This window comes from Glutamicibacter sp. JL.03c (genome assembly GCF_025854375.1).
In the GTDB taxonomy this organism is placed as follows: domain Bacteria; phylum Actinomycetota; class Actinomycetes; order Actinomycetales; family Micrococcaceae; genus Glutamicibacter.
This window is the reverse complement of record NZ_CP107575.1, coordinates 3,381,270-3,438,381: the sequence shown is the minus strand read 5'-3', so window position 1 is coordinate 3,438,381 and position 57,112 is coordinate 3,381,270. Positions and strand designations below refer to the sequence as shown.

Annotated in this window: 49 protein-coding genes, 1 pseudogene and 1 riboswitch (2 of these 51 only partly in view); of the genes and pseudogenes, 26 read left to right on the top strand and 24 right to left on the bottom strand. The window is 61.7% G+C overall.

Translation table 11 applies throughout. From position 1 onward, the window contains the following. A protein-coding gene (locus tag OF385_RS15910) for a DeoR/GlpR family DNA-binding transcription regulator (RefSeq protein WP_264276275.1) crosses the window boundary here: on the bottom strand, positions 1-422 show its 5' portion. Its footprint begins 283 nt before the window's first position; the window shows 422 of its 705 coding nt (coding positions 1-422); it begins with the start codon at positions 420-422; its stop codon lies off the left edge, out of view. Between the two features lie 80 nt (positions 423-502). Here OF385_RS15910 and OF385_RS15905 point away from each other — a divergent pair, with 80 nt between their 5' ends. Continuing rightward, entirely contained in the window at positions 503-1,717 is a 1,215-nt protein-coding gene (locus OF385_RS15905; RefSeq protein ID WP_264276274.1) for an MFS transporter, read from the top strand. Next, positions 1,714-2,097 carry a VOC family protein gene (locus OF385_RS15900; RefSeq protein WP_264276273.1) on the top strand — a complete coding sequence of 128 codons (384 nt, stop codon included), beginning with the start codon at positions 1,714-1,716 and terminating at the stop codon, positions 2,095-2,097. The genes OF385_RS15905 and OF385_RS15900 overlap by 4 nt, the downstream gene beginning before the upstream one ends. Before the next feature lie 500 nt (positions 2,098-2,597). Here the strand turns inward: OF385_RS15900 and OF385_RS15895 are convergent, their stop codons facing one another. Both OF385_RS15895 and OF385_RS15890 read right to left on the bottom strand, forming a co-directional pair. Then, positions 2,598-4,061 carry an amino acid permease gene (locus OF385_RS15895; RefSeq protein WP_264276272.1) on the bottom strand — a complete coding sequence of 488 codons (1,464 nt, stop codon included), beginning with the start codon at positions 4,059-4,061 and terminating at the stop codon, positions 2,598-2,600. 248 nt (positions 4,062-4,309) lie between these two features. Then, positions 4,310-5,470, bottom strand: a complete 1,161-nt coding sequence (locus tag OF385_RS15890) for a helix-turn-helix domain-containing protein (protein ID WP_264276271.1) — start codon at positions 5,468-5,470, stop codon at positions 4,310-4,312. Between the two features lie 171 nt (positions 5,471-5,641). Here OF385_RS15890 and OF385_RS15885 point away from each other — a divergent pair, with 171 nt between their 5' ends. From OF385_RS15885 to OF385_RS15875, 3 genes are all read left to right on the top strand, one after another. Continuing rightward, complete coding sequence (locus tag OF385_RS15885; protein ID WP_264276270.1) at positions 5,642-6,469, top strand: nitrilase-related carbon-nitrogen hydrolase; 828 nt, start codon at positions 5,642-5,644, stop codon at positions 6,467-6,469. A 70-nt stretch (positions 6,470-6,539) separates the two neighbouring features. Continuing rightward, on the top strand, positions 6,540-8,210 hold the full coding sequence (locus OF385_RS15880) for a flavin monoamine oxidase family protein (RefSeq protein WP_264276269.1): 1,671 nt from the start codon (positions 6,540-6,542) through the stop codon (positions 8,208-8,210). 66 nt (positions 8,211-8,276) lie between these two features. Then, positions 8,277-9,524 (top strand): M20 family metallo-hydrolase, encoded by a 1,248-nt coding sequence (locus OF385_RS15875; protein ID WP_264276268.1) that lies wholly within the window; start codon positions 8,277-8,279, stop codon positions 9,522-9,524. Between the two features lie 303 nt (positions 9,525-9,827). On the opposite strand, the gene OF385_RS15870 is transcribed toward OF385_RS15875, so the two are convergent. Together OF385_RS15870 and OF385_RS15865 are read right to left on the bottom strand one after the other, a co-directional pair. Further along, entirely contained in the window at positions 9,828-10,871 is a 1,044-nt protein-coding gene (locus OF385_RS15870; protein WP_264276267.1) for a CobW family GTP-binding protein, read from the bottom strand. 92 nt (positions 10,872-10,963) lie between these two features. Continuing rightward, positions 10,964-11,662: a maleylpyruvate isomerase family mycothiol-dependent enzyme gene (locus OF385_RS15865; RefSeq protein WP_264276266.1), complete on the bottom strand. Its 699-nt coding sequence runs from the start codon at positions 11,660-11,662 to the stop codon at positions 10,964-10,966. A gap of 170 nt (positions 11,663-11,832) precedes the next feature. Here OF385_RS15865 and OF385_RS15860 point away from each other — a divergent pair, with 170 nt between their 5' ends. After that, positions 11,833-13,608: a plasmid pRiA4b ORF-3 family protein gene (locus tag OF385_RS15860; protein WP_264276265.1), complete on the top strand. Its 1,776-nt coding sequence runs from the start codon at positions 11,833-11,835 to the stop codon at positions 13,606-13,608. 10 nt (positions 13,609-13,618) lie between these two features. On the opposite strand, the gene OF385_RS15855 is transcribed toward OF385_RS15860, so the two are convergent. The 4 genes from OF385_RS15855 to OF385_RS15840 form a co-directional block, all read right to left on the bottom strand. Continuing rightward, on the bottom strand, positions 13,619-14,983 hold the full coding sequence (locus OF385_RS15855) for an LCP family protein (protein WP_264276264.1): 1,365 nt from the start codon (positions 14,981-14,983) through the stop codon (positions 13,619-13,621). Between the two features lie 166 nt (positions 14,984-15,149). After that, positions 15,150-16,037, bottom strand: a complete 888-nt coding sequence (locus OF385_RS15850) for a LysR family transcriptional regulator (RefSeq protein WP_264276263.1) — start codon at positions 16,035-16,037, stop codon at positions 15,150-15,152. Between the two features lie 146 nt (positions 16,038-16,183). Further along, positions 16,184-16,351, bottom strand: coding sequence for a hypothetical protein (locus OF385_RS15845; protein ID WP_264276262.1), 168 nt, complete (start codon positions 16,349-16,351; stop codon positions 16,184-16,186). Between the two features lie 97 nt (positions 16,352-16,448). Further along, positions 16,449-17,504 (bottom strand): LacI family DNA-binding transcriptional regulator, encoded by a 1,056-nt coding sequence (locus OF385_RS15840; RefSeq protein WP_264276261.1) that lies wholly within the window; start codon positions 17,502-17,504, stop codon positions 16,449-16,451. Positions 17,505-17,715: 211 nt separating this feature from the next. On the opposite strand from OF385_RS15840, the gene OF385_RS15835 reads away from it, so the two are divergent. The 5 genes from OF385_RS15835 to OF385_RS15815 are packed head-to-tail and all read left to right on the top strand — an operon-like array spanning position 17,716 to position 24,153. Further along, positions 17,716-18,063, top strand: a complete 348-nt coding sequence (locus OF385_RS15835; protein ID WP_264276260.1) for an L-rhamnose mutarotase — start codon at positions 17,716-17,718, stop codon at positions 18,061-18,063. A 30-nt stretch (positions 18,064-18,093) separates the two neighbouring features. Continuing rightward, positions 18,094-19,266 carry an L-rhamnose isomerase gene (rhaI, locus tag OF385_RS15830; RefSeq protein ID WP_264276259.1) on the top strand — a complete coding sequence of 391 codons (1,173 nt, stop codon included), beginning with the start codon at positions 18,094-18,096 and terminating at the stop codon, positions 19,264-19,266. Further along, positions 19,267-20,574 carry an MFS transporter gene (locus OF385_RS15825; protein WP_264276258.1) on the top strand — a complete coding sequence of 436 codons (1,308 nt, stop codon included), beginning with the start codon at positions 19,267-19,269 and terminating at the stop codon, positions 20,572-20,574. It abuts the gene before it with no gap. Between the two features lie 40 nt (positions 20,575-20,614). Then, positions 20,615-22,672, top strand: a complete 2,058-nt coding sequence (locus OF385_RS15820; RefSeq protein WP_264276257.1) for a bifunctional aldolase/short-chain dehydrogenase — start codon at positions 20,615-20,617, stop codon at positions 22,670-22,672. After that, positions 22,669-24,153, top strand: coding sequence for a rhamnulokinase (locus tag OF385_RS15815; RefSeq protein ID WP_264276256.1), 1,485 nt, complete (start codon positions 22,669-22,671; stop codon positions 24,151-24,153). Before OF385_RS15820 ends, OF385_RS15815 begins: the two co-directional genes overlap by 4 nt. 64 nt (positions 24,154-24,217) lie before the next feature. Here OF385_RS15815 and OF385_RS15810 read toward each other — a convergent pair whose 3' ends face one another. The 4 genes from OF385_RS15810 to OF385_RS15795 form a co-directional block, all read right to left on the bottom strand. After that, positions 24,218-24,868, bottom strand: a complete 651-nt coding sequence (locus OF385_RS15810) for a class I SAM-dependent methyltransferase (protein WP_264276255.1) — start codon at positions 24,866-24,868, stop codon at positions 24,218-24,220. A 102-nt stretch (positions 24,869-24,970) separates the two neighbouring features. Continuing rightward, positions 24,971-26,506, bottom strand: coding sequence for a cytochrome b/b6 domain-containing protein (locus tag OF385_RS15805; protein ID WP_264276254.1), 1,536 nt, complete (start codon positions 26,504-26,506; stop codon positions 24,971-24,973). Then, complete coding sequence (locus tag OF385_RS15800; RefSeq protein WP_264276253.1) at positions 26,506-27,489, bottom strand: electron transfer flavoprotein subunit alpha/FixB family protein; 984 nt, start codon at positions 27,487-27,489, stop codon at positions 26,506-26,508. The genes OF385_RS15805 and OF385_RS15800 overlap by 1 nt, the downstream gene beginning before the upstream one ends. A gap of 14 nt (positions 27,490-27,503) precedes the next feature. Then, on the bottom strand, positions 27,504-28,280 hold the full coding sequence (locus OF385_RS15795; RefSeq protein WP_264276252.1) for an electron transfer flavoprotein subunit beta/FixA family protein: 777 nt from the start codon (positions 28,278-28,280) through the stop codon (positions 27,504-27,506). Positions 28,281-28,427: 147 nt separating this feature from the next. On the opposite strand from OF385_RS15795, the gene OF385_RS15790 reads away from it, so the two are divergent. Then, the gene (locus tag OF385_RS15790) at positions 28,428-29,537 is read left to right on the top strand and encodes a hypothetical protein (RefSeq protein WP_264276251.1); all 1,110 of its coding nucleotides are present in this window, start codon (positions 28,428-28,430) and stop codon (positions 29,535-29,537) included. 22 nt (positions 29,538-29,559) lie between these two features. Here OF385_RS15790 and OF385_RS15785 read toward each other — a convergent pair whose 3' ends face one another. The 3 genes from OF385_RS15785 to OF385_RS15775 all read right to left on the bottom strand — a co-directional run bounded on the left by OF385_RS15785 (position 29,560) and on the right by OF385_RS15775 (position 33,351). Further along, on the bottom strand, positions 29,560-29,985 hold the full coding sequence (locus OF385_RS15785; protein WP_264276250.1) for a DUF1801 domain-containing protein: 426 nt from the start codon (positions 29,983-29,985) through the stop codon (positions 29,560-29,562). A 1-nt stretch (position 29,986) separates the two neighbouring features. Continuing rightward, positions 29,987-31,372, bottom strand: a complete 1,386-nt coding sequence (locus tag OF385_RS15780) for an MFS transporter (protein ID WP_264276249.1) — start codon at positions 31,370-31,372, stop codon at positions 29,987-29,989. Positions 31,373-31,767: 395 nt separating this feature from the next. After that, complete coding sequence (locus OF385_RS15775; protein WP_264276248.1) at positions 31,768-33,351, bottom strand: HNH endonuclease; 1,584 nt, start codon at positions 33,349-33,351, stop codon at positions 31,768-31,770. Between the two features lie 149 nt (positions 33,352-33,500). On the opposite strand from OF385_RS15775, the gene OF385_RS15770 reads away from it, so the two are divergent. Both OF385_RS15770 and OF385_RS15765 read left to right on the top strand, forming a co-directional pair. Next, the gene (locus OF385_RS15770) at positions 33,501-33,842 is read left to right on the top strand and encodes a DUF1801 domain-containing protein (RefSeq protein WP_264276247.1); all 342 of its coding nucleotides are present in this window, start codon (positions 33,501-33,503) and stop codon (positions 33,840-33,842) included. 100 nt (positions 33,843-33,942) lie between these two features. Next, on the top strand, positions 33,943-35,553 hold the full coding sequence (locus tag OF385_RS15765; RefSeq protein WP_264276246.1) for an AMP-binding protein: 1,611 nt from the start codon (positions 33,943-33,945) through the stop codon (positions 35,551-35,553). Positions 35,554-35,591: 38 nt separating this feature from the next. Here the strand turns inward: OF385_RS15765 and OF385_RS15760 are convergent, their stop codons facing one another. Together OF385_RS15760 and OF385_RS15755 are read right to left on the bottom strand one after the other, a co-directional pair. Continuing rightward, positions 35,592-36,200 (bottom strand): TetR/AcrR family transcriptional regulator, encoded by a 609-nt coding sequence (locus tag OF385_RS15760; RefSeq protein ID WP_264276245.1) that lies wholly within the window; start codon positions 36,198-36,200, stop codon positions 35,592-35,594. After that, positions 36,169-37,647, bottom strand: a complete 1,479-nt coding sequence (locus OF385_RS15755) for an APC family permease (RefSeq protein ID WP_264276244.1) — start codon at positions 37,645-37,647, stop codon at positions 36,169-36,171. The genes OF385_RS15760 and OF385_RS15755 overlap by 32 nt, the downstream gene beginning before the upstream one ends. A 103-nt stretch (positions 37,648-37,750) precedes the next feature. Here OF385_RS15755 and OF385_RS15750 point away from each other — a divergent pair, with 103 nt between their 5' ends. Further along, positions 37,751-38,905: a P1 family peptidase gene (locus OF385_RS15750; RefSeq protein ID WP_264276243.1), complete on the top strand. Its 1,155-nt coding sequence runs from the start codon at positions 37,751-37,753 to the stop codon at positions 38,903-38,905. Positions 38,906-39,004: 99 nt separating this feature from the next. Here OF385_RS15750 and OF385_RS15745 read toward each other — a convergent pair whose 3' ends face one another. After that, the gene (locus OF385_RS15745; RefSeq protein ID WP_264276242.1) at positions 39,005-39,700 is read right to left on the bottom strand and encodes a fasciclin domain-containing protein; all 696 of its coding nucleotides are present in this window, start codon (positions 39,698-39,700) and stop codon (positions 39,005-39,007) included. A gap of 290 nt (positions 39,701-39,990) precedes the next feature. Here OF385_RS15745 and OF385_RS15740 point away from each other — a divergent pair, with 290 nt between their 5' ends. Both OF385_RS15740 and OF385_RS15735 read left to right on the top strand, forming a co-directional pair. After that, positions 39,991-41,427 (top strand): glycosyltransferase family 2 protein, encoded by a 1,437-nt coding sequence (locus OF385_RS15740; RefSeq protein ID WP_264276241.1) that lies wholly within the window; start codon positions 39,991-39,993, stop codon positions 41,425-41,427. Further along, the gene (locus OF385_RS15735) at positions 41,424-41,648 is read left to right on the top strand and encodes a hypothetical protein (protein ID WP_264276240.1); all 225 of its coding nucleotides are present in this window, start codon (positions 41,424-41,426) and stop codon (positions 41,646-41,648) included. The genes OF385_RS15740 and OF385_RS15735 overlap by 4 nt, the downstream gene beginning before the upstream one ends. Here OF385_RS15735 and OF385_RS15730 read toward each other — a convergent pair. Then, complete coding sequence (locus OF385_RS15730; protein WP_264276239.1) at positions 41,610-42,305, bottom strand: EAL domain-containing protein; 696 nt, start codon at positions 42,303-42,305, stop codon at positions 41,610-41,612. The two genes, OF385_RS15735 and OF385_RS15730, sit on opposite strands and share 39 nt — an antisense overlap. Positions 42,306-42,435: 130 nt before the next feature. Between OF385_RS15730 and OF385_RS15725 the strand changes: the two genes are divergently transcribed. Further along, positions 42,436-43,476: a sensor domain-containing diguanylate cyclase gene (locus OF385_RS15725; RefSeq protein WP_264276238.1), complete on the top strand. Its 1,041-nt coding sequence runs from the start codon at positions 42,436-42,438 to the stop codon at positions 43,474-43,476. A gap of 9 nt (positions 43,477-43,485) precedes the next feature. Here OF385_RS15725 and OF385_RS15720 read toward each other — a convergent pair whose 3' ends face one another. Further along, positions 43,486-44,946: a SulP family inorganic anion transporter gene (locus tag OF385_RS15720; protein WP_264277954.1), complete on the bottom strand. Its 1,461-nt coding sequence runs from the start codon at positions 44,944-44,946 to the stop codon at positions 43,486-43,488. 672 nt (positions 44,947-45,618) lie between these two features. Here OF385_RS15720 and OF385_RS15715 point away from each other — a divergent pair. Continuing rightward, positions 45,619-46,800, top strand: coding sequence for a glycerate kinase (locus tag OF385_RS15715; RefSeq protein ID WP_264276237.1), 1,182 nt, complete (start codon positions 45,619-45,621; stop codon positions 46,798-46,800). On the opposite strand, the gene OF385_RS15710 is transcribed toward OF385_RS15715, so the two are convergent. Further along, positions 46,785-47,627: an NAD(P)H-binding protein gene (locus OF385_RS15710; protein WP_264276236.1), complete on the bottom strand. Its 843-nt coding sequence runs from the start codon at positions 47,625-47,627 to the stop codon at positions 46,785-46,787. The genes OF385_RS15715 and OF385_RS15710 overlap by 16 nt on opposite strands. A 158-nt stretch (positions 47,628-47,785) precedes the next feature. Between OF385_RS15710 and OF385_RS15705 the strand changes: the two genes are divergently transcribed. Next, positions 47,786-48,322, top strand: coding sequence for a hypothetical protein (locus OF385_RS15705; protein ID WP_264276235.1), 537 nt, complete (start codon positions 47,786-47,788; stop codon positions 48,320-48,322). Positions 48,323-48,650: 328 nt separating this feature from the next. Then, positions 48,651-49,712, top strand: a complete 1,062-nt coding sequence (locus OF385_RS15700) for a sugar diacid recognition domain-containing protein (protein WP_264276234.1) — start codon at positions 48,651-48,653, stop codon at positions 49,710-49,712. A gap of 94 nt (positions 49,713-49,806) precedes the next feature. Here OF385_RS15700 and OF385_RS15695 read toward each other — a convergent pair. Then, positions 49,807-49,884, bottom strand: a pseudogene (locus tag OF385_RS15695) (Txe/YoeB family addiction module toxin); the annotation flags it as partial. Between the two features lie 344 nt (positions 49,885-50,228). On the opposite strand from OF385_RS15695, the gene OF385_RS15690 reads away from it, so the two are divergent. Beyond that, positions 50,229-51,590: a GntP family permease gene (locus OF385_RS15690; RefSeq protein WP_264276233.1), complete on the top strand. Its 1,362-nt coding sequence runs from the start codon at positions 50,229-50,231 to the stop codon at positions 51,588-51,590. An 81-nt stretch (positions 51,591-51,671) separates the two neighbouring features. On the opposite strand, the gene OF385_RS15685 is transcribed toward OF385_RS15690, so the two are convergent. Continuing rightward, positions 51,672-52,034 (bottom strand): SdpI family protein, encoded by a 363-nt coding sequence (locus OF385_RS15685; RefSeq protein WP_264276232.1) that lies wholly within the window; start codon positions 52,032-52,034, stop codon positions 51,672-51,674. Between the two features lie 283 nt (positions 52,035-52,317). Next, positions 52,318-52,408, top strand: a riboswitch (SAM riboswitch). A gap of 68 nt (positions 52,409-52,476) precedes the next feature. Between OF385_RS15685 and OF385_RS15680 the strand changes: the two genes are divergently transcribed. The 4 genes in view from OF385_RS15680 to OF385_RS15665 are tightly spaced (each overlapping or abutting the next) and all read left to right on the top strand, a layout consistent with a single transcriptional unit that may run on beyond the window. Continuing rightward, positions 52,477-53,517, top strand: coding sequence for a substrate-binding domain-containing protein (locus OF385_RS15680; protein WP_264276231.1), 1,041 nt, complete (start codon positions 52,477-52,479; stop codon positions 53,515-53,517). Next, positions 53,501-55,039 carry a sugar ABC transporter ATP-binding protein gene (locus tag OF385_RS15675; RefSeq protein ID WP_264276230.1) on the top strand — a complete coding sequence of 513 codons (1,539 nt, stop codon included), beginning with the start codon at positions 53,501-53,503 and terminating at the stop codon, positions 55,037-55,039. Before OF385_RS15680 ends, OF385_RS15675 begins: the two co-directional genes overlap by 17 nt. After that, positions 55,036-56,037, top strand: coding sequence for an ABC transporter permease (locus tag OF385_RS15670; RefSeq protein ID WP_264276229.1), 1,002 nt, complete (start codon positions 55,036-55,038; stop codon positions 56,035-56,037). The genes OF385_RS15675 and OF385_RS15670 overlap by 4 nt, the downstream gene beginning before the upstream one ends. Then, a protein-coding gene (locus OF385_RS15665) for an ABC transporter permease (protein ID WP_264276228.1) crosses the window boundary here: on the top strand, positions 56,034-57,112 show its 5' portion. The gene runs 28 nt beyond the window's last position; the window shows 1,079 of its 1,107 coding nt (coding positions 1-1,079); it begins with the start codon at positions 56,034-56,036; its stop codon lies off the right edge, out of view. Before OF385_RS15670 ends, OF385_RS15665 begins: the two co-directional genes overlap by 4 nt.

Genomic DNA, 57,112 nt, shown 5'->3' with positions numbered 1-57,112 from the left:
GCTTCCGCGGTCCCTGCGCCAACAAACGACAATTCGTCAAAACTCAGCGGGCCACCCGGGACTAGAACCTGGTTACCAGGTTTCCTATGCAATTCCTCAGCTGCCCTGAGAGAAAGGGCCATGGCAGTGATGCCAAGCCCCGCTAGTTGCCTGGCGACGGCGAGAGCGGTCGTGCCGTTGTCGATGATGACCGAATCCCCGGGACGTACATGTTTGGCCGCTGCCTGGGCGAGAGCGAGCTTGTGATTATTTGCTTCTGAGCGGCGAAGGTCAAATGGAAAATCATCGCCTCGGGACAGGGCTGGCGCTGCGCCGCCACGCACTCGGCGTACAGACCCCTGCTCAGCGAGCTCATTCAGATCTCGGCGGACGGTGATTGTGGAAGTTCCGGTGAGGTGGGCAAGATCATTGACAGTCATCATGCCGTTTCTGACACTTCTAATGATCATTCGATGTCGTTCTGATCGTTGCATGTGATCATTTTGGTGCATAGCTTGCTCTCATGACAAGTAAACAAGTAACTGGCTTGAAGGCAACTTCTGGCGTTGGAATGATGTTTTTCAGCAATGGGGCGATTTTTGCCGCTTTGCTACCGTGGTACCCACTGATCGCTCAGCGGCTGGAACTGACATCTATCGAGTTCGGGTTCATCGTGGCCTCTTTCGCTGTGGGGGCACTAGTTTCCTCGGCTCTTCCCGCACCATTGATCGCACGTTTTGGAGCTACGAGTATTGCCGTTGCAGGAACTCTTCTGCTGTCCGCGTCAATCGCCGGTGCTTCGTTTGCTGGCGCAGGATGGGTACTTGCACTTTGTTTGTTCCTGGCCGGATTCTTTGATGCCATCGTGGACGTTGCCCAAAATGTAGCGGGGATCAGAGTGCAAAGCGTCATCGGGCGTTCCATCATGTCGTCTATGCATGCGTTCTGGAGCCTGGGCGCATTGTCTGGCGGAGTGATCTCAACAGCTGTGGCTGCTTCTGGCGTACTGGATATCAAGGTCTACCTGATGCTTGTTGGGATTTTCATTAGCGCGGTGGTCTTCGGCGGCGCAATCATGAGCCAACCAACAGTCTCGCGACACGTAGCCAACACGGCAGGAAAGCCAGCGTCATCTGATCGACGACGCGTATGGCGTTTAGCCCTCGCAGCAGCGTTGCCTTTGATAGTGATCGCAATTTCCGGAACCATCGTCGAAGATATCGCGAACAACTGGGCAGGAATGGCAGGACTTGAAATCGGAGGACTGCCAGCGTCGCTAGCCGGAATCGTATTCTCTGTCATGGTCGGAAGCCAGTGCGTTGGACGCTTTGCGGGGGACCTGTTGATTCACCGCTTCGGAGCAGTCGCAATTGCACGCGTCGGAGGCGCTCTGATTGCCATTGGCGGGTTGCTGGTCATTACCTCCGGTAGCAACATTCTGACCTTGTTCGCAGGGGTCGCTCTAGCCGGTTACGGCTCGGCGACGCTTGTACCCAGCGCGCTCACTGCCGCAGCGAAAATTCCAGGAGTGAATGAAGGAGCCGGCGTGACCCTGGTCAGCTGGTTAATGCGCGTTGGTTTTCTGCTGACCAGCCCTGTCGTAGGCACCGTGGCAGACAATGTCGGCCTACGGTGGGGACTGAGCATTACCTTGATTGTTGGAATGGCAGTGTTCTTCCTATCGCCCGCCTTGCGAGAACCAAGACGGAATCCTGTCCTCGCGGAGGATGCTTCATGATCCGGATCAATCACATTGGACTGTATGTCCAGGACTTGGAACGTGCACGCGCATTCTATGAGCAGTTTTTCAACGCTGTTGCAGGTGAAAAGTATCGTAATGATCGCACGGCGTTTGAATCTTATTTCTTGGACTTCGATGGTGGACCACGTCTGGAACTCATGACTCGCCCGACCGTGGTTCACCGGGTGGAAAGGCCAACTTTTGGCTGGGACCATCTTGCAATCTCGGTTGGTTCTAAAGCGGAAGTGGATCGATTGACCGAATTGTTGAATTCGGCAGGATATCGAACCGTGAGCGGCCCTCGAACAACTGGGGATGGTTACTACGAAAGTGTTGTTCCTGACGGTGAAGGAAACCTTATCGAAATAACAGCTTAGGTGTCAGTCCTACAAAGTCGTTCTTCGCCGGCGTACGGGTGAAAAGCGACTTTGTAGGACGGACCGATGGAACTACTAATGGACTGGGATGCCTCCGCCGGTACTGGTAGAAATCTCAATCCACTAATGCACCTCCCACAGGTCCAAGAACATCGGTCGGGAACGTGGGGAAAGACAAGCTCATAGAGCAGCTATAGCGCAATGCAGCGCGCGACACGGGCGAAAGTAGTCCAATTGCCTGAGCCTCAGATAACTTCACCGGTGCAGTGCATGGAGTACTCTGGCCCGGTGAGCCAGAGGTGGCTGTTGCTGTTGAGACAAAGGTCAGCCCCGGCGCCATGAGAAATTGTGAGCGGGGCCGACAGGATTAGTTCAGTTCCGTGCTCTTACTTCAGTTTGTAATGTTCCACGACTTTGGCGATATTCGAAACTGACAGTCCGAGCCTCTAAAGAGCCAGACCAACGTGCTTATGAACAATCAGTCTGGCTTGCCATGCGCGCTAGTTTTCCCTATCTAGAGGGTGGGGCAGGGCAGAGATCGCGCCGGTTAGCGGCCTTCCCTCGCGCAGCAGCGATCGTTTACGCACCTGCCAGAATGCAGCGAGAACAAAGAACCAGACAGGTGTAGCGAGTGTAGCCCAGCGAGTGCTGTCGCTGTACAAGAACGCACAAATGAGGAATGCAAAGAACGCCAGAACAACCCAAGGAGCCAATCGTGCGAAGGGCACGCGGAACTTTGACTCCGTATGTCGCCGTGGGTATTTCTTGAGAAAAACAATGAAGCTGAAGACAATCGAACCCCAGGTGAACAAGACCAAGGTGGCGCACATAGTTGATACGAAATCGAAGGCCGCCGCTACGTTATCGCCGGCGTACAACAGCGGGATCGCAGAGAACAGCAGAACAGCAGTCGCGAAGACAGCTCGTCGAGGAACACCACGTGAATCAGTGAGCGCGATCTTACTTGGGGCGTGGCCGTCTTTGGCCAAGGCGAAGAGCATTCGAGTTCCGGAGTAGACACCGGAATTTGCACTTGAAGCAGCGGAACTTAGTACAACGAGGTTTATGACTAGGGCTGCTGGAACTAGTCCGGCGAGAAGGAACGTCTGAACAAATGGACTCTTTCCGGCTTCCAAAGAGGTCCACGGTGTAATGCTCATGATCACGGTAAGAGAAAGGACATAAAAGACAATAATGCGAACTACGATCGAGTTGATGGCCTTGGGGAGATTCTTTCGAGGGTTCTCCGTTTCGGCTGCCGCGGTACCGACGAGTTCCACGCCGATAAATGAGAATACACCCATCTGGAAACCCAGGACGAAGCCACTGAGTCCGGTGGGGAAGAGCCCGCCCTGATCCCAGAGGTGCGTTATTGAAGCTTGGAAGCCGTCATGGGTGAATCCGGTGATGATCAGTACCGCGCCCACCGCAATGAGGGAGAGTATCGCGACGATCTTGACGATGGCAAACCAGAATTCCATTTCGCCAAACCATCGAACTGGTTGCAAATTCAACACTAGCAACAAGACGCCTGAAGCCAGTGCCGGAATCCAAACGGGGATTTCTTCCCAGAAAAACTGAGTGTAGGCAACGATCGCGGTTATATCTGCGACGCAGGCAACCACCCACGAAAACCAATAGTTCCAAGATACGAAGAATCCAGCCCAGGGGCCTAGAAAGTCTTTGGCAATATCACCAAAGGTTTTGTAATGCAGATTGGACAGCAATAGTTCACCCAACATGCGCATGACAAGGAAGACGAAGAAGCCGATGATTGCGTAGACGAAAATTATCGACGGGCCCGAAACAGACACGAGCCGGCCGGAGCCCATGAATAAGCCTGTGCCGATTGCACCGCCGATAGCGATTAGCTGCAGGTGTCTATTCTTGAGTCCACGTTGCATCCCATCTGAGTCCCCCGATGGCGTGATTGATGGGGATGCGCTTGATGGTTTCAAAGCCACGGAATTCTCCTTTGGTATGCGGACCTGCTTGCCTGTTTTGATGTTGAACGCATCAGTGAGCGATTAAATCTGAGACAGGCGTGCTGCTAAATGAGCAAGGAGGGTGGGGCATGCAATCGTGTGACCCGCCTCATGCTGGACATTAATATTTCCAGCTCACACACTGAGGGAACATGGGCATACTGACCTTAAAAGCAGCTGTGCCAATGTACGAAAGTCCAAAGCGGGGACCGTAGCAGGCGCCTTCTTCAATCGCAGAGGATGAGCACAGCAATGGCAAGATCGCGGGGTGACTTGAGATCCAGTCCTGTGTACCGTTCAAATGCCGACATGCGGTTGACGATGGTGTTTCGGTGATAAAAAAGACGCTTTGATGTTTCGACCAGGCTGCCTGTCTCTAGGAAGACCCGGGTCGTCTCTAAGATTTTCTCGCGTTCCTTGGGACTGGTTCGTTCTAGCCCGTCGAGTGTGGCGTTTGCAGGACTGCACCCTACCTGGGCAAGTCGATGCCGTGCGATGGAGAGCAGCCTGTTCTTAAGAGTGAAGACTCCAGTGACGTTGACGGGAAGGTCCCTCATGATTTCGCGAGCAGCCATGCTTGCGTCTCTTACCGCCACGAGACCATGCGCTGTGGGAGCTACAGCAACGGCAACCCCGTCGTAGAGGTTTCGTTCATGAATGTCCATCGGACCTTTGGAGTCAGCGAGCTCATGAATGAATAGCGTGTGGTGCCCTTGGGGAATGCTGAAGGTTCGGTCAAGCCGGCGATGGCTGCGCAAACGCCTCTGCACTATGGCGCCTTCCTCTCGACCCATTGCGACTACCCTGAATTCTGAGTCGGCGTCGACTCTTAGGGCACCGGCAATGCGCAGAATGTCGGTTCTCGTTGTTTCTGCCATGCTGAACAGCTGCGATAGATAGTGCTGCTGCAAGTCAACATCGGCACGCTCAAGGTCGGCTTGTTCTCGAAGGTACCGAGCCTGAACTTTGGCCACAAAGGTATCGACAGTCTGCCAAACCAGTTCTCCCTTGCTCACCAGATGATCGGAGCTCAATCCGGAATCAGGAGCAGCCAGCCCTTGCCAGATCACGGAAAAGTCCATGCGCACTGCGCGAACTAGGCTATCGACGGGGATCCCTTGGCGGGCTCTTCGCGCACCGAGAGAATCTGCCAACGACTCTAAGGCCGACGTTTCTTCGCCGCCGCTCTTCAACGATTTGATCATGGCTAGGAAACTTTGGGCACTGGTTGAGCGCAGGTCTTCGACGCTTACTTCCGATTGCGCATACTGACGATCTGCAAGAATTCGAACCAGGAACCCATCGACCAAAGGATCGAGGTTTCCAGCCAGGCGATCTAACGCGTCGCACCAGGCGGTCTCTGGATCTTGATCATTTTGTGTAGTCACCTATTCATGATCCCGTATCCATGTTGAACCGGTGATGTACGAACGTACAAATCTCCTCCCAATACTTGCGCATCCAGACTATGTCGGAGCGCCCATTGGCTTGCGACGATCGATGAGTCACTATATTCAGCGCAATCGAAAGGGTCGGCCGTGCAGAGACAAGAGGATCTGGTGCCAGAAGAAAACTCGGTCCCGTCGCCATCCATACAAATTGCGGTGCTTCAGTCCACAAGCATCAGCGGAAATCCAGAAAAAAATATGGAGACCTTGAGCCGCTGGGCAAGCAAAGCAGCACGGCAAGGAACGCAATTGCTAGTGACGCCAGAATTGTTTGTTCCCGGTTATGAACCATCCACCGTTTACGCCGTCGACGGTGCGGAGCAAAGACGGACTTTGGCAGAAATCGCGGCAAAGCACCAAATCGGACTTGTTGCGTCAACAGTGGAATTTGATGGAGATAACAAGTACATCTGTGCCTCCCTCTTCGACAGAAACGGGAATGAAGTAGCGAGGTACCGCAAGATGCATCTCTTTGGCGAGGCAGAGAATAAATTTTTCTCCACCTCGACAGTTGCCCCAAAGGTAGTTGAATTTCGAGGCATGAAAGTTGCGCTGGGAATTTGTTTCGATGTGGAGTTCCCAGAATTTGTCAGATCTGCCGCCCTCGCTGGGGCCGAACTACTGTGTGTACCGACAGCGGTTCCTAGCAGGGATGCAACACCCGGAAACCAAACGGCATTTGACTCTTCACTGGTACCGACGCTCTTGGTTCGTGCCAGGGCCGTTGAGAGCCAGATCTATATTGCCTATGCCAATCAGGCAGGTTCTCAGTTTGTTGGCAGGAGCACCATTGTTTCCCCGATGGGTGAGTCCATTCTGGCCTCGGAAGCTTCAGAAAATTTGCTCAAGGCAACTATTGACCGCGGAACCCTGGCCCACGCGCGCTCAGAAGTGGGCTATCTGGACGTAGTCAGAAACCAGCATCGGTCTTCGAACTAGACAATTTTCACGCAGCCACGGCCGCGAACTTCACACCATATCTAAGTCTTCGAACGTTTCAAGGAAAATTATGAAATTAACCCCACCAATCACCATGCTTAACCCTGATTTCCCTTTCCCCTACGACGAGTATCTTGCCCATCCGGCAGGTCTGGGTTCGATTCCGAAGGAATTTCACGGTGAAGAGGTCGCCGTTATCGGAGCGGGAATGTCAGGACTAGTCGCAGCCTATGAGCTAATGAAGCTCGGATTAAAGCCTGTCATTTACGAGTCCTCACGTCTCGGCGGTCGACTGCGCGCAGGACGTCCAGACGGACAGGCCGGACCAGTTGCGGATCTCGGCGGCATGAGATTCCCTCGTTCGGGGGCATCGTTCTTTCACTACAGTGACATGCTCGGAATCGAAACTTCGCCCTTCCCCAACCCGCTGACACCGGCATCCGGTAGCACGGTGATTGAATTGGGCGGTCAGAAGCACTATGCCGAGAGCGTCGAGGAACTTCCAGAGTTCTTCAAGGAAGTAAACGCGGCGTGGGACGACGCTCTACAGGAGCGTGCCTATTTCCAGCAGATGCAACAGGCAATCCGAGATCGTGATCTGTCGGAGATTAAACGCCTGTGGAACCAGCTTGTTCCCAAGTTCGATGATCTTTCCTTCTCCGGTTTCCTCGCTACATCAAAGGCTTTTTCCAGTCTGCCCTTCGAATATCGGGAAGCGTTTGGGCAGGTTGGTTTTGGAACTGGAGGGTGGGACACAAATTTTCCTGACTCATTCTTGGAAATCCTTCGCGTGGTCTATGTTGATGCAGATGCGGATCAACAGCGCATCATTGGTGGAGCCCAACTAGTCCCTGAACGTCTTTGGGCACATGCTCCCGAAAGCTTAGAACACTGGCCGGAAGGTACTTCTCTGGCTTCGCTACACGCCGGGCATCCTCGGGGCGCTGTGAAGGCAGTGAAGAGGAAATGGAATGACGACGGAACGCCAGGAGACATCGAAGTTACCGATGCCTGGGGTAGGCCGGACAGCTATCCAGCAGTAATCGCTACCTGCCAATCTTGGCTACTTTCAGCTCGCATTGATGTCGATGAGAGTCTATTCAGTCACCGGTTATGGACCGCCATTGAACGCAGTCACTACATGCAGTCATCAAAAACGTTTGTGGTGGTTGACCGTCCGTTCTGGAAAGACCGTGACCCAGAGACCGGACGAGAACTCATGTCTACGACGCTGACTGACCGGCTGACACGAGGGACGTATTTGCTCGACAACGGTCCTGATCAGCCAGCCCTCATCTGTCTTTCTTATACATGGAACGACGATGCGTTGAAATGGCTGCCGCTCGATGCAAATGAGCGAGTACGTCTCATGCTCCATTCGCTGGGCAAGATCTATCCTGGGGTCGATATTGCTTCGCATATTTTGGGAGATCCCATTACGGTCTCTTGGGAAGACGACCCAAATTTCATGGGGGCATTCAGCGACAATCTGCCAGGCCACTACCGCTACCAAGAACGCTTGTTTAGTCATTTTATGCAAGAGCAGCATTCGCCGGAACATCGAGGGATCTTCCTGGCGGGGGATGACGTTTCATGGACAGGGGGTTGGGCAGACGGTGCGGTGACCACCGGACTCAACGCTGCCTGGGGAGTCCTTAACCAATTCGGTGGCGCTAGCCACCCGGACAATCCCGGCCCAGGAGACCGCTACGTGGAATTGGGCCCGATCAAGTTACCTTAGGTCCACTGCGACGACCCCGCCGATATTTCACATCTTTTTCAATTTTGAAGCCAAAGGATATTCGCAATGAGGATTGCCCCTAGTTCAGAAGACTTTTTGTCCGATTTTCAAACCATGAGCACGTTCGGTGCCACCGGAAACGGAGGGGTCGACAGGCAAGCAGCCAGTCCTGCCGACGCAGAGCAACGCAATTGGTTCCGTTCGCTTCTTGAGTCGCATGGTTTGAAAGTCAAGTATGACCAGATCGGCAACGAGTGGGGTCTATTGGAGAGCATTCCGGGCGCCCCATTTGTGGTCGTGGGTTCACACATGGATTCCCAGCCAACGGCTGGAAAATATGATGGCGCGTTTGGAGTATTGGCTGCCGCGCACGCAGCATTTCGTTTGCAGACTGATTGGGAGAATGACGTACGGCCTACGCCAAAATACAATATCGCCGTCGTCAACTGGTTTAACGAGGAGGGCAGTCGTTTTAAGCCGTCCATGATGGGCTCTTCCGTGTATACCGCCAAGTTGCCATTGGAAGATGCCTTGGATGTCACGGACAGCCGTGGAATAACAGTACGTGCGGCACTGGACGAGCATGGTTTCCGCAGTGGTTGGGAAGGTCCCAAAGCGGCATCATGCGCAGAAATTCACGTAGAACAAGGTCGCACGATGGAACGAGATGGAGTGTCTATCGGGCTCGTTCATTCCAACTGGGCTGCGAACAAATATGAGTTCGTTGTTCACGGCGAACAGGCTCACGCGGGCTCAGCGATCATCCAAGATCGCCGTGACGCGTTGCTTGGCGCATCAATGTTGGTAGTGGCGGCTCGCGAGATTGCAAACGCATTCCCTGGCGTGGTTCACACGTCGGTGGGACAGTTGGATGTTTACCCCAACTCGCCGGTTGTTGTCCCTAGCAGAGTGTCGCTGTTGCTTGACCTGAGAAGTGCGGATGAATCTGCTCTGCGAGATGCCGATGCCATGCTCCACCAGCGCGTGGCGGATATCGAAATTGAAGCCAATATCAAAGTGGAGCGCAGGACCTCACATGCCTGGCCGGTAACTCCCTACCAACCTGAGGGAGTCGAGCTCAGCGCCAAGATTGCAGCTGATCTTGGACTGAGCCATCAGCCAGTCATGACCTTGGCCGGCCACGATTCGACCAACATGAAGGACCTAGTTAAGACGGTTATGCTCTTCGTGCCCAGTGTGGAAGGAGTTTCCCACAACGAAGCCGAGTATACGAGGGACGAAGATCTTGTGGCCGGGGTAGACATGCTCACGGAAGTCGTGTCCAGGCTCGCCAATGGAGAATTGGACGACTAGCCGGACACATGCAGATTTCGGACGACTAGGCGCGGCAATTACCTGCAGGCTTGCTACGCCGGCGGCTAGGATAACTTCCGCTACCTGATCTACAAGGACCAGAACCGCCGGATCGCCTTCCAAGCGGCTTCGCCACGATTATTCACGGGCCGGCTACTGTTCCTCGTAGGGCAGGTGCCGGCCTTTGAAAAGACTAACAACACTTACGCAGTGGCATTCCCACAATTACAATCGGCCACCTCGGTCAAAGTGATTGCACGGATTCTGAAATCGCTGGTCCGAGCGTTAATTACAAACCGTGTTTCAACTACTTTCAGAATCCTCGTCGGCGGCCCTAGAGCTGAGAATCAACCGACGCTCAAGGCGGATGAGATCTTGCGAGGATGGTTCAGTGGTCGCAGGCCGCAACGCAGCACGCAAAACGTCACCGACATTTTGCTCATCTAGCTCCACACCAACTGCCACTAGAGCGTCATCGGCAGAGTCAGAACCTGGTGTGGCCAACTGAAGATGTGGTTGCCATCCGACCATGTTGACCAGAAAGCGTTGCGCGCCCCGACCGGTCCGCAATTTCACGTGGCCCTTGAGCCGGTAAGCGTCTGCCGGCGGGTTCTCGAGAAGATCCAGCAGAGCCCCCGGATCTGCCGGCTCGGGGCAGGGCACCGTCACTGCGTGGGCATGTGGGGCATGGCTGTGGTGAAGTTCGGCCCGTGAAGCAGCGGCCAGCGGAAGCTCATCTGCCGGATCTTCATCCATGGCGATATCAAAGACCAGCTGGGGATCTATGGCGGCGTGCGAAGCTGGAACGATGGCCACCTGCGGGTTCGCCTCGCGGACCCTGTCGCTGATCCGCGCGAAGGTCGCGTCCCTCGTCTTTTCCGGGAGCATATCCAGTTTGTTGACCACCACGAGGCTGGCCGCGGTGAAGCGGGCAGGCGCCATGGCCGCGGTGTCCACCGTATCATCGTGCTGCACCGCGTCGATGACATCGATAATGCCTCCGGGGCGCACCCCGGGAGCATTGCCGTAGCGCAGGAGCCGATCGACATTGATCGGGTCGGCAGCGCCGCTGGCCTCAACAATGATCGCATCCAAGCGGAGCTTTGGCTGGGCCAGCTTTTCCAGCAGATCATCCAGTCCGCCGCTGTCGGGCAGGCAGCAGACGCAGCCTCCGGCGATGGATTCAGCGGCATCAATTTGGCCGGTGATCAGGCCGGTATCGACGTTGATCTTGCCGATGTCATTGATGATCACGCCAACACGGGTTCCGGGCCTGGTCAACAAGCCGTTGAGCAAGCTGGTTTTGCCCGCGCCGAGGTATCCGGTGAGCACAATAACGGGGATCAAGAGCGCTTCCTTTTCATCTGCAAGAGCAGGACGTATCTATTCTCCCCGTTACCTGACGCATTTTCACGTGCAGACACCCCTGCGCGAGGCGGCTACCAGGTGGGCAGCTGCGGAATCGGTCCGTCGGCTTCGATGTTCCGGGCTTCGCCTCGGGCCAGCCATTCAACCAGGCTTGCGCGGTCGGCGCGGACGGTCAACGAGCCGTCGCCAATGACCCATTCGTCGCCTTCTTCGCTCAGAAGAGTCATCCCAGGGGCATCCTTGACGCGCATGGTGCGTACCGCTGCTTCGACGGCATTTTCCTGGGAGGCCGGATCGGCATCCTGGATGCTCCATGCGGTGTCGAGGTCATGGTGGTGGATGACCACTTCTGCGATGCGCAGTGCCACGATGGAGGAAGCAGGAATGATCTTGCCGTGCAGGTCCACTTCCTCAACAGCAAGCTCGCCGGCCAGGCGCTCGCACTCTTGGGCGAAGAATGCGGCCGATTCATCAAAAGCGGAGAGCAGTTCCTCACGAGGCAGCGCTGCCAGCTGATCGATTTCCGCGTTGCGCGCATCCTGCGAGGCGTAAAGCTTCTGTGGTTCGCCAGTGATGGCCCAGTCCACGAGTTTAACCAAAGTTCGGCCGTTGGAGGCCAGATGTGCGATGACATGAGCTCGGCTCCAGCCCCCGCACAATGAGTCGGCGGCTAGTTCTTCTGAAGACTGTGTCCGGATCGTTGCGGACATCATCGCAGTTTCACGAGCGAGCCGGGACAGATCCGAATGCAAACGGGCAGTATTGATCATGCTGTCACCCTACCAACCAGCGCTTTTCGTTCAACAATGAATTCGTCATAGATGTCCAAGCGCTCTGGATTCAGGATTCCATCCAATCGCGTCAGGCTAAAAGTTGGGCAGTGATGCTCGGTGGCACGTAGCCTTGAAACTAAGCGAAGCAACGATGGGAAAGCGGCTCAGTGGCAAAGAAAAAGAAGAAGCAGAAGCCCAAGCAGGGGCACCCGGCGCGCCTGCAAGGAGACGTCATCTCCATTGAACGGGCGAAGGTCAAGCGCGGTCTGGATGCGCTAGCCCCTCAATTCACCCGATGGCTCGAAGCCCAGCATGGGGATAGCGAGCTGGCTCCCATGGTGTTGGCCGCGGTGGGCGAGACCCTAAGCTACTACGCTGAAGCGATCGAATTGCGTGGCGTGACCGACTTCGATCCGCCGCAGCTCTTCACCGTGCTGACCGCGACCATCGAATTTGAAGAAGCCGAGGACCCGGATGATGACTCCGGGGAACTGCGCGATCTCGTGTTCACCGCATGGACCGTCTACTTGGACTTCTTGCGTGAAAACGATCTGTGGCGTGGTGACCCCGCGGGTCTCGAATGGCTGCTGGAGACCATAAATTCCGATGACCCGTTCAGCGGGCACAGCGAGACGAAGTTGCTGGATGTACCGGAATCGGCTGAAGATGCTGTGGCTGAAATCGGTCAAATGCAGGTTTTGACGATGGGCCGGGTTCTCCTGACCTGGGCCACCACCACAGGCCATGAGTACTGGAACGCTGGTCCGGGCCCGAAGTATCTTTCCCAAGCCGCCGAAGCGGTTCGCGGCTTATTTTCGAAGGAAATTGATGCTTCAAGCCGCCAGTATGCTGCTTCTGTTGTGCTCTCCGCCCTTGAAGCCGCTGGAGCGCTGGACACCACAACCGGTGCTGTTCCGGAGCACGGCAAGAATGCTCGGGCCCTTCTGGCTCCAGACGACGTGGCTTCCTACCAAAGCAAGTACACCTATCTCAAAGCCATCCTTGATCTGCTGCTGGCCCAGCCGGAGCAAAGTGCCGGGGAAAACCTTGAAGCCTGGGGCTTGTCCAACCTCTGGCTGCTCAAGGCCATTGATGGCGAGGCGCAGCCGGTCACTGAAGATCGCAGCGAGGCGTTCTCCGAAGCAGGGTGGGCTGGAGCGCATCAACGCATGGACTTGCTGCGTTCTCTTGGGCTCGTGAGCCAAGGCGGCGCCTACGATATTCCAGGAATTGTCCGGCTGGCGCTGACCGATCTGGATGACGACGCGCAAGAACAAGAGCTGGTTCAAGCGCCGGATGACCAGATAGCTTCTGATCCCTTAGGATTTTCCCTTGACGACGAAGAAGAACCCAAGCGCCTGAAGCGCACCGAGCCGTATAAGGGCAAAGTACTGCAGCTGAAGCTCACCCTGCGCGAAGCAAAGCCGCCGATCTGGCGTCGCGTCTTGGTGCCAGCCGACCTGAATCTGGCCGACCTGCATGACATCATCCAGATCAGCTTCGACTGGTCCGATTCGCACCTGCACCAGTTCTACGGGCCGAACTTTAAGCCTAGCTACGGACCCCAGAACTCGTATATGGAAAGCGATATCGACGAGTCGACGGTACTGCTCTCCAAGCTCTTCAAAAAGCCAAAGGACCGTCTAAGCTACGCCTACGACTTTGGCGATGATTGGCGGATCGGTATCGAGGTTGAAGACGTTCTCAAGTCCGACGATGGCCAGCTGCCACGGTGCATCGGCGGCCGCCGCATGGGGCCGCTGGAAGATAGCGGTGGAGCGTTGAATTGGAACGAGATGGTCGAAGAGCTCAAGAACGAACAGCCGTTGACCATGATGCAGGACGTTGTTCCTGAAGACTACGCATTGGAGCCAGGCGAGGATTTCGACCCAGCAGTGTTCAGCATCCAGGAAATCAACGAGTTCCTGGATCAGGAGTTCTAGACGATCACCGCTAACCGCACAGGCTTTGGCTGGCCTTGCGGTTAGTGGTTTCCACTTCAGGCTTTTCAGGCTTCTGAACGCTCTGATAGTCTTGGCCCAGGTGCAGCTGGACCCCGTCGATGGCGGCGGTTTTCGGCGCGATGTCCAGATTGAGCTCCTTGGCCAGGGCTGCGGCGGTCTGTCGTGCCTGTTCCGTGTCGGCGGCCAGCAAGCTCGTTGTGCTCTGAACGCTGGCGGCATTGCCGATACCAGACACCGTGAACCCTTGCTCACTAGCCTTCTTGGCGTAGTCGCTGGCGAGATTCGCCACCCGGGCGGCGTTGGTGATCTGCACGGCTGCCGCACGGTCATCAATTGCCGCCGCCGCATCCTCATCAGATTTCTTCCCGGACGCCTTTCCGGCGAGAGCCACCGGCGAGTCCTCGCGCAAGCTGGCAAAAAGCGCATCGGCATCTGCCGAGGGAACTACGCGGTTGATATTCTGCGGTGCCGGTGCCCAGGGCATGGTCATGAAGGTGATTTCGTTGGACGGCACGGCCTGGGCGCGGGCGGCCAACGCAGTGAGATCCGAGAGCGAGCTCAAGCCGGGGTCCACCGTCAACGACTGGGTGGCGGCGTCCAGGAATGAATACAAGCGGTCCGGACGGGCGAGTGTCTCGCGGCTGGTAGCTTGCTGGACGATGGCTGACATGACCATCTGCTGGTGTCCCAGGCGGGCGATGTCGCTGCCATCGCCCACGGCGTGGCGGGTGCGAGCCAGCGCCAAGGCGTCGGTGCCGTTGACCTTCTGGTCCCCGGCGGGAAGATCCAATTTCGCCTTGGAATCCTTCAGAGGCTGGGGCAGGCACACGTTGACTCCGCCGAGTGCATCCACAATGGAGATGAAGCCTTCGAAATTGACCTCGATGAAGTGATTCAGCTGCACCCCGGTCAATGCCTCAACGGCGGCCACCGAGCAGGCCGGACCATAATTCAGCGCCGAGTTGATCATCGAGACCCCACCGGCCGAGGGGCCATGTCCGGTGTCTTCGCAGGCTGGCATGTCCACCAAGGTGTCACGCGGAATCTGCACCGCGTCGATGCGCTTGTTGCCAGCGGCCACATGCACGAGCACCATCGAATCACTGCGCGCGCCTGTGGCCTTGCCGTAGCCTGAGGCTTCAAGATCGCGGGTGTCGGATCCCAGCAACAGGATATTGAGCCCATGGCTGGAGTCCGGAGCAGCGGATTCTGAGCTGCGCATGGATGCGGTGGAGATGTTGCCCTGCAGCTTGAACCAGAGCCCGCTGGCGGCGACAATCAGGGCAATGACCAGTGCAGCGATGAGCACGAAAGTGATGCGCCGACGGCGAGGTCGGATTCGAAGCTCGGTCATCGGAAGGCCTCCTGCGTGCATTCATCTGGTCATAGGTCAATCTCCAGAGCATCACGAAAGCCATGCAGCGCACCAATAGATTCGACGATCTCATCCATGCAAGAAAGCTATGCCAGGGCTTACTGGCCATGAACCGTACGGCAGAGCCCCGACCGGGTGCCATGGCTCACAAGAAGTGCAGGAATTCTGACAACGCGGGATTCTGGAAAGGGTCTCGCCGGTAGATCACACCGATGGCCCGGCCGGTGCCCTCCGGCAAGGACAACTGCCTGCCGCCATAAACCTCGGCCGTGGTGGCCATGATGCGCGGAACCATCGTGATACCGCCGCTGGCAATGCTCAGCGGAACCAGGGCGTCACGCTGCACGGTGGTGATGACCCGCGCAGGAGTGCAGCCCAGTGAGCGATAGACCTCGTCGGTCACCTTGCGGATGGAAGTAGGGTGGGGCAAGCTGACTAGGGTCAGCGTATTCAGCAGCGCGGCGTTGAGTTCTGTGCCAGTGCCTAGGCCGGAGGGGATGACCGCGGAGAATTCCTGATGGCAGACCCGCCGTGTTTCCAGATCAGCGGGAACTGAGTGGCTGACGCCAAAGGCCGCGTCGGCACTGCCTAGCCGAATGGCTTCGACGAGTTCTTCATGGTCCTGGACGCTGAGGATTTCCAAATGGATGCCGGGATGTTGCTGGTGGAACTGCCCGACGTACTCAGGCAGCACACTGCCAATCAATGAGGGCAGGCCTGCAATGCGCAGCGAGCCCGTTGCCAGTTCCCTGGTGGATGCACCGAGGGCGTTGATGGACGCCAATTCATCAAGGATTCGACGTCCGGCGGGGACGATGCTTCGTCCGGCATCGGTGAGCTGCATGGTGCGTCCGACCGCTCGGAAAATCGGCAGGCCCAAGACCTGTTCCAGGCTCTGCACCCTTCGGGAGAGCGAGGGCTGCGAGATGCCGAGGATGTCGGCCGCCGCGGTGAAGGAACCGTAGTCGACCACTGCGATTACCGCTGCAATCTGGGGGAGGGAAACGCCGCTGAGGTCTGGTTGAGTGGCCATGGCGTGAGGTTCCCCTAGAAAATGTAACAGCAACAGTACTATCGAAAAACGCTAGCATGAGCGGTTGAGGGGCACTGGTTAACGCACCGGCGGCGGGGCGCGCCCCTGAGGGAACGCCCCGCCGCAGCAGGCCACGCAGAGGGATCCTAGTTTTCGGTGCCGTCGGTGCCGTCGATGGCAGCGCCAGCGGGAGTGGCCCCGCCCTCATCGCTCCAGTCCTGGCCGACCTCGTCGTTGCGCGCCGGATCGGAAATGGTATCTGGCACTTCTGCTTCGTCCTTGTTCAGGGAGGTTTCCGGATTATTAGAAGTCATCATTCCATCCTTTCGTTGGCATCAGTGCCAACCTAGCAAGAGATCTGCCACGAATGCATCCCCAGAAACTGCCATACAGGATTCCATCAGCAATCCATTAGTTCGTGTTGCCGGTGCCCACCGTTGATTCACGGATGACAAGCTTCGGCGTGAAAACGAACTGTTCGCGCACCGCATCGGTGCCCGCTTCGGCTTCACGCAGCAGCACGTCAACCGCGGTGCGTCCGATTTCTTCTGCAGGCTGCCGCACCGTGGTGAGAGGGACGACGGCCGACTGAGCGAAGTCGATATTGTCGTAGCCCACCAATGCGATGTCCTCGGGCACCGACAGGGACCCGGACATCACCAAAGCCTGCAGGATGCCCAGTGCCAGCAGGTCGTTGGCGGCGAAAACGCCGTCCGGGCGTTGGGACGGATCCATGGCCAGGATGCGCTCGCCGACGGCACGTCCCTCAAAGACGGTAAGTTGCTTGGTTTCCAGGTGCGCCAGCACTGCGTCGGCGGTGCCGGCGATCACTGATTGGGCCCCCTCGAGGCGATGCTGCACCTGTTCGATGCTTCGCGGTCCGCCGACAAACGCGATATTCTTTCGGCCAAGATCCACCAGGTGCTGTACGGCGATGCGTCCGCCTTCAACGTCGTTGACCGAGACCGAGGAGAAACTGCGGTCCCCGCTGCCGCGGTCGACCAGGACCACAGGGGTGCCCGCCTCGCGGATTTTCCACAGGCGGCTGAGATCGCTGTGCATGGGGGAGATGAGGACACCTGCGACCCGTTGCTCGTCGAACAGGTCCAGCAGCTGTTGCTCGGTGGTCAACGAATTGTCGCTGGACCCCATGAGCACTGTATAGCCATGTTCCAGGGCCCGGTGCTGCGCCCCCTGCGTGAGATCCATGAAGAACGGGTTGCGGGCATCGAGGACGACGAGCCCGAAGTTCCGGCTATGCCCAGCACGCAGTTGACGCGCGGCATCGTTGCGCACGAAGCCGAGCTTCTCGATGGCCGCGGCCACCTTGGCGACCGTTCGTTCGGAGACAACCTCTGGGCGGTTGAGCACGTTGGATACCGTGCCCACGGAAACTCCGGCTTCGGCGGCGACTTCCTTAACGCTGGCGGCCACAGGGGTCCTGTTCTGATCGAGGTTGCTTGTCATGGAAGTATATCCCGGGCTGCGGTGGCAGGCTTAATGCAGGGCTCGATTGAAAGGTTTCAAAACTTTTCGCTGATGATGGCAAATCCCGCTTGATCTTCCTGAGTGAAGTGTCTTACACTCAATAAGCCGGGCGATTGAAACGATTCATTTTTTGGAATCGGGAATCGCCGGCATCACTAACAACGACGTTTGGCGCAGATAAGGAAATCCCGTGCGTGTTTGCTTCCAGCTACAAGTGCTCCCGGAGCTGATGGATCAATACATCGAACGCCACCAGCAGGTGTGGCCAGAAATGCTCCAGGCCATCGAGGATGCCGGACGCCGGAACTACTCGCTATTCCTTCGTGGCGACGGGCTGCTGATCGGCTATTACGAAACCGATGATGACCAAGCGGCCCAGGCGGCCCTTGACGCCGACCCGCGCACCGCGCAGTGGGAAGAGCAGATGTCCCAGTTCTTCGTCAGCCTGGACGGACGCGCCGACCAGCAAGCCGAGCGGCTGGCCGAAGTATTCAATCTCGAAGACCAGCTGGCGAATCTGCCAGCAGCCAAGAACTAGTTCACCGCATTGACAGAAATGGAGAGGTTTATGGGCGCAACGCTGAGCCCCGAGAACCGAGAAACCCTCAACCGCCTGGCCATCGAGGTCCCGTCCTGGGCCTACGGCAACTCCGGCACCCGCTTCAAGGTGTACTCCACCGCAGGCACACCGCGGGACCCCTTTGAGAAGATCGCCGACGCCGCCGAGGTGCACCGCCTGACCGGCCTTGCCCCCTCCGTCGCCTTGCACATTCCCTGGGACAAGGTCGAGGACTTCGCCGAACTGCGTGCCCACGCCGAAAACCTGGGCGTGCGCCTGGGGACCATCAACTCGAATACCTTCCAGGACGACGACTACAAGTTCGGTGCGCTGACCCACGAGGACCCGAAGATCCGCCGCAAGGCCATCGATCACCACCTCGAATGCATCGACGTCATGGACGCCACCGGCAGCCAGGATCTGAAGATCTGGCTGGCGGAGGGATCCAACTACCCGGGCCAGGCCGACATGCGCGGCCGCCAGGACCGCCTGGCGGATTCGCTGGCCGAAATCTACGCGCGGCTGACCGGCGAGCAGCGGCTGGTGCTGGAATACAAGTTCTTCGAACCAGCTTTCTACCACACCGACGTTCCGGACTGGGGCACGTCCTACGCCCAGGTCGCCGCGCTGGGCGAGCGCGCGATGGTGTGCCTGGATACCGGCCACCACGCTCCGGGCACCAACATCGAGTTCATCGTGATGCAGCTGCTGCGGCTGGGCAAGCTGGGCTCCTTCGACTTCAACTCGCGCTTCTACGCCGACGATGACCTGATCGTCGGATCAGCCGATCCGTACCAGCTGTTCCGCATCATGGCCGAGGTGATCCGCGGTGGCGGGCTGGACGAGGCGAGCACCATTTCCTTCATGCTGGACCAGTGCCACAATGTGGAGAACAAGATCCAGGGCCAGATCCGCAGCGTGCTCAACGTCCAGGAGATGACCGCCCGCGCCCTGCTGATCGACCGGGTAGCGCTAACCGAAGCGCAGATTTCCGGTGACGTGCTGGCGGCCAACGAGATCTTCATGAACGCCTTCTACACCGATATCCGTGCGGAACTTGAAGCCTGGCGCGCCGAACGCGGCCTGCCAGCGGACCCGATGCAGGCCTTCCGCGCATCGGACTACCAGAACCGCATCGAAGCCGAACGTGTCGGCGGGGTCCAAGCAGGATGGGGAGCATAAATGGGTACCGCAGCAACGAAGCGCGGCATCACCGGCTGGAAAGCCACCATTGCCGTCGCGATGAGCAACTACATCGAGGCCGGCGCCATTATTGCCCTGGCCACCAGCTTGAGCCTATGGCAGTCGGCCTTCGGGTTTGATGACGGCTTGGTCGGCGTGATCGCCGCGGTCTCCGCCAACGCCTTTGGCGCGGCGCTCGGCGCGATGATCGGCGGCCCATTGTGCGACCGTTTGGGACGCAAGTTCATCTACACCTACGACCTGATGGTCTTCATGCTCGGTGCCCTGCTGATCACCTTCACCTTCAACACCGCGCTGCTGGTGGTGGGCGTGGTGCTCATGGGCATCGCCGTGGGCGCCGGAGTCCCGGCCTCCTGGACCTACATCGCCGAGGAAGCGCCCGAGGAATCGCGGGCCGCCCACGTGGGCACCGCCCAGCTGGCCTGGTCCTTCGGCCCGGCCGTGGGCTTTGCCCTGGCCATCCTGGTCGGGCCGCTGGGAGTGAACGGATCCCGGCTGATCTTCTTCCACCTGTTCGTCGTCGCCGCGGTGACCTGGTGGGTCCGTCGCGGCCTGCCGGAATCCACCCGCTGGAAGGAACAGCGGGCCGCCGAGCTGGCCAACGGGACCAAGGTCTCCTTTTTCTCAGGGATCCGCGGGCTGCTGGCCGAACGCAAGAACTGGACGGCGCTGCTGTTCCTGATCGGTGTTTACGGGCTATGGAACACCGTGGCCGGCCAGGCGGGCATCTTCCAGCCGCGCGTCTACGAGGCCGCCGGTGTCGAATCGGCCACCCAGCAGAACCTGCTTCAGGTCCTGGTTTGGGTGCTGACCGCTGCGGCCACCTACTTCGGCTTCATGAAATATGGCGACCGCGTCTCCCGCCGCTGGCTGTACTTCGCTGGCGCCCTGCTGGGCATCGTGGCGTGGGCGGTGCTGATCTTCGTCCCTCCGGGAGCCTTCTCGCTGCTGTTCTACGCGGTGGCCTGGGGCATTTCGGCCGGTATCGGCGCTCAGGCCTTTTACGGGCTATGGACCGCGGAGCTGTTCGCGACCAAGTACCGTGCCAGCGCTCAGGGCATGCTGTTCATGCTCGCCCGCGTGATGGTCGGCCTGCTGTCGCTGGTCTTCCCGGTGCTGCTGACCAGCATGGGACTGGAAAAGCTGGGCTTGCTGATCCTGGGATTGCTCGCAGCGGCCCTGCTGATCGGAACGATCTGGGCTCCGGAAACCCGGGGCAAGTCCCTGGAAGAAATTGAAATCGCGCGCTACGGCAAGCTGGTCGCCCCCAACAAGGTTGACGCCTAAGCGCCGGCGCTGAACACGACGAGGAACACCTGAGAGAATCATGACTCAAAGCATCGCACCTGCCACCACCAGTGCGTCGGCCGCGCTCATCGAGCGCTCCAACCGACTGGGCCAGGACAAGAAGAACACCAACTACGCCGGCGGAAATACCTCGGCCAAGGGCACCACCATCGACCCGGTCACCGGGGAAAACATCGAGCTGCTGTGGGTCAAGGGATCCGGCGGCGATCTGGGAACGCTCACCGAGAAGGGGCTGTCCACGCTGCGTCTGGATCGCATGCGCGCCCTGGTCGATGTCTACCCGGGCGTGGACCGGGAAGATGAGATGGTCGCCGCCTTCGACTACTGCCTGCACGGCAAGGGAGGCGCGGCCCCATCCATCGACACCGCCATGCATGGCCTGGTCAACGCCAACCACGTGGACCACCTGCACCCGGACTCCGGCATCGCCATCGCCACCGCCAAGGACGGGAAGGAACTGACCGCCAGGATCTTCGGCGGGAAGGTCGCTTGGGTCGACTGGCGCCGGCCAGGCTTCCAGCTCGGGCTGGATATTGCCCGGATCAAGGAAGAGAACCCTCAAGCGGTGGGCTGCATCCTCGGCGGACATGGAATCACCGCCTGGGGAGATACGAGCGAAGAGTCCGAAGCCAACTCCCTGTGGATCATCGACACCGCCGCCGCCTACATCCAGGAACACGGCGCACCCGAGCCCTTCGGTCCAGTGATCCCCGGCTTTCAGGCCCTGCCGGAGGCCGAGCGCCGCGCCCGTGCCGCCGCCTTGGCGCCAACCATTCGTTCACTGGCCAGCAACGACAAGCCGATGGTCGGCCACTTCAGCGACGACGAGCGGGTCCTGGATTTCCTTTCCCGGCAGAAGCTGGCGCCGTTGGCCGCACTTGGCACCAGCTGCCCGGATCATTTCCTGCGGACCAAGGTCAAGCCCATGGTCCTGGATCTGCCGGGCACCGCCGGGATCGACGAGCAGCTCGCCCGGCTTCAGGAGCTGCACGCCGAGTACCGCGAGGACTACCAGCGCTATTACGAGATCCACAAGGATGAGAACTCCCCGGCGATGCGCGGGGCTGACCCGTTGATTGTCCTGGTTCCCGGCGTGGGCATGTTCTCCTACGGCGCGAACAAGCAGACCGCGAGGGTGGCTGGCGAGTTCTACCTGAACGCCATCAACGTCATGCGCGGAGCCGAAGCGCTCTCAAGCTACACCCCGATTTCAGATGCGGAGAAATTCCGGATCGAGTACTGGGCGCTGGAGGAAGCCAAGCTGCAGCGCATGCCGAAGCCGAAGTCCCATGCCGGCCGCATTGCGCTGGTCACCGGGGCCGCCTCGGGTATCGGCAAGGCTGTGGCCAAGCGGCTTGCCGCCGAGGGCGCCTGCGTGGTGATCGCCGATCTGGACCTGGCCAAGGCACAAGATGCCGCCGCGGAACTGGGCGACTCGGATGTGGCCGTTGGCGTGGCAGCCAACGTGGCCGACGCCCAGGCCGTGCAAGCAGCCATCGATGAAGCGGTCCTGGCCTTCGGCGGCCTGGACCTCATCGTCAACAATGCCGGGCTGTCGCTGTCGAAATCACTGCTGGAAACCACGGAAGCCGACTGGGATTTGCAGCATGATGTGATGGCCAAGGGCTCGTTCCTGGTCTCCAAGGCCGCGGCCAAGGTGCTGATCGAGCAGAAGCTGGGCGGCGACATCATCTACATTTCCTCGAAGAACTCCGTTTTTGCCGGCCCGAACAACATCGCCTACTCGGCCACCAAGGCTGACCAGGCCCACCAGGTGCGATTGCTGGCAGTTGAGCTGGGCGAGCACGGTGTCCGGGTTAATGGCATCAACCCCGATGGCGTCGTGCGCGGATCCGGCATCTTCGCCTCCGGGTGGGGAGCCAACCGCGCAGCGACCTATGGAGTGGCTGAAGAAGACCTGGGGCAGTTCTATGCCAACCGCACGATTCTGAAGCGCGAAGTCATTCCCGAAAATATTGCCGATGCGGTATATGTGCTAACCGGACCGGAATTAACTCGCACCACAGGGTTGCACATTCCAGTGGACTCTGGTGTTGCTGCAGCGTTCCTGCGATGAGCCCGAATCAAGACCGGCACCCCGTTGCCGCCATCGATCTGGGAGCTACCAGTGGCCGCGTCATGATTGGCGAGCTGGTGGACGGCAAGGTTGAACTGACCCTCGTCCACCGCTTCGCCAACGGGCCGGTGCCACTGGCCGAATTCGACTCCAGCGCATCAGCCCAGGCCCTGGCCTGGGACATCGATGAACTGTGGTCGCAGATCAGGGCAGGGCTGGCCAAAGCCTTTGCACTGCGCCCGGACATCGCCAGCATCGGAGTCGATTCCTGGGCGGTGGACTACGCGTTGCTCAAGCAGGGGCAACGCCTGGGGCAGGTGCGGCACTACCGTGATCCGCGCACTGAACTGGCGGTGCCAGAACTGGAGCAGAAGTTCAGCCGTGCTGAGCTCTTCGAGCGCAACGGCCTGCAGTTCCTGGCCTTTAACACCATTTACCAGCTGCAGGCCGAGAAGCAGGAGCAGCGGCTTGGCTCGGCCGACCAGCTGTTGCTGGTGCCCGACTACATCAACTGGCTGCTGACTGGGCAAGCGCGCTGCGAGTGGACCAATGCTTCCACCACGGGCCTGCTCAACCAGCGTTCCGGCACGTGGGATGGGGAATTGGTGCGTGAGCTCGGGGTGGCTGGCAAGCTGGCGCCGATCATCCGCCCTGGCCAAGTTGTTGGCTCCTTGCTGCCGGGATTGGCCCAAGAGTTCGGTGCTTCGAGTTCGGTGCAGGTAGTGGCTGTTGCTTCCCATGACACCGCCAGTGCCGTGGCTGCGACACCGTTGGCGGGCAAGAGTTCCGCCTACATCTCCTGCGGAACCTGGGGGCTGGTCGGAGTGGAACTGGCTGAACCGGTGCTGACACCGCAGGCTCAAGCGGCGGGATTCACCAACGAGCTCGGCCTTGATGGATCTGTCCGGTTCCTCAAGAACGTCACCGGAACCTTCCTGCTCAGCGAATCGGTGAACCACTGGAACCAGCAGGCTGCGCAGGCCTCGGAACCGGAGGTCCAGCTAGCCGAGCTGCTGTCCGATGCCGCGAAGCTGCCGGTTCCCCAGGTGTTGATCGATCCGCAAGACGAGGTGTTCCTCGCCCCGGGACGGATGCCCGTACGCATCAGCGAAGCGATCAAGATGGCTGGGGGGAGCGCACCTGAAACGCGTGCCGAGCTGATCCGCATTGTCATCGAGTCCCTGGCTGCGCGCTTTGCCGCTCAAGCCCATGAAGCGGCACGGCTCGGCGGGTTCGATCTCGAGGATATCCACATTGTCGGCGGCGGATCCCAGGGCGAGCTGCTGTGCCAACGAACCGCTGACCTTGCCCGGGTGCCGGTTGCTGCCGGCCCGGTCGAGTGCACCGCTTTGGGCAACGTGCTGGTGCAGTTGCGGTCCTTGCCGCAGGGCGCCAATCAGGTTGAAGACCTGCGTGCGGTGGTTCGCCGGTCTGTGGTTTTGCGCGACTATCAACCGGTGGGCGTGCTCAAGCCGGCATAGATCCGTGTGGGAATCTATGCCATCAGTGATCCTCCAGCTGCGCAGGCTGGGGGATCACTCCATTTCAGGCCTTGCGCTGGACAAACACCACGGAATCTTCCATCACTGCCGGTTGGCCGGTCGGAGCGATGATGCTGCGTTCCACGACCTCAGCTTGCAAGATATTCCACTCGTTGAGATCCAGCGACAACGCTGCGAGTTCTTCCTGCGGGGTGGGGAAGGCCGGAAGTTCATGATCCACCGGCGGTGCCCATGAAGGGCGCGCCGCATGGGACAGGGCCAGCAGGTGTCCGCCCGGGGCCACGAAGCTCGCGGCCTTCCGCAGGAAATCAGCGCGCGGGAACTCGAAAGGTGCCTGGAAGAAGCTCAGCGTCACCAGGTCGAATCTCTGGTCCGTGTGCCATTGGCCAAGGTCGGTGGCGACAAATTGCGCATCGGCTTCGGCGATCTGGTGCTTCTCGGCTTCCTCGCGGGCGCGGCTGATAGCCGTGGGCGAGATGTCCAGGCCGGTGGCCTGCCAGCCGTGCGTTGCCAGCCACAGGACATCGCCGCCTTCACCGCAGCCGATATCCAGGGAAGCCCCAGGGGTCAGCGGCGACACCAGGTTCTCGATGACCTGGTTGACCTTTCCGGACCAGACGCGCTCGGATTGCACGTAGTGGTTTTCCCAGAAAGCTACGCCGTCTAGCTCGTCGGCGCTGTGGTGATCGTGCATGGCCTTGATCCTTCGGTTGCCTGGCGGATGCTCTCAAATCACCATAGCGAGCGGCGAGCTGCTCACGCGAGGTGATTTGCGTGAGAGGCAATTTCTGGCCCCTTATCTGGAGCTGACCTTTCCGAAGATGCCTGCGATCGAGGAGAGGACCATGGGCCTGCACGCAATCCAGGCCCCGGTGATCACCAGCAGCGACAAGGCAAAGAACAACAGGCCCGTCCAGTGATCGGCGTACTGCGCGGGGTCGGTGGATCCTTGGGCCGCGTACATATGGTTCAGGTTGCGCAAAGCCCCGGTGGAGAACACCAGGATCACGTGAACCACGATGAACAGGGCGAGGTAGATCGTGGTCGGGAAGTGCACGGCACGTGCCAGCTCGATGGGGTAGTTGTTGTTCAGCGACGGGTTCTTCGGCCAGAACGCGCTCAAGCGGAATCCGGTGATCACTGCCAAGGGCGCAGCGATGAAGACGGTGACGAAGTACGCCAGCTGTTGCAGCGAGTTGTAGTTCACCCAGCCATTTTCCGTAGGCCAATCCAGCGTCAGGTATTGCAGGGCTGCCGAGATCGCATTCGGGAACACTTCCCACGAGGTCGGAACGATTCTCATCCAGTGCCCCGAGGCGAAGAGCGCGACGATGAACACCAGGCCGTTGATAATCCACAACAGATCAAGGCTCTGATGCAACCAGAGATTGATGCTGACCTTGGGGCTTCGCTTGGAGGACCAGTAGGCGGGCGGCTTCTTCTGATGCCGCACGAGCAATCCGGAACGAATAATCAGGACCATCAGGAAGACGTTGAAGAAGTGGTTCCACGCCAGCCACGCAGGAACACCCACCGGAGCCGACTCGGGCAAATGGTATTCGCCGGGGTAGCGCTGGATGAAGGATTCCACCGAATCGATGCTGGCGATGCCGCGGGCGACCAGGACTACCGCCGTGGCCATGCCCAGCGCGCAGAACGCACCCAGGACGCCAGCGAGCACCCACTGCTTGGTGGTCAACGGGCCATGGCGCTTCGTCTCGGGTGTGGCCGGCTTTGGCGGTGCAGCTTCTGGCGCTTGAGCAGGTGCAACCGCGATAGCAGGATCGACAACTGGTTCTACGGCAGCAGCCGCTACGGCAACAGGCTCCGCTGCTGGGACCTGCTCGGCTGGTTCGGCTGGAACTTCAAGGGCCGGCAGCGCGGCGGCAAAACTGCTCGGCGGCCATGGCTCGCCGCCAGCCACCCGCGGCAATCCCCGACGAACTGCCGGCGAACCGCCATGGGCTTCAATCGGAGCGGCTGCAGGCGCTGGCGCGGTCTCTTGGTCAGGTTCAGGTGCCACCGTGTGCTCAGGTTTCAATACCGGTGCTGGCGCAGGCCGGTCCTCTGCGACGGCAACAGCAACGGCTGCAACCTTCACTGGTGCATCTGCCGGCGGCCACGGATCCCCGCCGGCTACCCGGGGCAGGCCCTGGCGCAGAGTCCGCGCCGGTGTCGCTGCAGCTGCCACCGGTTCCTCGATAACCCCGGCCGGTTCAGTGGCGACGGGTGTCTGGGGTTCCACCGCCTGTGCGCCGGCCGGCGGCCATGGTTCGCCCCCGGGAATCCGGGGCAGGCCCTGCCGCAGGCTCTTGGATGCTGGACTAGTCATTACTGCGCCTTGCGTGCTTCCAGCGCGGAAATCACCTGGGGGACCACCTTGAAGACGTCGCCGACAATGCCGAAATCGGCAATCTCGAAGATCGGCGCATCGCGATCCTTATTAATGGCCACTATGGTCTTGGCCGTCTGCATTCCCGCCTTGTGCTGGATTGCGCCGGAGATGCCCAGGGCGACATAAAGCTGCGGGGACACGGCCACGCCGGTCTGCCCGACCTGGGCTGCGTGTTCGATGAACCCTGCATCCACCGCGGCGCGCGAAGCGCCCACGCCGGCGCCCAAGGCATCGGCCAGCTGGTACACCACGTCGAATTGCTCGGTGCTGCCCAGCCCGCGGCCTCCCGAAACCACCTTGGCGGCGGTGCGCAACTCGGGGCGAGCCGAGTCGGACTCGGCCTTCGTCAGATCAAGCACCTGGATGTCCGGGGTCGTGCCGCCAGCCAGCTCCAGAGCGGTCACCGCCGGTTCCTGCCCCTGCGCACGGGCATCGATGCTGCCCACCCGCACCGTGATCACCGGCGCGCCGAAGGTCGGAGCGCTCGTGGTCGAGAAGGCCCCGCCGTAGATCGAATGGCTGGCGATGACTCCCTGCTCATCACGCTGGACCCCCAGCGCATCCACGCTCAGGGCCAGCTTGTTGCGCACGGCGAATCGGGCGGCCACCTCGCGCGAGGTCAGGCTATGGGCCAGCAGCACGGCGTGCGGCTGCACCAGATCGTAGGCTTGCTGCAGCGCGTCGGCCAGCTGCCCGGTGAGGATCGCTGACTCAACACCAGCGCTGAGCACCGCCGACGCACCGGCCTGCGCGGCTTGGGCGGCGAAGGCTTCACGATGTTCGTCGGGCGCGGCCACCAGGGCTACCGGGGTGCCGACACCGGCGGCGGCGCCGAGCAGTTCGGCACTGCTTTTCGACAATTCGCCGGCGGCCGTGGTTTCAAGGAAAACAAGGATGGAATCTGCGGCAAAGGCTGTCATGGTCATCTTTCCGTTCACACCAGGTTGTTCTTCGCCAGGAAATCGACCAGCGCGGCACCGGCCTGGCCGTCATCATTCATGATCGTGCCCGCCTCGCGCGCAGGCTTCTGGGACACGGCGAGCATGATCGACCGGGCGGTATCCGCCGGCAGGGCGTCAACGCCGAGATCCGCCAGCGAGAGGATTTCGATCGGCTTCTTCTTCGCGGCCATGATGCCCTTGAAATTCGGGAAGCGCGCATCGGGCAGGGCCTCGGTGATCGACGCGATGGCTGGCAGTGGGGTGCTGATCTGCGCGGTGGCGCCCTCCAGCTCGCGGGTTCCGCGCAGCACCCCGTCGGCGATGCTGATTTCGGACAGCGAGGTGGCTGCGGGCAGGGAGAGCAACTCGGCCAGCATCACTGGCAGCATGCCCGCCGAGCCATCGGTGGACATGTTCCCGGCCAGGATCAGGTCGTAGTGCCCGCGGCGCAATGCGGCGGCCAGGACTTCGGCGGTGAGGACCAGGTCGGCGCCGATCAGCGCATCGTCGCTGATCTGCACTGCGTCGGCGGCCCCCATGGCCAGGGCCTTGCGCAGGGTGGCTTGGATGGATTCCGGTCCCATGCTCAGCGCCGTGATCCGGGTGTCCGCATCCGCATCCTGGATCTTGAGTGCCACTTCAAGCGTGCGCTCGCCGATTTCATCAAGCACCGCTTCGGAGGCGGCGCGATCAGCCAAGCCGGTCTGCTTCTCCAGCGTCCGATCGGCCCCCGTATCCGGGACCTCCTTGATTAGAACGGCGATCTTCATTCGGTTCTCCCTCGTACCGCAGGTGCTAGGACTTCCAAGTTCCTCTGTTGCTCATCTTGTCCGATTCCCACCGATAGGTCAATGGATTTTCCCCGGACACCGTAGGCTTGATGCTAAGAGCACGATCGATCACTCAAAGGAACGCTCATGGCCAGCAAAAAGCGTCAAAGCAAGAAGAACTCCGGCGCAGGAAATCCTGCCAAAGCCGCCCAGCGTGGCCGCAGCGTCTATCGCATCCAGGTGGAGCAATACGTCGACTCGCTGCGCGAAGACTACACCGCTTGGGTGTCGGCCACCGTCCCTGCTTTCTCGCCAGAAGATGCCGCCACTGCCGCAAGCGCGCAGCTCTTTGCCATCGGCGCTGTCGGCGCGGAATACGCGCAGAAAGCCAGCAGCTCCAACCTGCGCGATATCGATATTGACCTCTTCGGCGAATCCCTGGCTGAGCACCTGATGGGCCTACCGGACTCCATGGCGCCGGAACCGATCTTCGTCTCCTGGCTGGATTACCTCAGCTTCCTCGAAGAGCGCGAGCTCTGGGAAGGCGAGCCAGAGAACTTCGAAGCGCTGCGCGAAATGCTCGAAGACACCTTGGATGGCTTCGCCGAAGGCGACGCGGAAATCTGCGAACTGCTGCGCGACACCGAACTGTTCAACAAGGTCAAGGCCTTCGCCTTGGCCCTGGGTGACGGTGTGGACATGTCCGATGACAGCGAAGCCGGCAGCCAGGCACGCGCCCGGGTGCTCACCGCCCTGGGACTGGACCCCCAAGCCCTCGACAACGACGCCCCCGCACCATTGGTCTTCACCTACATCTGGGGCGCCGCACGCCTATCCGTCGTGGACTTCGACGGGCCGATGATGACCCTGGACGAGGAATCCTACGACCTTTTGGTGGATGGCGACCAGGCCGCCAGCGCGCAGATCCTCTTCGAGATGGCTGTCGGATGCGTCCAGGCGCACCTGAACCCCGCGTTCGACGTCACCCTGCGCGATGAAGCCCATTACCTGGTGCTGCGCAACCTCCTGGTCACCGCCTCCACCGGACGTGACGGCGACCTCGAAGGCCTGCGCCGCAATGTCGGCCCGAAGAACTATGACGCGGTCCTCCCCGAAGCGCAGGCCGCCATGGACTCGCTGGTCGGCTACGGGCTGCTGGCCAAGGATGGGGAAACCTACAGCATCGACGAACGCCTGGTGCCGGTCATCTCCGCGGGCATCACCGAGGTCGAGACCTTCTTCGAAGAAGCCGAATAGCCATTGGCCGCCATCTTCGGATTTAGCCCGCGGTGTGATCCGGGCGGGCAGCGGCGATGGCGACCAATTTCTTGAGCACCTCAAGATCAATGTCCTCGAGCTTCTTCACATAAACGCAGCCGGCACCTTCGGTGTATTTGCCCAGCTGCGGCAACAGCGCCGCGCCTTCGGGAAGATCCTTCACCCCGTAGATCGACAGCTGTGCCTTGCGCGGCGAGAAGCCGGTTTTGGGCCAGATGCCGGTGTTTTTGGGGTTGCTGGGCGACACGTAGGTGTAGGTCCCGTAGCCCACGATGCTCGGTCCCCACATCACCGGCTTTTCCCCGGTGGCTTCGCTGAAAATCTTTTCCAGTGCTTCACCATCAACCCGGCGCTTTTCCGGGGTCGCGGCAGCGATGAATTCATGGACATCAACGTCGGTGGGAAGGGTTTTCTGGGTTGCTGCCAAGTTATTGCTCCATAGCGGTGGTCGGGTTTTCTGTCTGGAAAATTGCGGACAGCTTGCGGTACTGCTTGGTGCCCATGGACAGCAGGGCCACCACAATCATGATCAGCCCGCCCACCAGGAAGATCAGCGCGATGCCGCGGGCCTGGCCGGCGCCGAGCAGCCAGCCGAGCTGTTCGCCTCCCTGCTCGCTGCGCATATAGGGGATGACCCAGTACTGGGCGATCGGCGCAATCAAGAATGCGGTGATCGGCGCCGCCGAGGCCTCCATCATCTGCGCGAAGCCGAAGACCCTGCCCTGGCGCCGGAAGGGAACCACCTTCTGGATGACGGTCTGCTCCGAGGCCTCCACCGCCGGGATCAGCATCATGTACAGCCAGATGCCCACGATATACAGCCATGTCCATTCGCGGATGGTGAAGATCGCGCCGAGCAGTCCCATGGCCGCCACCAGCCAGAGCATGGTGCGGATCGGATTGCTGCCCAAGCCGAATTTCGCGATCGCCAGGCCTCCGATGATGAACCCGGTCGAGGCCAGCCCGAAGGTCAGCCCCCAGGCCTGGACCGACATGATGGTCAGCCCGTAGGGATCCATCAGCGCCATGTAGGTGCCCCCGATGAAGTTGTTGAACATCGAGAAGATGATCAGCGCGAACAACCCGGGGATGGCCATCACTGTGCTGAATCCCAGGCGCAGGTCGCTGGTCTTGGTGCGGCCTTCCTCTTTCACAGGCTCGTCTTCCGGGATGCTGATCTGCAGCAGATGCAGCATGGTCAGCACCACCATCACGATGGAAATCGCCAGGGTCCAGCCCATCCCCAGCCAGCCGATGGCCAAGCCGCTGAACACGCTGGTGATGATGAACGCGATGCCCTGCACCGTGCCCACCAGGCCGTTGGCGTTGGCGTGGCGTTCGACCGGGATCAGCAGTGTCACCGTGGTGGACAGGGCGATCCCGCGCATCTGTTCAACGATGGAGCCGAAGAGGATCACCAGGCAGAAGAGCCAGAACTGCCAGCCGCCAACGTCCAGGATGTCTTCGGTCGGCAGCCACAGGTAGATGAGCCCGGCGAGGCTGAAGGCAATGGCGGTGATCATCGCGGAAAACACGAACACCGGCTTCTTGCGGTGGTTGTCCACGATGGTTCCGAAGACCATGGAGAACACCGCGATCAATAGCATGAAAGCGCCGCCGATAATGCCGGTCGCCATCACGTTTTCGGTTTCCAGATACACCCAGAACGTCAGCGCGAACCACAGGAAGCTGGTGGTGAAGTTCGCTACCGCGGTATTGATCAGGATATGCAGGAAGCTGCGCTGACCATGGGCCGGTGCCGCGGGGCCCTGGGTGTCCGGTGCCGCGGTTTTTTCGACGTACTCTTCATTCATGGGGCGACCTGCTTGATGTGGTGCCGATGATGGTTTCACCAGAATACCTTGATGGCAACTTGGACGATAGCTGTCGGCAAGCTGTCGATGACTGCCAGGGCGACGCTCCTGGCTGACGGATTTTTTCCTTCGCTCAGGAAGCCCTTGGGCTGATGTCGTCACGGCCGCGCGGGGCACCTTCCCCCTGACGATGTGACGGAAAAATTCCTTCATTCAGCGGCCTCACGCTGATGCTTCCATGTAGCTCGGAAGCACGGGGCTGAAGAGCGCGCGCCGGAGGTGCGCGACGTTGCCGATGTCCTCGCCGTCGTGGATTTGTGAGGGTAGTGGTGTTCTGGTTCGTGCGCAGTGACGGAAAAAATACGTCACCCAGGATCCTTGGAGTTCAACCAGCCTCAGTCAGGAGCTGGGGTCTGTCCTGCAGTGTCGGTCGCAGGCTTGTGAAGCTTGAAGTTGAAGTCGCCATCGCCAAGATGGGGCCTGGCCAGGATCCGCCGAAGGTCCGCTGGCGAGGCAACTTTGCGCTCGGGGCAGCGGTTGTGAACGTGCTCGAAGTGTTCGACGTTCTCAACACTGCCCGGGATCACCAGCGAATTCAGCCCGTGAGGGGTACGCCAGCATTTGGAGCCATCGGGGCGGTTGGTGACCCTCCAGCCAAGCGCGTGCTTGAACATCTGATGCTGCTTGCACAGCAGTTCGGTGTTTTCCCGGTCGGTGTGCCCGCCGGTCTCCCATGCGTCAACGTGGTCCACCTCGGAGGTATCCGCGGTGCGTCGGCATCCTGGGTAGCAGCAATGCTGATCGCGTGCGCGAAGGAATTCCTTGAGCGCGCGCGGTGCCTTGTAGCGCTTGCGCCCCACATCCATCACGGCTCCGCTAAATGGATCGGTGAGCATGGGGATGATGGAAGGCGCATCCTTGGCCAGCTGCATGGCCAAGCCCATGGGGATCGGGCCGTAGCCTTCCAGATCAGCCATGGAGCACTTCGGATTAGCCAGCATCTGCAACGCCGGAATGGTCACGACAACCCGGGGCTTGAGCGGGGTGCCATTGGTGCTCGGCCAACCGTTGATCAGTGCGTCGCAGAGAATATCTGACATGAGCTGGGCTTTGGTGCGAGTGTCCTGCGGATCATTATGCTGAGAGACCTCGTAGTCCAAGGTGTTCATAATGGAACGCACGTTGATAGCGGAGGCGGTCAAGTTGAGGGAAGCCATCCCGTCGGGGCGGCTCCAACTGGTGACTTTCCTCGAGTCGGCAGCCTTTTCATGACGAGCCGTAGCAGCTTCCGGATTGGATCGATCATGGAACCTGCGGGCCCGCTGGCTGACTGTGTCATCGGATGATGTCGTGGCAACCGGCAATAGCTGGTGCTCCATCAGCTCGATCTGCTCCGGCGAAAGATCCTGCGAGCTTTTCACGATGGCACGCGCCGCAGAGGTAGTGATCTGCCCAGCGGCCAGTGCCTGCAGGGTCTGCGGGCAAGCATGGCGCAAGCCCTTGGCCGTGAACATCCGGGCACGAGCTTTCTGAGTCGTCATGCGAAGGGCGATCGCCGCTTCGGCAACAAAATTCGACGTGATGACTTGGTCGCTAGCGCGGTCCACGGAGTAGTAGTTGGCGCTGAGACGTTCACGCCGCTCCTGATCAGATTCGAGATAGGGCTTGGCGACGTCCTCCTCGGCGAAGGCCTGGGCAACCAGCTCAACACTGTCGGCCATGATGACCGAGGTGGCAGCATCAAGCATGCTCTTCAGCTTCTGGATCTTCTCCAGACGGCGAAGCCCCTCGCCGGGGTCCTTGAGCGGGCCGGCGTTGTACAGTTCGTCGGTGAGCTTCTTCATTGGACCGAAAAACATCTGGTGCTCCAGTTGGTCCGTGAAGAACGAGTCCGATTGGGATTCGCCACGGGTGCCCGGCGGATCCAGCGGGAGGCGATGTTCGTCATCGTCATCGGGTGCAAAGTAGTTATTTCTCATGCTTCATTTTCCCGCGGAATACGGACAGTTTGGCTGGTTATCCACAGGTTTTGGGGGTCTCATCGGGTAGATTATTGGATTGTTAGAACAGGGCAGAAAAGTTACAAATTGGCCACGGCAGATCCGGCCATGATCCAGAGGAGCCGAACATGATTTTTGGCAAAAAAGGCGATGACGCAGTCCGCAATAAATTGGCAGGTGCCCCGGCCCCTTACAAGGAAATCGCGTTGCGGCTGCACGAGATTATCAGCGAGAGCGCGCCGTCCCTGGAGCCGGTGGTGCGCTGGGGTCTCGTCTTCTACGTCAAGGACGGCCAGGACGTTTGCTACATCAAGCCCGATAAGAACTTTCTGGTCTTCGGGTTCGGCGAAGTGGTGAATCCTGCGTTCGAGGAAGGCGCGCTGATGCATCCGGTGGCGTGGACGATCACCGCGCTGGACGAAGCGACCGAAGGCAAGATCCGCGCGCTGGTGGTCAAAGCCGCGGGCTGATCTGGCACGCTGCGAGCTCAGGGTTGGCAGGGTGATCCCCCCGGACTATTGTTTGAATGTGATGCAGGGCACCATTTGAACCGAGTTGAGGGGCTTGTTGATGAAGGCTTATGCCAAGGGCGAGAGCGAACCAGAACTGCTGGACGAGACGATCGGCGTCAACTTCGAAAGAACGGCAGCCCGTTGGGGAACTGCAGAGGCCCTGGTAGAAGTCAGCACGCAACGGCGCTGGAGCTGGCAGCAGCTCGATGAGCAGGTCAACCAGCTGGCCAAGGGCATGATCGCAGCCGGCCTGCAGCCCGGGGACCGCGTGGGGATCTGGGCGCCGAACTGCGCCGAATGGGTCTTCACCCAGTATGCGACGGCGAAAATCGGCGTCATCCTGGTCAATGTGAACCCGGCCTACCGCACCCATGAATACGCCTACGCGGTGAACCACAGCGGGTTGCGGATGCTGGTGGCCGCCAGCGAATTCAAGACCAGCAACTACCGGCAGATGGTCGAGCAGGCCCGCGCGCAGACTCCGGAGCTGGAGCGCGTGGTGTACCTGGATACCGGGGATTGGCAGCAGCTGCTGGATGAGGGCTCGGCCATCGGCGATGCCGAACTGGCCGCCCGGCTGGCGGCCACCAAACCCGAAGACCCGATCAATATCCAATACACCTCGGGAACCACCGGGTACCCCAAGGGCGCGATGCTCAGCCACCGCAATATCCTGAACAACGGCTACCAGGTCACCGGGATGATCGACCTGGACGAGCACGACCGGCTGTGCATTCCGGTGCCGTTCTACCACTGTTTCGGCATGGTCATGGGCAACCTAGGTTGCACTTCGCGAGGCGCCACCATGGTCATCCCGGCACCCGGATTCGACGCGGAAACCACCCTGCGCGTGGTGGCCGAGGAGCAATGCACGGGCCTGTACGGGGTGCCGACCATGTTCATCGCCATGCAAAACCACCCCAACTTTGCCGACTTCGATCTGTCCTCGCTGCGCACGGGCATCATGGCCGGATCCATCTGCCCGGTAGAGGTGATGCGCCGCTGCGTCGAGGACATGGGGATGAGCGCGGTCTCCATCGCCTACGGCATGACTGAAACCAGCCCGGTCTCCTGCCAGACCCGCGGCGACGACGACTTCGAACGCCGCACCGCCACCATCGGCCGGGTGCACCCCCATGTGGAGATCAAAGTGGTCGATCCGCTCACCGGCGACACCCTGGAACGCGGGGAAACCGGAGAATACTGCACCCGCGGCTACTCGGTGATGCTCGGCTACTGGAGTGACGAGGAGAAAACCCGGGCCGCTATCGACGACGAGGGCTGGATGCACACCGGCGACCTGGCGGTGATGCGCGAGGACGGCTATTGCACCATCGTGGGCCGGATCAAGGACATGATCATCCGCGGCGGCGAGAACATCTACCCGGCAGAGATCGAGGAATTCCTCTACCAGCACCCGGATATCGAGGATGTGCAGGTCATCGGCGTGCCCGACGAGAAGTACGGCGAGGCGGTCTGCGCCTGCCTGCGCATGAAAGCCGGACGCGAGGCGCTGTCCAACGAGGCCGTGCGCGAGTACTGCAGCGGGCAGCTGGCCCACTTCAAGATCCCGGCCTATGTGCAGATCCTGGAGGATTTCCCGACCACGGTGACCGGCAAGATCCGCAAGAACCAGTTGCGCGAGGATGCCGCGAGGCAGTTCGGGTAGCAGCCTCCGGGCCGTCGGCCGCAGCCGGCGTGCACTGGCTACTCCTGGAGCGTGCAGCCCAGGGCGAGCTCGGCGTAGGATCGGACGTTCGCGCGCTTTTCGGCACCGCTCAACGGCACGCCGATCACCGGGTACAGGTCGTAGGCATCTTCCAGCGCGATCAGATTCTGCGCGATCCGCAGGGCCGGTGCCTCCGGGGTGAATTCGCCGTTGTCCTGGCCGGTTTCGATAATGCTCAGGTACAGGCTCACCTGGCGCTTGTACAGGCCCTCATAGAGCGCGAGGTCTTCCGAGTTGGTGGGCTTGAGCGCAATGCTCTTGTACAACCGCGAGAGGTCCTCGCCGATGTCATCGGGCACCCCGAGATCGATGAGCCGCGCGAGCCGCTGCGCGGCGGTGCCGGAGGAGGCCAGCACGTGCAGCCGCTGGGCGAAATACCGGTCCATGACGCTTTCCACGGTGCGGCGCAAGAGCTCGTCGATCCCCGAGAAGTAGTAGAGCACCGAGCCCACGCTGATCTGCGCTTCCTGCGCCACCGCGCGGACGCTGGCCGCGCCGATGCCTTCGCGCATCACCACGCGCACCGCCGCGGCCACGAGTTCGGCCCGCTTGGCCTCAGCCTTCTTGCCGTTCGATGAGGTGCTCATGGGCAGCCTGCTGCGTGCCGAGCTCCGCATACACGGCCGGGGAACGCCGCTTGAGCCACGCCGCGTAGAGCAGCCCGCCGCCGAAGAGCAACGGTGTGGGTGCCAGCAGAATCCAATTGACCGCTCCGTCCATGCCGGTAGTGATTTCGAAGTTCCCTACGATCATAATCAATCCGACCACTAGGCCCAATGCGCCGAGCGCCGGGGCGAACACGACACGCCACGAGCTGTGCCCCCTGCGGTCCCTGAGGAAATAGGCGACCACGGAAATCGAGGCGACGGTCTGCCCGAAGACCAGCCCCTGCACGCCGGTGGCGTAGGTCCAGGTGGCCAACCCGAGGTAGGCGTCGGTGACCAGGTAGCCGGCGATGGCGATGGCCGCGGCGCAGAAGGCGCTCAACACGATGGAGGCGGTCGCCGGGGAGTTGTGGCGTCGGCTGATGCGTGCCAGGGCCGCGGGCAGGATCCGTTCGCGGCCCAGCGAATACATGTAGCGTGCCGCGGCATTGTGGAATGCGAGGATGCAGGCGAAGAAGCTGGTGACGATCAGCACCTGGATGCAGATCGCGGCCCAGCTGCCCAGGTAGCTGCCGGAGGCCTCGAAGATCATTGATTCGAAGTTCTCCCCGGTGGCAAAGGCGATGATCCCGTCGACGCCGAACGCCACCGTGAGCACCCAGAAGGTGAAGGCGTAGAAGCAGGCGAGCAGGGTTACTGCCAGATAGGTGGCAATCGGGATGGTGCGCTGCGGCCTGCGGGCCTCTTCGGCGTAGATGGCCGTGCCCTCAAAGCCCAGGTAGGCGCCGAAGCCGATGACCATGAGCCCGGCGACTCCGCCGGAGAAGAAGATGTTCTTCGGGTTGAAACCAGCCAGCGAGATGGGCTCCGGGCCTCCCGTGAGCAGGACGGCGATCGAAATGGCCAAGAGGATGGCGATCTCGGCGGTGACGAGCGCCGCCAGCAATTTGGCGCCGACATCCACCTGGCGGACACCGAGCAGGGCCACCAGCGCAATCGCCAGGGCGGAGAATCCCCACCAGGGGAGATCGATGCCGGCCAGTTCGAGCATGGTCAGGTGCGCGAAGTACCCGAAGAACCCGTAGAAGCTCACGCAGAGGAAGATGTAGGCGAAGACGGTCACGAAGGCCAGGCCGATGCCTGGCCCCTTGCCCAGCCCATGCAGCGCGTAGGCATAGAACGCGCCGGCGTTGGGCACGTGGTTGGACATGGCGGTGAATCCCAGGGCGAACAGGATCAGCACCGCGCCGCAGTACAGCATGGCCCCGGGCGCGCCAATGCCGCCCAGCCGGAAGCCCAGGGGTGCCGCGGACACCACCACGGTCAGCGGGGCCGCGGCGGAGATGACCAGGAAGATCACGCCCCACACACCGAGCTTGCCCCGGGTCAGCTGGTTCATCTCGACGCTCGTCGTTTCTTGCGGTGGCATGTTCAACACTCCGTAACATTAGTGACATTCGTCATAATCTGAACACTGATTCAAATATAGTGATCCCTGCAAAGTCAATACATAGGTGGAGATTGGACAGAATATGAACGACTATTCAGAAGATCAACGTGGCCCGTCGGTGCGCGCGCGGGACCTGGGCATCCGGCTGGAGGGCACCCCGGGCAAGCACAACGCCATCACCGATGTCCCGGGTGTCAGCGTCGGCTACGTGACGCTCGATCCCGGGGACGGCTCCGCCTGCACCGGGGTGACAGCTATACTTCCGCGCGGCGCCGGGTCGGTGGGCGTGCCCTGCGCCGCGGGCACCTATTCGCTGAACGGGAATGGCGAAATGACCGGCCGTGCCTGGATCGAGGAGTCCGGGCAATTCTCCACCCCGATCCTCATCAGCAATTCGCATGCGGTCGGGGCATGCCACACGGGGGTCGACCAGTGGATGCACAAGAATCATCCGCAGGTTTCGGCGCAATGGATGCTGCCGGTGGTTGCAGAAACCTGGGATGGGTACCTGAACCGCATCAATGACAATCTCATTACCCCGGAGCATGCGGCCCAGGCCTTGGACAATGCGGCCACCGGCCCGGTGCCCGAAGGATCGGTCGGCGGTGGCACCGGGATGAACTGCTATGGCTTCAAGGGCGGCTCGGGGACCTCCTCGCGGCTGGTGACGGCCAGCGGGCAGCAGTACACGGTGGGGGTCTTCACCCAGGCGAATTTTGGAAGCCGCAAGGAACTGCAGATCAACGGGGCGCCGATCGGGCGCAGCTCCCAGGCGCCCTGCCCGATCGAGGACACCAGCTGGTTCGAGAGCGACCAGGAAGCCGCGGCGATTCCTGGCGGGTCCGGCTCGGTCATTGTCGTGGTCGGCACCGATGCGCCGCTGCTTCCGGGGCAGGCCAAGGCCCTGGCTCGGCGGGTTCCCCTGGGGCTGGCCCGCACAGGCACCACCGGCGGGCACTTCTCGGGGGACATTTTCCTCGCGTTCTCCACGGGCAACCCCGGGGCATTGCGCTCGGTGCTGGAAAAGAAATCCGATCCGGTGCCGCTGGACGAGATCAAGTTCCTGCCGTGGAGCCAAATGGACGCGCTCTATGAGGCCACGGTCGAAGCGGTGGAGGAAGCCGTCCTGAATGCGCTGGTCAACAATCGCGATGCGACCGGCCGCGAGGGGCACTTTTCGCCGGCGCTGCCGCATGCGGAAGTGAAGGCCGCGCTGGCGCAGCGGCAAGCCGTCTAGCCGGGGCGGAATCCCGGATCCAGGACAGTGCAAAGCCAGGAAACGAGCCGATCAAGAAGACCGGTTCATTTCCTGGCTGCGTGCGGTGATGCGGCAGTGCTACTTCTTGGCCGGTGGCATCAGGACCGAATCGACGAGATAGACGGTGGCATTGGCGGTCTGCACTCCGCCGCAGATGACCTTGGCGTCGTTGACCATCAGGTCATCGCCGCTGCCGCTGACCTTGACGGTGTCCCCTTCAACGGTTTCAAGATCGCCCTTCAGCTCATCGGGGGTCATCTGGCCGGGAACCACGTGGTAGGTCAGCACCTTGGTGAGCATGTCGGCATCCGATACGACAGCGTTCAGGTCCTTCTCCGGAATGGCCTTGAAGGCATCATCCACCGGGGCAAAGACCGTGAACTCATCGCCGTTGAGGGTGTCCACCAGATCGACATCCTTGTTCAGCTCGCCCGAAACGGCCTTGGTGAGGGTGGTCAGCAACGGGTTGTTCGATGCTGCCACGGCGACCGGATCCTTGGCCATGCCGGCCACCGAGCCATCGCCTTCGGGCACGGCTTCTGCGTAGGCCGCGCAGCCCGGGCCCACGAGATTGGCGGCCGGGTCCATGGCCGATTCGCTGGCCATACCCGAATCCTCGGAAGCGCTCGGGCTGCTCTCGCTCATGCTGGAGGCCGAGCTTTCGCTGCTGGGGGTGGTCTCGCTGCTGCTGTCCATCGAGCAGGCGCTCAATCCGAACGCGGCGACCGCGGCGATCGAAAGCAGTCCTGCCGTCTTGCGCTGCATGGTTTTCATGTCGAACTCCTTACCTGGCGACCCCGTTGGGCCAGTCGGTGATCCAAACCCCTTGGCTTGGGCTGTCATGGGGTATTCGGGCCCGGGTCCCCGGCGGATTGGAATCTTCGTGAATTTTTTTCCGGGAGCTGCGCAGCCTGCAGAAATCCCCGGTCAGCGTGCACTTGCCCGTTGTTGGCTGCGACGGCGGAACATGTTAGTTTTCTTCTAACTGGTGGAACTGCCGCGCAGCCGGCAGGATTTCCCGCCACCTCTCACAACTCCTGCCGACACGGAAATGGGGCACTACCTTGCACAAGCACTTCGGCCGGCTGGTCGGGATCCTGGTCATCGTGATCGTCGCGCTCGCCGCGGCCTTGCTGGTCTGGGCGCTGAGTGCGCGCGGCCAACCGGTGCAGATGTGGAATCCGGCGGAATTCCACGTTGGCAACCTGTGGACGACCTTCTACAGCAGCGAGCTGCCGGCGCTGGATATTCTCCTCTTTGCCGTCACCGCCGCCGTGGTCCTCGTGCTGCTGGTGGTCATCGGCGAACGAATCGTCACGCTGCGCTACCGCCGTACCCCGGTGCAGACCTCCGGCCGCCCCCTGGCCCCCAAGGGGATCATGGACCGGACCCGCGGGGTGCATGCCGGACCGGTCACCATCAGCGTTCTGATCCCGGCCCACAACGAGGAACGCTCGCTGCCCGAAACCCTGAAGGCACTCGACCAGCAGCACTTCGCCCCTTCGCGCGTGATCGTCGTGGCCGATAACTGCACCGACAAGACGGTGGAGGTGGCCCGGCAGCACGGGGTGGAGGTCTTCGAGTCCCGGGACAACATCCACAAGAAGGGCGGGGCGCTGAACCAGGCCCTGAGCGCGCTGCTCCCGGAGCTGGGCGATAACGACTGCGTCATGGTCATGGACGCCGATAGCCAGATCGGTGATCATTTCCTGGCCACAGCCCGTGATCGCTTCACCCAGGATCGTGCGCTGTCCGCGGTGGGCGGGCTGTTCCACGGCGAGGAGGGCCACGGGCTGCTCGGCCAGTTCCAGCGCAATGAATACACGCGGTACCAGCGCGAGATCAGCCGCAGGAATGGCCGGGTGTTTGTCCTCACCGGAACGGCCTCGGTCTTCCGCGCGTCGGCGTTGCGCGAAGTCGCGGCCTCCCGCGGCACCGTATTGCCCGGACGGCGCGGCGACGTCTATGACACGGCCGCGCTGACCGAGGACAACGAGCTGACGATCGCGCTGAAGACTCTCGGGGCGCTCACGACCTCGCCCGAGCCCTGCACGGTGGTCACCGAGCTCATGCCCACGTGGAAGATGCTGTGGGCGCAGCGCCTGCGCTGGCAGCGCGGTGCGCTGGAGAACCTCGGCGCCTATGGGGTCACGCCCCAGACGATGCGCTATTGGGCGCAGCAGATCGGCATCGGCTATGGGGTGATCGCCCTGTTCAGCTACTTCGCGCTGATGCTGATCATGCTCGTTTCCATGGACACCTGGGTCTGGTTCCCCTTCTGGATGCTGCTTGGCGCGCTGTTCGCGGTGGAACGCGTCGTCACGGCCTGGCAGGGAGGGTGGCGGGCGCGCATCGTGGCCGCGCTGGTCGTCCCCGAACTGGTCTACGACGCCTTCCTTGACCTCGCGTTTCTCAAGGGCGTGGCCGACATCGCCTTCGCGCGCCGGGCCGAATGGAAACACGTAGAACACGCCGCCACCAGCAAGGAGTCCTCATCATGATCCTGAGCCATCTGGTCATTCTTCCGCGCGGAATACTGCTGCCCGAGAGCGTCTTGCTCACCCCCTGGTTCGGCATCCTCGCCTCATTCGTCGCCATCAACACCGTGCTGTATCTGGTCCTGAGCTTGTCCAAGATCCTTCCGGTGCTGCGCCTGGGCGGCTCCAAGGGGCGGGAGCGGCGCTCAGAAACCAGGAATATCGATCCCGACGCGTTGTCCTAGGTCGCGCATCCCGGCGGCCAGGTCGCTATCGAGCAGTCCGGGCGAGAAGTAGTAGCCCTGTGCGTAGTCGAAGCCGAGGCGCTGCACCAGCTCCAGGTGCTCCTCGGTTTCCACGCCTTCGGCCAGGGTTTTCGCCCCGGTGCGCCTGGCGGCTTCCAGCAGCGAATCGACGAGGTCCCGGATGCATTCGGAGGAGGCGTATCGCCCGATCATCGTGCGATCGAGCTTGACGATATTCGGCTTCAGCAGCAGGATGCGTTCCGCTGTCGCGTAGCCGACCCCGGCATCGTCGATGAGCAAGAGGCAGCCCAGCAAATCGGCGTAGGAGCGGGCGCGGGCGCACAGCTCCGGCGCTGATTCCTCATTCAGCTCCAGTCCCCAGGTCAAGCGTGCGTCCAGGTGCTGGCCGGCGGTCGAGAAGGCCTCGATGGTGGGTCCCGAGGCATTGACGGTCAGCAGCATGCCGTCGGGGATGGCAGCGCTGGCGGCCAGGATTTGCTCGATGGCCTCCAGCTCCAGGCTCACCAGGCGCCCCTCGGCGGCGGCTTGAGCGAAGTGCTCGTGCGGGCCCCGCCCGTCGTCGAATCGTGCGAGGGCTTCAAAGCCCAGTAGAGTTTTCGAATGTAGGTCGATTAACGGCTGAAACGCGAACTTCATAGTCCACCTAACCTGGCGATTCCGATTAAAGGTATGGCGCTGATTAGGCCGATGCGCACAAGGGTGATCATACCCCGTCGCGGCCCGAAAAGCGCCGAAGTCAGCACATTACGGGAAAGGAAAGTACGTAATGCCAAATGTTTCACGACGCCGTGAAAGTGATGGTACTTTCTGGTGGGCCCGCCTGCTGCCGGCGCGGCTGCTGCGGATCAGCCGCTTGGAGGTGGCCGTCACCGGCATGGCCTCTGCCTTCTTGCTGGTGTTCTACGCGCTCAACCTGTTCAATGACTTCAGTTCGCCGGTGCTCCACGCCCTGGCGGTCGTTCGCGTGCTGGGCGCGCTGGCCGGAGTCATCCTGGTGTGGGCCTACCTGGATCGCTTCCCGCTGTGGATTGCCTACCTCGGAGCCGTGAGCGAGCTGTCGGCCTTCGTGATCTTCGTGGGCTTTTCCGTGAACCATGAGCAGATCGTGTTCAGGCTCCAGGAATTCCCGCTGATCGCGCTGTATCTGTCCTGGCTGTTCACCCCCAACATCACCCGCTGGACGATCTACCCGGTCATGCTCTTCACCATCCCGTATTCGGTGTACCTGGGTCCGGCGGTGGGCACCGAGCACCAAAGCGGCTTGCTCAATGTCCTGAGCCTGGTCTTCTTCACCATGGCGGGAATGTTCGTCGGGCACTTCGTCAAGCGCCGGTTCCGGCAGCAGACCCAGATCGATGCGCTCACCGGGGCCCTGAATCGCACGGGGCTGGCGGCCCGGGGAGATGCCGCCCTGGTCGCTGCGCGCCGCACCTACCGGCCGCTGGCCGTGGCGCTGCTGGACATGGACGGATTCAAGCAGATCAATGACAAGGAGGGGCATGAAGCCGGGGACCGCGCGCTCAAGAGCCTGGTCAAGCACCTGCGCAGCAGCACCCGCGCGGGAGATCTGGTGTGCCGCCTGGGCGGGGACGAATTCGTGCTGGTGTTCCCCGATACCTCGCGCTGCGAGGCGCAGCAACTCATGGAGCGCATCGAGGCCTCCTCGGACCTGGCGTGGAGCTTCGGCACCGCCCAGGCGCGCAACGACGACAACCTGAGCACCATGATCCTCCGGGCGGACCGGGACATGTACGCGTTGAAGCGCAGCCGGGCCAGCGAGCGCAAGCGCGCCCAGGGCGAAGGCTAGCCGGCTGGCCTAGGAAAGCTTGCCGCCCAGGCGCTCCTGCATTTTCGCGCTGGCCTCATTGAGCCCGCGGATTTCCACGCTCTTGCCGTAGTGGTGGTATTTGCTGCGGATCGAGTCGATGGCGGCAATGGTCGAGGCATCCCACAGGTGCGAGTGGGCCAGGTCGATGATGACCAGCTGCGGGTCCTCGGCGTAGCGGAATTGGGTGAACAAATCGTTCGAGGAGGCGAAGAACAGCTCTCCGTTGACCTCGTAGTGCGCTTGCTGGGCGGTGACGGTGCGGGTGACGGTGACCATGTGGGCCACGCGGTTGGCGAAGAGCACCATCGCGGAGAGGATGCCCACGCCCACGCCGATGGCGAGGTTGTGGGTGGCCACGGTCAGCACCACGGTGATGGCCATGACGAAGGTTTCGCTCTTGGGCATGATCTTCAGCGTGCTCGGGCGGATGGAGTGCCAGTCGAAGGTGGTCGCCGAAACCACGATCATCACCGCGACCAGCGCGGCCATCGGGATCTGCGCCACCACATCGCCGAGCAGCACCGCCAGCAGCAGCATGAAAATCCCGGCAAAGGCCGTGGAGATGCGCGTGCGGCCCCCGGAGACCTTTACCCCCACCATGGTCTGGCCGATCATGGCGCAACCGCAGATCCCGCCGAAGAATCCGGTGACAATATTCGCGGTGCCCTGGGCCCAGGACTCGCGGGTCTTGCTGGAGGGGGTATCGGTGATGTCATCAACCAGCTTGGCGGTGAGCAGTGATTCGAGCAGGCCCACAAAGGCCACCGCGATCGCGTAGGGCGCGATGATCTGCAGGGTTCCCAGGTCCAACGGCACCCCCGGCAGGTGCAGCAGGGGCAGGGACTCGGGCAGCGCGCCCTTGTCGCCCACGGTCGGCACCACGATTTTTGCGAAGACGGTGATCGCGGTGAGCACCACGATGGCGATCAGCGGCGCCGGCACCGCCTTGGTGATTTTCGGGAAGAAGCAGACGATCGCCACGCCCAGGACGACCAGCGGGTACACCTGCCAGGGCACCTGGCGCAGCTCGGGCATCTGCGCCCAGAAGATCGAGATGGCCAGGCCGTTGACGAAGCCGATCATCACCTGTCGGGGGATGAAGCGCAGCAATTTGGCCACGCCCAGCAAGGCCAGCACCACCTGGATCACTCCGGCCAGGATCACCGTGGCGAACAGGTATTCCACCCCGTGGGTGCGCACCAGCGGGGCCACTACCAGGGCCACCGCGCCGGCCGCGGCCGAGATCATCGCCGGGCGCCCGCCGGTGATGGCGATGACTACGGACATGGTGAAGGAGGCGAAAATGCCCACGCGCGGATCCACTCCGGCGATCACGGTGAACGCGATGACCTCGGGGATCAGCGCCAGCGAGACCACCAGTCCGGCCAGCAGCTCGGTCTTGAGCAACCGCGGGGATCTCACGGTGCGCCACACCGATTGGCGCTGCATCGGGGTCAGTTCTGCGATCGGGATTCTCACCGGGGCTCCATTCACGAGGATGTCCCGGGCGATGGAGGTGCAGGGACCCATCTACGTTATCGCACCGGGTCCCGGAGCCATTAAATTCGAAGCCCCAGCCGGTCCGGATTGCTCCGGAGGGCTGGGGCTTCTCGATCATCACTCGCACCTTCAATGAGGTACTTACTACTCTAGGGGCGCACTCTGTGTGCCAAATAAGCATGGTCTGCGCATTTGCTTCGGGTGTTGCCCGCTGCCCGGGAACCAGGACCCGGGCCAGCGTTTAAGGGCAAAGAACTGGCCCTGTCGCAAGACCGACAGGGCCAGTTCTTCGTCATCACTCGCACCTTCATGAGGTACTTATGACTCTAGGGCCGGTGCCTGTGCAGGCAATAAGCAGGCACTGCGCGTAGGCCATGGATTTGGGTGTGGGGTTAAAGAAAGGTTCCCGCCGGGCAATATCCGGCGGGAACCTTTACGATCATCACTCGCACCTTCAATGAGGTAGTTCCTACGCTAGCCACGGTTCCTGTGCCGATCCTTTGGCTGGGCTTCGCGTTTCACATGACTAGGCGCGGTGCACATATCAACGTGGGAGCGTCCCGGATAAATGCGGTCATCGGCCCATAGTTCTGTGCCCCGGGGCTCTCTATGCTGGGGGACATGACTTCAGAGCAGAATCCAGGATCCGGCGCAGGGCGCGCGCTGCAGGTGGCCATCGTGCCCGACTCCTTCAAGGGCAGCGCCCGGGCCAGCGAGGTTGCCGGCGCACTGGCCCAGGGGGTGAACACGGCCGCCACCAGCCTGGGGATCCCGGTCGAGATCACGGCGGTGCCTTTCGCCGACGGCGGCGAGGGAACCCTCCAGGCGCTGATCGATGCCTGGGGCACCGAGGCCCTCACCGTGCAGACCACAGATGCGCTGGGCCGGCCAGTGGTCTCCCGGCTGGGTTTGAGCAAAGACCACAAGATTGCCGTGGTGGAAGCAGCAGAAGCCGCCGGCCTGCCACAGGTCAGCGACGTCCAACGCCAGCCCCTGAGGGCCAGCACCTATGGATTGGGGGCGCTGGTTGTTCATGCCCTGGAGCGGGGAGTTGGGCAGATCATCTTGTGCCTCGGTGGCTCGGCTACCACCGACGGGGGCACCGGATTGCTGCGCGCTCTGGGCGCCAGGTTCCTCGATGCCCAGGGGCGGGAGCTGCCGGAAGGCGGAGGGGCGCTCAATGACCTGGCGCAGATCGATGTCTCGCAGTTGGACCCGCGGGCGGCCACGGTGCGCTGGCAGATCGCCTGCGATGTGACCAATCCACTGCTCGGCGCCAAGGGGGCGGCCGCCGTCTTCGGACCGCAGAAGGGCGCCTCGCCAGAGCAGGTGCAGGTGCTCGATCGCGGCCTGGCCCGGCTGGCCGACGTGCTGGAAGCCGATACCGGCAGGGCGCTGCGCGAGCAACCAGGCATGGGTGCTGCGGGCGGCTTGGCCACGTGCCTGGCCTCGTACTTCGACGTGGAACTGACCCCCGGGTGGGAACTGGTCGCCGAGGTGCTCGACGCGCACCGGATCCTGGGCGCGGCGGATCTGGTGATCACCGGAGAAGGACGCCTCGATAGCCAGTCGCTGGAAGGCAAAGTGGTGTCCGGGGTGCTGCACGCCGCCGGGGAGCAGGCCGATGTGATCGTGGTGGCCGGGTCGGTGGATCTGGACGATGCGGCACTGGAGCAGGCCGGGATCCTGGCGGCCTACTCCATCGCGCAGGGACCTGCGAGCTTGGCCGAGCTTTCGGCCGATACGCTCGCATTGGTCGAGCGCACCGCATTCAGCGTGGCCCGGACCTATTTGCGCAAATAGTCCTGGAAGGACATCGGCGCGCTGCCGGTGATGATTTCGATATGGTCGCTCACCGTGGCCATGGCGTTGCTGGCGATGGCCGTATAGGTGCTGACCCAGGCATCAAGTTGCCACTGCGATGCTCCGTACCTGGCACGCGAAGCGTAGGCCTCATCGATGGTTTCATCGTGGAAGGCGATGGCCTGGCCGCGCTCGGCGCCCAGCATCCGGGCCACATCCAGCATGCTCAACGACTGCGGGCCGGTGAGCTCATAGGTGGCACTGGCATGTTCGGACGCCGAGGCCACGACGGTGGCTGCGGTGCGTGCGACATCCTCGCGGGCCACCGGGGCGAAATGCCCGGTCCCGGCCGGGCCGCGGATCACCCCGTCGTCCCCCACCAGATCGGGCAGGAAATCCTGGTAGAAGCTGTCACGCAAGGCGGTGAAGCGCAGGCCCGAAGACCGCAGGAGCTCCTCGGTGGCGTAGTGCTCGCGCGCCAGGGTGAACTCCGCGTCGGGGGCCGCAGCGGTGAAGGAGGTGTAGACGATGTGCTGCACCCCAGCGGCCACCGCGGCGTCGATGAAGGCGGCGTGCAGGTCCAAACGGTGATCGCTCTCCGGGGCCGAAACCATGAACAGCACCTCGATGCCTTCCAGCGCTGTGATGCTGGCGGCGCGATCGGCGTAGTCGAAAGCGCTGGCCGTGGCCAAGGGCAGTTGCGGAGCCCGGGCTGTGTCGCGTACCAGAAGGCGTTGGGCGATGGAGCGGCCGGCCAGATTCTTGGCCACCAGCGAGCCGAGCGCCCCGGTAGAGCCGGTGACGGCAATGTGAGGTGTAGTGTCCATGGCTTCTGGCTCCCAGACGGATCGGTTGTTGAGGCCAGTTTAGGTGGTGCGGGTGGAGAAAAGCTTTCGGCTGCTCCACCGTGGGGATGAACTGCCGCCGGCCCACTTGCGACGAGAAGACGATGTGCCAAGTGGCGACCGATTTCTACGATGGAATCATGATGAAGAAAAAGTACGTCGCCACCGTGTTGATGGCAGCTCCCTTGTCCCTTGTCCTCTCCGGTTGCTCCGTGTCGGATCTGCTCGTGGACAAGTACGATGAATCCACCGAAAAGACCGCGAAGACCTCAGAAGAAGCAGTATCAGCAGAATTGTTGCCAACCTGGGTGCCCCAGGGCGGAACCGATGTGAAACTCATGCAGCGCAATACGGGAATGGAACGCATTTTCGTGATGGACTACTCCGGCGAAGTGCCAGGCGAACAATGCGTCCCGATCAAGAGCACGGGACATCCGAGCGAAGCCGAACTCAAGAAGGCCTACGCCTCGGATGCGCGTACCAAGTCTTTTGAAGCGAATGAAATCTCCACCACCCGAACCCTGGACGCCGATTGGTGGCCTCAGGGCGCCGAAAACCGGACCACGGATTTATGTGGCCGATTCTGGGTCCACGTTGCCGATGGCAAGTTGTTTGCGTTTGCGCCTGATGCCAACAGCACGGTCAGGTCGATTCAGCAGGAGCGGGAGGCGTCCTAGGTTTCCCTTGGATCGTGCCGGCGGGGCAGGTTTCGAGCGGTGTAGAGCCGGCATGCGACGAGCCCTGCAAGGCACGCCACGATGAGGGCCGGGCCGACCATGCCGGGCAAACGCTGGTTCCATGTCATGTTGAGCGTTACGAGCAAGGAGACTAGGAAGCCGCCCGTTAAGTAGCTGATCGCCGAACTCATGGTGGACCTTTCATCGCGATTCTTGACTGGGGCGAGCCTAGCATCACTGAAGTTCAACGTGAAGCACCTCACGTCCCCGAGCGTGCCATGTTGAAAAGTGGCAGTTCCCCGGGCGAGGTGACGGCTAGGATGAATCCATGAGCGAAAAGGAGCAACCTCGACTGGCCAGCGGGCTCGCGCAAAAGGTCGTCGATACCATTGCGCCGACGATCGATCGCCACGTGAACATCATGAATGCCCATGGAATCATCATCGCCTCCAGCGATGCCGCGCGCATCGGCACCCTGCATGAAGGCAGCGTCGAAGCGATCCGCCGCAATCAGATCATCCGGGTTGCCCAGGCCGATGACACCGCAGGCACCCAGCCCGGGGTGAACCTTCCGCTGATACTCAACGAGCGGTTGTGCGGAGCAGTTGGCGTGACCGGCGCACCGCATGAGGTCGAGCCGCTGGCTGACCTGATCGCGCTGACCGTGCAATTGCTGTTCACCCAGGAACGCGAGCACTCGCGGAGCGCTCGCCGGGCCGCCGAGGCCCGGGATATCATTTCAGCGCTGCTTGCCGGGCATGTGGCGGCCGACGTGATCGAGAGAACCCTGGATGCGCACGGGCTGCGTGCGCCGTTGCAACTTGAGCTGTGGCTGCCGCGCAGCGAACAGGATCCGTTGCTGGAACAGCCGGCGCTCGACGGGGCGCGCACCTGCTGGGTGGGGCTGTTTGGTGCTCATTGGCGACTGCGAAAGGCCAGCGATGAGCCGGCGGCGGATGCCCCGAATGCCAATGACCGTTATCTGATCGGGCCGGCCGCCGAGGATGCGGGCGAGCTGTTGGCCCAGGCCGAAGCGATGCGGACGTTGGCGGGGCGCCCGGCGATGCTTCCTCGGCGAGAACTCGAAGGAATCTGGAACCAGGATATTGCGGTGGCTGTGGCCCGCACTCCGGCGCGGAGCCTGAAGTATCTGGCCGCCCGCGCGCAGGTTTTGAACCAGGAGCAGGCCAGGACGCTATTGGTGGTCGCTGCCGCTTCCTCCATGTCCGAGGCCGCGGAATCCTTGCATATCCACCGCAATACGCTGGTGCAAAGGCTGGAGCGAATCGGCCAGGTGACGGGTGCTGATATTCGCCAGGCCGCCGAATCGCTGCGATTGCAGCATGCTGTGTACGCGCGGATCGCGCTGGATGAACTGCAGGTCTTCTAGCTGCAGTTCTCCAAAGCGGGATCCGGGTAGTGATAACGGGCTTCCCGTTGCCGTTGATGGCATCAAGCAGGCAGGCATCGGTCAACATGTTTATCCGCGTGCGGATTTTGCGATCTGTCTGCTGCCAATATTCGCCGTCCTCCCACGCGGACTCGTCCCACGGTAGACGCATGAGCCGTCACTGCCAGAGCGGTCTCATTCATGTTCGGTCCGCGCTCCGTCGCGAACGCGCTCGTAGGAATCCAGCATCCGGAGTCGCCTTTGCGGGCTACGATCTCGATGGCTGCTTGAACGACATGTGGGTATCAGTGCGGTTTTGATGCTCACCCGAAGGCATTCTTTGGACCCCGTGCACACTTTTCACTCTTTGGGCCCTGGGAATTCCGGGCACATGCCCATAGGTGATCTCTTGCCCGTTTCCTAGTATTGGCTCATTGCCGACTGTTCGAACCGCCAAAGCTTGAGCCGCTTTGCTGGAGAACGCACCGCAGATCGTGGCAAAGGAGCCAACCAACCGTGTACGAACTCATTATTCTCTTGATCCTCGTAGTCGCCATTGTGCTGGTGACAGCGCGCTGGAAAATCAGCCCCTTCCTTGCGCTGATCGGCGCCGCCATTCTTGCCGCCTTCGCCTACAAGATCCCCTTGGCCGAAGTGGCCAGCACCGTCACCACGGCGTTCGGCAACACCATGGGAAATATCGGCTTGGTGATCCTCTTCGGCACGATGATCGGCATCATCCTGGAGCGCTCGGGGGCCGCCATCTCGATGGCCGACGCCCTGATCAAGGTCCTGGGCACCCGGTTCCCGAACCTGACACTGAGCATCATCGGCTACATCGTATCGATCCCGGTCTTCTGCGACTCCGGCTACGTGGTGCTGAACTCGCTGCGCAAGGCCATCACGTTGCGCACCGGCGTTTCGGCGCTGGCGACATCGGTCGCGCTGATGACCGGCCTGTATGCCACGCACACCATGGTCCCGCCGACCCCCGGGCCGTTGGCCGCGGCCGAGAGCATCGGCATTGCCGATAACCTCGGGCTGATCATCGCCGTGGGCCTGCCGGTAGCTGCCATCTCCGCGTTGGCCGGCCTGGCCTACGCCAGCCGGTTCAACAAGTCCCAGTGGACTCCGATGGCCTCGGAAGACGAAAACGACCTGGCAGGCCTGGACTACGAGCAGCTGCGCGCCAGCTTCGGAAAGCTGCCGCATCCGGCCCTGGCTTTCCTGCCGATTCTGGTGCCGCTGGTTTTGATCTGCGCCGCCTCCATTGCCAAGCTGCCCTCGGCGCCACTGGGTGGCGGAACGCTGGTGGAGGTGCTCTCCTTCATCGGCACCCCGGTGATCGCGCTGATCTTCGGCCTGCTGTCGGCCACACCGCTGCTGAGCGGGGATAAGAAGCTCTCCGATTTCAATGACCAGATGAATGAGGCGGTGCGCACTGCCGCTCCGATCCTGCTGATCACCGGAGCCGGGGCGGCCTTCGGCGCCGTGCTGGCCTCCTCCAAGCTGACCGAATTCCTCTCAGGTTCCTTGAGCGGCCTGGGGCTGGGGCTGGCGGTGCCATTCCTGATTGCCGCCGCATTGAAGTCGGCGCAGGGATCGTCCACGGTATCGATGGTGACCACCTCCGCGCTGGTCGCCCCGATGCTCGGCTCGCTGGGGCTGGACTCCGAGCTGGGCATGGTGCTCAGCGTGCTGGCGGTCGGCGCCGGTGCGATGGTCGTTTCGCATGCGAACGATTCGTACTTCTGGGTGGTGTCGCAGCTCAGCCGGATCCCGGTGATCACCGCGTACAAGACCCTCAGCGTGGCCACCGCGATCCAGGGGACCGCGGCGTTTGCCACCGTCTGGATCCTCGGGGCAGTTCTGCTCTAGGGGGCTGCCGGGCATTGCGCACCCGCACCGCGTCGTCAGTGATTTCCTCATTGATGGCGCGGTGCGCTGTTGATTCGGCGCTCAGGCGGAGAACCGTTTGGCGACCTTGTTCCCCTTGGACGCGGCACGCAGCATCAGCACGAGGACCAGGGCAAAGCCGATAGCGGCTAGGGCGAATGCTGCGGCGAAATTCTGCAGGAAACAGAAGATTGCCGAGGAGATCAAGAAGAGCCAGCCGGTGATGCCAGAGAGCTTGAGGGTTGGTGAGGCTTCGCGGTGCGCCGCCAGCCAGGCTTCATCGCTGGCCAGGGTGTGACGGGTTTTCAGGCCAACGCTGCTGTTGCGCGGCAGGCGGCCGTCGGCCCCCATGCGGGCCAGTAGGCCCGCGGTGAGCGCTAGGACAAGCAGCCCGAACATCAGGCTCACTGTGCTGGTCGAATCCACGCGGATGTCCTCTCGATCGGTGTCCTTGGATTCAGTCTAGGCGATTGTGATATTGGGCAGTACCCGCATCGTGCACGGCTTGCCCGGCTCAAGCAGCCAGGCAAATGCGAACCGGGGAACGCGAACCGGGGATCGTAATATGCGGAAATATGACGCGCTGTCCACGCATTCACGGGGCTTGAAGCTGTCAAAAACCCCGGATTTGTGACGAGATCTGACGCAGGGTTCCCTCCCATGACGCCGGCTTAGCCAACGTGGCTGATCGATGCTTGACTCGAATGACACCCCATCCAGAGCGGCTGAGAGACCTGGCTCCATGACGCCGCAGCAAGTTTGCCTCCTGCAGATAGTGCTAAAGCCAGGTTCGATGGAGCTCCCGGGTTCAGAAGCAAGGACTTCTGTGCGGGATCCCTCGGTCCTAGATGTCTCAGAGAGGGACGGCATGACTCGTACTCGCCCGCACACCTTGAAGCTTGTGGCTGTTGCCCTGGCTGCCACCACGCTGCTCACGGGCTGCTCGTTGAAAGAACCGCGCCCCCAAGCGGCTCCGGTCGCGGCGCAAAGCAGCAACCCGCAAGCCGAGCAGCAGCTGGAGGATGTTCCTTCGCTGGAAGGCAAGAAAGTCGGCATCGCGGCCAAGGACATCCTGCACGATTACTCGCGGGTGGTCTACCAGCAGATCCAGGAACGCATCAAGGAGCTCGGCGGCGAGGTCATCGCTACCCAGGCCGAAGCCAAGGACGAGAAGCACGTTTCCGACGTGGAAAACCTGATTACCCAGTCGCCCGATGCCATCGTGGTGATCCTGGGTGATGCGCAGACGCTCACCCCTGCCCTGGCCAAGGTGGACGCCGCAGGCATTCCGCTGTTCACCATCGACTTCCAGAGCGAATACTCGAAGAACAACGTCACCAGCGACAACTGGAATGTGGGCACCACGCTGGCTCGCACCATGGCAGAAGACCTGCACGGCAAGGGCAAGATCCTGGTCTTCAACGGCTTCCCCGGCGTGACGCCGTGCCGGATCCGCTACAACAGCCTGAACCTGGTGCTCGAGGACTACCCGAATATCGAGAAGATCACCCCTGAACTCCAGGACAAGTATGAGGGCACCATCGAAGATGCCAAGAACCAGATCCAGGACCAGCTGCGCAGGCTGCCCGAGGGCGAAGTCGACGCGATCTGGTCGTGCTGGGACATGCCGCTGATCGGAGCGGCGCAGGCCATCGACCCCACCGATAATGACATCAAGCTCTATGGCGTCGATGCGGAGCCCGGAGCCCTGGATTTGATCGCCGACCCGAACAGCTCCTACCAGTTCACCGTCGCCCAGCCCACCAAGCAGATCGCCGCGACCTCGGCCAGCAATATCGCCCTGTTCCTCGATGGGCAAACCGATCAGGTCCCGAGCACCAGCTATGCCGAGCCGATTTTTGTCGACAAGGACAACGTGAATCAGGTGCGCAATGACAACGGCATCTAATGACTTGCTGAGCATGGCCGGGATCAATAAATCTTTTGGCAACGTCAAGGTGCTCGATGATGTCCACCTGCAGCTTCGAGCCGGGGAAGTCCTGGGCCTCGTGGGCGAAAACGGTGCCGGCAAGTCCACGCTGATCAAGATTCTCACGGGCCTGTACACCCTGGATACCGGCCACATCGAACTGGCTGGCAAAGCCGTGCAGATCCGCCGCCCCGCCGATGCAGAAGCTCTGGGCATCGAGGTGATCCACCAGGACCGCCACCTGGCCGGACGCCTGACCGTAGCCGAGCAGCTGTACCTGGGCACGAGCACAAGCCGCGGGCTTTGGCGCCATGAGCGCACCGTGCAGGAGTCGGCGCGAGCCGATATCCTGCGCACCACCGGCCAGGAACTGGATGCCTCGGTCTTCGTTGACGAGCTGAGCGTTGCCCAGCAGCAGCTGATCCAGATCGCCCGCGCGGTACTGGCAGAGCCCAAGGTGCTGATCCTCGATGAGCCGACCGCGCCGCTGGCCAATGACGAGGTGGAACAGCTCTTCGGCACGATCCGGCATCTGCGTGATCGCGGGGTGGGCCTCATCTTCATCTCCCACTATCTGCAGGAACTGCAGCAGATTGCCGACCGGATCACGGTGCTGCGCAACGGCAAGAATGCCGGCGACGCCAGTTTCGCCGCCGGTGACAGCATCGAGGATGTCATCGGCTTGATGCTGGGCAGCCAGGTCGACGAGTTCTCGCATCAGAAGCGCGAGGCGCCTCCCACGCCGGGGGAGCCTGCCCTGGAGCTCTCGGGTGTGGCGGTCGCCGGGAAGCTGGAGGAAATCAATTTCTCGGTGGCACCCGGGGAAATCGTGGCAGTGACCGGGCTGGTGGGATCGGGGATCGAGGTGCTGGCCGATGCGGTGACCGGGAACCATCCGCACGCCGGAACCGTGGTATTGCATGGCCGCCCGGTGAAATCGGCGGCGGACTTTGTCGCCCGCGCCGGCGCCTATGTCCCATCGAACCGGCATCGCGATGGCATCTTCCTGCGCAACACCGTGCGCGAGAATATCGCCGCGGCCAGCCTGCGCACACTCGGACGCCGGCTCGGGCTGCTCGACGCGCGCAAGGAGCGTGCGGCGGCCAGCGAACTGGTGCAGCGCCTGGATATCCGCCCGGGTGATCCCGAAGCCGTGGCTGCGGGCCTCTCCGGCGGCAACCAGCAGAAAGCCGTGCTGGCCCGCTGGCTGGCCAGGGGATCCGATGTGCTGGTGCTGGACCAGCCCACCTCGGGCGTGGACGTGGGCAGCCGCGCGCAGATCTACGCGCAGATCAACCAGCTGGTCGACGACGGCGCGGCCGCATTGATGGTCAGCGTTGACCTGGAAGAAGTCGCGGGGATGGCCGATCGGGTGCTGGTGTTGTATCGAGGCCGGGTCATCGCCGAGCTGTCCTGCGCCGAAGCGAGCACCGAACGCATCTTGCAGTTGGCCTCCAGCGGCCAAGGAACCGGAACACCACGAGAAGAGGTGAACGCATGAGCACCGCCATTGCTCCCGCCAACGAGGCGAGCGCGCGCAGCGCGCGCGGTACGAAACCGGGCCTGGCCGCCTGGATCGGCTACGCCGGGATCGCCGCGGTCCTGCTGCTCTTCGTTGTCGGCTCGCCATTTTTCCTGACGGCATCGAATATCGCCACCATCCTGACCCAGGCTTCGGTCTTCGGCATTGCCGGGGTGGGGCTCGCGATCGTGATTATCGCCGGCGGCGATGATGTGCTGAACGGCGGCATCGACCTGTCCACCTCAGCGGTGGCAGGACTGGCCGGCACCGTGACTGCGCTGGCTGCCGCCGCCGGCACCCCGGGCTTGATAGCGGTGCTCTACGGGGTGCTGGTGGCTACCGCGATCGGCGTGATCAACGGGATCTCGGTGACCTTGGGGCTGCGCCCGCTGCTGGCGACCTTGGCCACCATGGGCGTGGCCGCTTCGCTGGAACTGGTCTTCAGCCAGAACCTGAAGATCGCCGTATCCGGCGGCTTCTTCGAGGCTGCCCGCGGCAGCGTTTTTCTCGGGATCCCGCTGGCGGCCTGGCTGATGATCCTCATCGGGGCTGCGGGCTGGTGGGTCTATGGCAAGACCAGCTGGGGAGTGAATTCCTATGCTGTCGGCCAGAATCCCACCGCCGCCCAGGTGGCAGGGCTTGATCCCCGCAGGTACCGGCTGGCCAGCTATGTGCTCAGCTCGGCCTTGGCGGGCCTGGCCGGGACGCTGTTGGTGGCCCGGCTCTCGGCCGCGGTTCCCGGCATTGGAACGCAGATTCTGCTGGACATCATCCTGGTGGCCTACATGTCCATGATCTTCTCCCGCCGGCGACTGGTCAGCGTTGCCGGCACCGTGCTGGCCGCCGTGTTCGTCGCCGCCCTGGATAACGGGCTGACCCTGCTCGGCGTGGCCAGCCAGTGGGTGGGCGCTGCCAAGGGCCTGCTGATCTTGCTGGTTCTGGCCAGCGTGACCCTGCGCGGAAGGAAGAACCGATGAGCACTGCCCCGACTCTTGCCGCGCCAGCGGCCCCAGCCCCTGAATCTCCAACCGCCAAGAGCGCCAAGAAGCGCGGCTCCTTCCAGGCGTCGCGGCTGGTGGCGCCTGGAACTTTGGCCCTGATCCTCATCGTTTTCTCGGTGCTCAGCCCGGTGTTCTTCACAGCGGGAAACCTCGTGGGAATCCTGGGGCAGGTAGCGCTGCTGGCGCTGGTTGCCCTTGGCCTGACCCTGGTGGTGCGGGCCGGCGGCATTGACCTGTCGATCGGCGTGGCCCTCGACTTGGGCGCCCTGGCCAGCGCCTGGCTGATCCACGACGGGTATCGTGCGTGGGTGGCTGTGGCCGGCGGATTGCTTTTTGCCTTGGCCGTGGGGCTGGTGAATGCGCTCTTGATCGTTCTCCTGCGGATCCCTGCCTTCCTGGCCACGCTGAGCGTCTGGTTTGTCGGCACCAGCGTGCAGCAGCTGCTCACCAGCGGAGGCGCGCCGATCTACCTCTCGGCGCCACTGGTGCCCGATGGTTTTGCCGTGATCGGGCGCGGCTACTTCCTGGACATCGATGCCGCCATCATCAACGCCGCATCCATCGCCGTGGTGGTGGCTTTGCTGCTGGGCATCACCCGTTATGGGCGCACGCTGACCATGGCCGGCGAGCAGCCCAGCGCCGCGAAGATCTCGGGGCTGCGGATCACTACGCTGATTGCCAGCGCGTACCTGCTGTGCGCGGTCATTGCCGGATTCGCCGGAGTGGTGCTGGCCGCACGCTCCAACGGCTACGTTCCGGGCAGCGGCCAGGCCTATCTGATGGATGCCATCGGAGCGGTCTTCATCGGGGCAACCATCAGCCGCTACGGACGGGTGTCCGTGGGCGGAACACTGATCGGCGTGGTGATCTTCGGCCTGCTGGATAACGGGCTGAACCTGATCGGCCTGTCCTTCTTCTGGCAGGACCTGGCCCGCGGGCTGGTGCTGCTGGCGATCCTGCTCGCCGCCGTGGTGCTCGGGCGGGCCAAGGGGCAGCCGGCAACCGGCATTTTCGCGCTCCTGCGCACAGCAAAGCGCCAAGCACCGACCAC

Excerpts from the sequence above, each read along its gene's own strand:
- OF385_RS15845 (WP_264276262.1), bottom strand. The coding sequence starts at position 16,351 with ATGACTTCTAATAATCCGGAAACCTCCCTGAACAAGGACGAAGCAGAA.
- OF385_RS15765 (WP_264276246.1), top strand. The coding sequence starts at position 33,943 with ATGAAGGCTTATGCCAAGGGCGAGAGCGAACCAGAACTGCTGGACGAG.
- OF385_RS15775 (WP_264276248.1), bottom strand. The coding sequence starts at position 33,351 with ATGAGAAATAACTACTTTGCACCCGATGACGATGACGAACATCGCCTC.
- OF385_RS15670 (WP_264276229.1), top strand. The coding sequence starts at position 55,036 with ATGAGCACCGCCATTGCTCCCGCCAACGAGGCGAGCGCGCGCAGCGCG.
- OF385_RS15880 (WP_264276269.1), top strand. The coding sequence starts at position 6,540 with ATGAAATTAACCCCACCAATCACCATGCTTAACCCTGATTTCCCTTTC.
- OF385_RS15840 (WP_264276261.1), bottom strand. The coding sequence starts at position 17,504 with ATGACAAGCAACCTCGATCAGAACAGGACCCCTGTGGCCGCCAGCGTT.
- OF385_RS15745 (WP_264276242.1), bottom strand. The coding sequence starts at position 39,700 with ATGAAAACCATGCAGCGCAAGACGGCAGGACTGCTTTCGATCGCCGCG.
- OF385_RS15905 (WP_264276274.1), top strand. The coding sequence starts at position 503 with ATGACAAGTAAACAAGTAACTGGCTTGAAGGCAACTTCTGGCGTTGGA.
- OF385_RS15780 (WP_264276249.1), bottom strand. The coding sequence starts at position 31,372 with ATGAATGAAGAGTACGTCGAAAAAACCGCGGCACCGGACACCCAGGGC.
- OF385_RS15825 (WP_264276258.1), top strand. The coding sequence starts at position 19,267 with ATGGGTACCGCAGCAACGAAGCGCGGCATCACCGGCTGGAAAGCCACC.
- OF385_RS15725 (WP_264276238.1), top strand. The coding sequence starts at position 42,436 with ATGCCAAATGTTTCACGACGCCGTGAAAGTGATGGTACTTTCTGGTGG.
- OF385_RS15800 (WP_264276253.1), bottom strand. The coding sequence starts at position 27,489 with ATGACAGCCTTTGCCGCAGATTCCATCCTTGTTTTCCTTGAAACCACG.
- OF385_RS15810 (WP_264276255.1), bottom strand. The coding sequence starts at position 24,868 with ATGCACGATCACCACAGCGCCGACGAGCTAGACGGCGTAGCTTTCTGG.
- OF385_RS15770 (WP_264276247.1), top strand. The coding sequence starts at position 33,501 with ATGATTTTTGGCAAAAAAGGCGATGACGCAGTCCGCAATAAATTGGCA.
- OF385_RS15730 (WP_264276239.1), bottom strand. The coding sequence starts at position 42,305 with ATGAAGTTCGCGTTTCAGCCGTTAATCGACCTACATTCGAAAACTCTA.
- OF385_RS15675 (WP_264276230.1), top strand. The coding sequence starts at position 53,501 with ATGACAACGGCATCTAATGACTTGCTGAGCATGGCCGGGATCAATAAA.
- OF385_RS15805 (WP_264276254.1), bottom strand. The coding sequence starts at position 26,506 with ATGACTAGTCCAGCATCCAAGAGCCTGCGGCAGGGCCTGCCCCGGATT.
- OF385_RS15680 (WP_264276231.1), top strand. The coding sequence starts at position 52,477 with ATGACTCGTACTCGCCCGCACACCTTGAAGCTTGTGGCTGTTGCCCTG.
- OF385_RS15850 (WP_264276263.1), bottom strand. The coding sequence starts at position 16,037 with ATGGCCACTCAACCAGACCTCAGCGGCGTTTCCCTCCCCCAGATTGCA.
- OF385_RS15715 (WP_264276237.1), top strand. The coding sequence starts at position 45,619 with ATGACTTCAGAGCAGAATCCAGGATCCGGCGCAGGGCGCGCGCTGCAG.
- OF385_RS15750 (WP_264276243.1), top strand. The coding sequence starts at position 37,751 with ATGAACGACTATTCAGAAGATCAACGTGGCCCGTCGGTGCGCGCGCGG.
- OF385_RS15820 (WP_264276257.1), top strand. The coding sequence starts at position 20,615 with ATGACTCAAAGCATCGCACCTGCCACCACCAGTGCGTCGGCCGCGCTC.
- OF385_RS15900 (WP_264276273.1), top strand. The coding sequence starts at position 1,714 with ATGATCCGGATCAATCACATTGGACTGTATGTCCAGGACTTGGAACGT.
- OF385_RS15790 (WP_264276251.1), top strand. The coding sequence starts at position 28,428 with ATGGCCAGCAAAAAGCGTCAAAGCAAGAAGAACTCCGGCGCAGGAAAT.
- OF385_RS15755 (WP_264276244.1), bottom strand. The coding sequence starts at position 37,647 with ATGCCACCGCAAGAAACGACGAGCGTCGAGATGAACCAGCTGACCCGG.
- OF385_RS15795 (WP_264276252.1), bottom strand. The coding sequence starts at position 28,280 with ATGAAGATCGCCGTTCTAATCAAGGAGGTCCCGGATACGGGGGCCGAT.
- OF385_RS15710 (WP_264276236.1), bottom strand. The coding sequence starts at position 47,627 with ATGGACACTACACCTCACATTGCCGTCACCGGCTCTACCGGGGCGCTC.
- OF385_RS15875 (WP_264276268.1), top strand. The coding sequence starts at position 8,277 with ATGAGGATTGCCCCTAGTTCAGAAGACTTTTTGTCCGATTTTCAAACC.
- OF385_RS15720 (WP_264277954.1), bottom strand. The coding sequence starts at position 44,946 with ATGCAGCGCCAATCGGTGTGGCGCACCGTGAGATCCCCGCGGTTGCTC.
- OF385_RS15815 (WP_264276256.1), top strand. The coding sequence starts at position 22,669 with ATGAGCCCGAATCAAGACCGGCACCCCGTTGCCGCCATCGATCTGGGA.
- OF385_RS15735 (WP_264276240.1), top strand. The coding sequence starts at position 41,424 with ATGATCCTGAGCCATCTGGTCATTCTTCCGCGCGGAATACTGCTGCCC.
- OF385_RS15760 (WP_264276245.1), bottom strand. The coding sequence starts at position 36,200 with ATGAGCACCTCATCGAACGGCAAGAAGGCTGAGGCCAAGCGGGCCGAA.
- OF385_RS15700 (WP_264276234.1), top strand. The coding sequence starts at position 48,651 with ATGAGCGAAAAGGAGCAACCTCGACTGGCCAGCGGGCTCGCGCAAAAG.
- OF385_RS15865 (WP_264276266.1), bottom strand. The coding sequence starts at position 11,662 with ATGATCAATACTGCCCGTTTGCATTCGGATCTGTCCCGGCTCGCTCGT.
- rhaI (WP_264276259.1), top strand. The coding sequence starts at position 18,094 with ATGGGCGCAACGCTGAGCCCCGAGAACCGAGAAACCCTCAACCGCCTG.
- OF385_RS15855 (WP_264276264.1), bottom strand. The coding sequence starts at position 14,983 with ATGACCGAGCTTCGAATCCGACCTCGCCGTCGGCGCATCACTTTCGTG.
- OF385_RS15705 (WP_264276235.1), top strand. The coding sequence starts at position 47,786 with ATGATGAAGAAAAAGTACGTCGCCACCGTGTTGATGGCAGCTCCCTTG.